Here is a 53,149-nt window from a genome sequence, read left to right as displayed (position 1 = left end):
CAGCTACATACTGCCCTCCAACAAGAGATAAAAGAAGTAAAATAATACCGATAACTGATCCTTCTCCAATACGCCCTGGGCGAATATAACGCATATAAACACCCATTAAAATAGCGATTGGAATTGTCGCTGCGATCGTAAACATTCCCCAAGGGCTACCGACAAGTGCTTTCACAACTACTAAAGCTAATACTGCTAATAAAATGATCATAATACCTAAAATACCAATCATCGCAATTAATCCTGTTACAGGACCAATCTCATCTTTAATCATTTCGCCTAATGATTTTCCATTACGTCTCATGGAAGCAAATAAAATAACAAAATCTTGTACTGCTCCTGCAATTACAACTCCAACGATAATCCAAATTGTTCCTGGTAAATATCCCATTTGTGCTGCTAAAATCGGCCCTACTAATGGACCTGCTCCTGCAATTGCCGCAAAGTGATGTCCAAATAATACCCATTTATTTGTTGGAACATAATCCTTTCCATCATTTAGCGTCTCAGCAGGTGTTTGCCGATTATTATCTAGCTCAAATACTTTTTGTGCAATAAATCTACTATAGAAACGATAAGCAACTGCATATACAGAAACAGCTGCTACTAATAGCCATACAGCATTAATTGTTTCACCTTGTGATAGGGAAATTACACCAAATCCGGTTGCTCCTAATGCTGCGATGATACCCCAAAGTAAAATTGACTTAAACGCCTTCACATACAATCCCCCCTATACTACTTCTTAGTGGAGATTGTACTAAATTTTCTGAATATTTAATTTGAATCCTCCTTATCATGAAGGATTCTTATGTTAACATGTTGAAATTCACTTACAACTTGTCATAGTTCAATTTTATTTCGAAGTCGTTTTACATAGTTTCGACTAACAGGAATCGGTTTCTCATCATACCTATCTAAATAAAGGTTATACGTTCCATTATAATAAGGCTTTAATGCCTGAACATGCATAACATTTATTAAATAACTTTTATGAACACGTAAAAAATCATATGCTGTTAATTTATTTTCCAATTCTTGAAGTGTATATGTTGAAATATACTGATTATTCGCTGTATAAATTGAAACCGTTTTATTCTCCTTATTCTTACTTACATATACAATATCCTCTGGAAAAATATACGTAATCCCTTCATGACTTTCAATCGGAAGTTTTCGCAAATGGCTTTTTATTTTCTTTCCTTTGTCTTGTTCCATTCTATATACGAGAAATTGTAAATCTTCTTCACGAAATGGTCGTAGTAAATAATAAAACGCTTGGAAGCGAAAAGCTGTTATCGCCTCTTCTATATCCTCACCGATAAAAATAAACTTTGTATCGCAATTTAATTGTTGTAATAAACTAGAGAGTTCAAACCCTGTACCATCTTTTAACTCTGTATCTAAAAAAACGAAATCAGGAATATGCTTTTTAGCTACTTGTAAAGATTCCATTCCTGTTCCCGCTTCAAAGCACTCTACATTTCGCATATTTTCTGTAAATATCTCAATGAATCGATTTCGATGTTCTGCATCTTCCATGATAAGTAAAATTTTCATCTGCCCAACCACCTAATTCTTTTGTCCATATGTCTTGTTGTATACATTCGCCTTAGTAAGAAACAATCCCTTTTTCTAGCCCTATTTTCTATACCATCACTTCCCTTAAAAACAACAAAAAAGGAAGCCGCTTGGGCTCCCTTCTTTCGTTATACCAACTCTTGCTGCTTCGTTTCTTGCCCTAGCACAACTACTGCAAGCACTCCAATTAAAATGGAACCGCAAAAAATTGTAAAGATCAATGAAAGAGACGCTTGTGAAGCAACAAGATAACCTACTAGCAATGGACCGAGAATACCACCAATACGGYCAAATGCTGCAGCCATACCTGCTCCAGTACCGCGAATTACTGTCGGATACTGCTCAGGTGTATATGCATATAACGCACCCCATGCTCCTAAATTAAAGAAGGACAGTAACATTCCTGCTATCACCAATGTTGTAAGCGATTCAGCTACTCCAAAGACGTACGCACTGCATGCTGTGCCAATTAAGTAAGTAACTAACACAAATTTACGGCCGAGGCGCTCAATAAACCATGCAGCAGTAAAGTATCCGGGAAGCTGTGCCAATGTCATAATTAATACGTACTGGAAACTTTTTATTAGACTAAATCCTTTTAGTACCATTACACTTGGTAACCAAAGAAACATGCCATAATAAGAAAAGACAACACAGAACCATAAGATCCATAACATAATCGTCGCTTTTCGATATTCTCCAGACCAAACCGCCTTTATATTTGTAATAACAGATTGTTTGTTCTCAACTTTTTCAAATTGCGGCGAATCTGGTAGATTCCATCGTAAATATAGTGCATAAAGAGCTGGAATCGCGCTTAATACCATCGCTACTTGCCAGCCATACTTTGGAATTACAAAATAAGAAATTAGAGCTGCAATTAACCAGCCAACCGCCCAAAAGCTTTCTAGTAATACAACAATTCTCCCGCGTTCATGAGCCTCAACACTTTCAGATACAAGTGTCGAAGCTACTGGTAATTCTCCACCAAGCCCCATACCGATTAAAAAACGCAATATAAGAAACATAGCTAATGTTGTTGTTAATGCCGTTAAACCACTACCGATAGAAAATAATAATAATGTCATAATAAAAACAGACTTGCGCCCCAACTTATCTGCTAATATGCCAAATAAAAGTGCTCCCACCGCCATACCAATAGAATTGATACTTCCGATCCATCCCATCTCCTGACTACTTAATCCCCATTCTTTTTGCAGCGCAACGATGACAAATGAAAGCATGCCAACATCCATTGCATCAAATAACCAACCAAGCCCCGCTATTCCAAGAAGCTTGCGCTTTGAAATTTCTTTTATATCCCCCACTAGAAGTCCTCCTTACACAGGTGTCTTTACACTTCATTTTACATGTGTATATTGTATAAGTAAAATACTTTTATCCCTATTTTCACTTAAAAGCTTCCTTTTAATCTTCCCATAAAATAGAGCTTCCATTAGTGGAGAATACTACATTTTTAGCTTTCACAAATAAAAAAAGTAGCGATATTTCGCTACTTTTTCGAACGCATCACTTCTTTTAGAAATTCAGCTAATACAAGCTGACGACGCCAACGCGTCGGATTGCTACATAGACGGTAAAACCATTCTAGATGAATTGCTTGAATCCATTTTGGTGCACGTTTTACTTCTCCTGCCCAAACGTCCAGACTGCCACCTACACCAACAGCCACTTTTGTTTGTAAGCGATGCTTATTATTTTGAATAAAGTTTTCTTGTCTTGGGAATCCAAGAGCTACAAGTAAAATATCCGGTTTTACTTCTTGAATGCGAGCAATGATGCCCTCTTCCTCTTCTTGTTTAAAATACCCATCCTGCGTACCAACAATAGATACAGCTGAATAAGTTTTTGTTAAATGATCAGCAGCACCCTTCACAACATGTGGTTTCGCTCCCAGTAAAAAAACAGATACAGATTTATTCTCTTTCGATAACGCCCCAAATAAATCACTCATTAAATCAAAACCTGCTACGCGCTCTTTTAATGGTGTCCCTAGCATGCCACTTGCCTTTACAACACCAATACCATCCGGTGTAATCAAATCTGTTTCTAAAAGGGTTTGATGAAAACTTGAGTCTTTTTTGGCACACATTACGATTTCCGGATTCGCTGTTACAACTTGAAATGTATGAGTTTGTTCTGATTCTAGCTGCTTCATGATATATCGAATTGTCTCTTCCATTGTCATCGTAGAAAAAGGGACACCTAAAATATCAACTGTTTGTACTGCCATAATTATAATCCTCTCTATTTCAATAAAAGTTTTTTATATGCTTTATGAGTATCTTCATATAGATTTCGTAATGAGAAATGAGAAGAAGCATGCTCATACAAACGTTCACCCATCACTGCTAATTCACCATTCTCCCACTTCTTATATCCTTCCTCTAATGCACTTGCTAATGCATGTGCATCACCAATTGGCACAATCCATCCGTATGTAGGATCGACAATCAACTGTTCCATATCACCAACATTCGTTGCAATAGACGTTAAACGTTGATTTGCAGCTTCTAATAACACAAGCGGAAAGCTTTCACTATAAGAAGTTAATAAATTAATATCGGCGGATGCATATAATTCTTTTACATCCGAACGATGACCTAAAAATAATACTTTATCTTCTAACCCTTTCTGCCTTACTGCTTCTTTCAACTCTTCTTTAATCGGGCCATCGCCAACTAACAATACTTTCATATTAGGAATTGTTATTTTTTGCAAGGCATCGAATAAAATATTATGCCCCTTTACAGGGTGAAGGCGGGCTACTTGAATCGCTGTAAATACTCCTTCTTGTATACCTAATTCATCTTTTAAGTTATAAGGTTTCGCTGGAATGTCATCATACTCAATCCCGTTATAAATGGTACAAATTTTATCTGCTGGCACACCGAGTGCTACAGTATTTCGCTTAAAACGTTCTGTAATTGCAAAAAACAAATCAACTTTCTTATATGAATATAAATTTAACTTTGTAAAGATCCAACCTTTCAAACCACGCTTCATAAAATCAAGAGTTGGATCACTATGAACCGTTGTTACCCATTTTGCACGTATCTTCCTTTTTAGAAGAGAAAGATAAAAGTTCGCGCGCGCACCATGTGTATGTACAATATCAAAGTGTCCTTCGTTAATAAACGTACGTATTTTAGAAAGAATCGATATGTCATAACGAGATGATTGAGAAAAAACGTGCACTTTCATTCCGAGTTCTCTTGCTTCTCTAGCAATTGCACCTTCTTCAAACACGACTAGTTCAACTTCAGTTTTTGGAAATTGCGACAAAAGTGAAATAATGTGAGTTTTCCCGCCACCTTCTTCTGCTCCAGCATTCATATGCAACACTTTCATCTCTTTCTTCCTCCATCTTTATGTTCTCTTATAGTTTACTATAACAAAAAATAAAAGCTAACGTGACGCTAGCTTTTATTTTTCTATCATTCAATTTCTAAATCAACAATTAAATATGCAAAAATTACAGCAAAATAAATACTTACTCCAGGCGCTGTAAATACATGTCCCGCTATAAATGCAATACCCATACTTAATCCTAGTGCGGTTGCTAATAACCCGTATCTTACTGTAAATACCTCTTTAAACCTAGTTACTAGTACGAGAAGAATTTTCACACCGAAGTATAAAAATGGGATTAAAAGTAGGATGAAACCGACAATCCCAAATGTATAGAACCAATCATGAAAGTCCCTTTCAATTAGCTTCGGTTTCTCTTTGAAATTTCCAGCATATCCCATACCGAATAATTTTTGAGATGCTGGAGCTTCTGCATAGTAATCTTTATACATTTTCTCAAATATCTCACGTCCACTGAAGATTATTGCTTGTGTTTCCTCTTTTTTCTCTATTTCTTTTTCTTTTGCTTTTTCCTCTTGTGTTACAGGTGGTTTATGGTGCGTTTTTTCTTCCTTCTTTTCTTCTGCCTTTTTCACTTCTTTTTTCTCATCAAGAATTTGGACGTGAAATCCCATATTTTTTAAGAATGGCGAAAACGGTGTATATGCTAGTGCTCCAGCAAAAACAACAGTCGCAAGGATGCCATTCAGTAAATATGACTTCTTATTTCTATCTTTACGCTGTAAAAATGCCTGAACAAAGCACATGAAAACAGCAACAACCATTGTGCCAAAAATGGCTCCAACTCCCACCTTCGTACCAACAGCAAATAATGAGAAGATAATTAAAATAGAAGGAATCCAAAAATAACTTTTTGCTATGCTTGTTGTTTTTTCAATTGAATATAGAACGACGATTGGGCATACAACTGCTAAAATGGCCCCTAATTCATTTCCTGCATAGAACCAACCACGTGAACCAAGTTTCACCCAATCGTAGCTATTATAATCAGTTCCTGTCGCAATCGAAATAACCATGATACTATTTATGATTAATGTTGAATATACAATATAGTTACGCATTTTTGAATATGCATTTGCTTTTTCACGTAATGATTTAAACACAAAAATGTAACAGGTAAGCATAATAAATGGATATAATGCTTTTGCTATAAATTTAATTTCTTCTCCCAACATGATAGGGCTTTTGACCAATTTATTATTTACTAAACCTGCAGCAAGAACAATTCCAACTACTATTAAGTATATGATATATTTACGATTTTCTTTTTCTCTTGCCTGAAATAAAATATAGATTCCACCAAGAACCATTACAAATAGACGCGTAATAATTCCAATTGTCGTATCAATCTTTAAAACCATGATGCAAAATGACGTGAGTAAGTCTAAAACCGGCTGTAACATAATGAAAATCAATAAAAAATTCCCAAATTTATTACTTAAATTATTATTTCCTAACATCTCGAACCCCCATAACTATCATTACCTTATCTCACTTTATACAATTTACAATAAGCCTCTAACTCGTCTCAAATATTTATTATAACATAATTTTTTAGTTAACCACTTCCTATTTATGCAGATAAAAGATAATAAATCCCCTTCTCGTATGTCACATATCTCGTATCTTCAAACGCTTTCTTTCCCCATTTTTTCTTTTTTTCTACATGTAACGAAAAGTAATTGTTATTTCTAAAACTTTAGTGTATATTTTGCTCTGGAACATCTTTAAGAGGAAGGGATTAGAGCTATGTTATTAATCGAAATATTTACGTTTCTTGGCATTGTCGCCGCTGCCATTTCTGGTACATTAGTTGGTTTAAAGAAAGATCTAGATTTATTTGGTGTCCTTTGTTTAGCTGTAGCTACTGCACTCGGTGGCGGAATTATTCGTGATATTATGATTGGTAACCTACCTCCCGTTGCATTTGTACAACCGATTTACTTTTTGGTCAGTGTATTAGCAGCTCTCTTTACTTGTATGTTTTTTGAACGCATTAATAAACTTCAAGTTGTAATCATGCTTTCAGATGCTGTCGGTTTAGGCGTTTTTACTGCTATTGGCGCAAACGCTGCAATGTCGCATCACGTTGATGCTTCATTCTTAGTTGTTTCGATGGGTGTTATTACAGGTATTGGTGGAGGGATTATGCGCGATATTTGCGCTCAAGATATTCCCTATGTATTCCGTAAAGAAATCTATGCAATTGCTTCTATTCTAGGTGCAATTAGTTTCCTAATTACGTATGAAATGGGTGCACACGTATTAGCCTTTTATATCTGTTTACTAGTAACATTCATCATACGTGTAGTCACTGTTATATACAATGTGCATTTTCCAGTCTTCTTTAAGGCTCATGCAAAAGCTAATAAAAGTCATTAAGAGAATTCAAATCGAATTCTCTTTATTTATAATAGTTACTCCTTATTGCCTAAATATAAGAAAAAACTCACCGTTTAAAAAACGGTGAGTTTTTTCTTATCACACACTTCAAGATTCCCCTAAAAATATAGGATCAAACCTTCCTGCTACGCAAGACTTCACTTTATTTTTTGAAAAATAGCTTTTGACAATAGAATGACAACATATATACACCTAAACTTTGTAAAATGAAAAGACTTGGTATCGTTAAACCATCGTACACAATATCTGCATTAAAGAGCTTCATTCCAATATATCCTGTTATAAGTAACAGTAACAACATATAGCCTTCGCTCTTTTGTTTCTGAATAAGGAAATGTAAAAGCGCAATTGACATAAATAGAGTTACAGCTATAAAGATGAGTTTTTCACCTTTTAGCAATATCCCATTCATTCCCTCTGATGATACCTGAGCTATACTTGGCTTAACCACAGCTAACCGCTCTGTTTCTAACTCTTTTAACTTTTGACTCAAGCGCTCTTTCATACTTTGTGCTTGAACGGTTTCTTGTTTATTACGCTCTTCTCCGATTAAAACCGATTGCACATACGCATCGTTAGAAATGGCATACTGTTTTATTCCCATCGCTTGAATCCCATAATTCACAGCAAAATGAGTAACATAAAATACGACTAAAACCCCTATCAATTTTAACAATACATTTTGTTTATCTGCATTTTGGAATATTTCCACTAGCAAGACATACACAATTACTAAAATAAGTATAAATATGCCTACTGGATACATCATATTACTAAGAGCAAATAGTATCGCGGCACATGCCCACATGTAAGAATGGCTCAATCCTTTATGTAGTAATATATAACTCGCAAAGTAAAATAAAAATATAGAGAATAATTCCCCTGTTAATAATGAACATGAAAGAATATTTGGCAAATATAGCGAGTAAAACACTGCAGCAATTCGGCCACATTCTTCTTGAAATAAACTTGCAGCAATTCGATAAATGAAAAACGCTGTTCCTGCGCAATACAAAACATTAAAAAATTGCAAAACAAATGTAGCATCGCCAAACACACGAATCAATACTGACTCATATATAATGAAAGGTAATTGACTAACAACAGTTACATTACTGCTTCCTAGCGCAACTTGTTTTGCAGTCTCATACATAGCTCTCATATCACCTATAACTGGAGCATCAAAAAAGAGAACTGCTCCAAGCCTAACAAGCACTGTCATACTCATTAGAAAAATGAGAAACTGTTTATCCGTAAATCGATATTGCAAAATAGAAGCAAGAAGTAAAAGGAGTATCACGAAAATTGATAGCACAATCGTTAAACTTGTGGCGCTTCCTCCCAAAAATTGCTTACTTCCCTCGAAGGCGTTCCAGCAAGAATAAACAAAAAAGGCAAGCATAGTTCCAATAATTATTTTACTAAAAAAAGATGAAAACCCTGTTTGTATGTTATTCATATGTATATTGCACCTCTATTTCCATTCATAACACAACGATTCTATCATGAATGGACACATGACGGTTAGAAAATTTATCCCGCTATTTGCGAGCAAGTAATACTCTCACCACGAAATTCAAACAGAAGGAGCAGAATTAACTAGGAGATGAACTGCCCGTAAAAGTACTGATTGGTTAGTGCTAATAATCAATGAGGGATGAAAAAAACTACTGATTAAAGTTTCACTTTATATAGAAAAATATAACATTCACTTTTTCGCTTGCAATGTAAGCGAAACCTCTTTTACACTACAATCTATACAAATTAAATTTTCTTTCAGTTACACGCATGGAAATACAATATTATTCTATTTTAATGAAGTAAACTTTTTATCGGATCTCAATCGTCTAAATAACAAATAATATTCGATAGAAAATACCCATCTTTTTTATATAGGAAACAGAAATAGGAGTAGATTATATGGACAAAAAATTTATGAGAGAATCAAAAGCAATTAAAACAACGCGTGTTTTCCCAAATGATTTAAACAATCATCAAACATTATTTGGCGGAAAATTATTAGCGGAAATTGACAGCATCGCATCTATTGCAGCAGCAAGACATAGTAGGAAACATTGCGTAACGGCCTCCATTGATTCCGTTGACTTTTTAACTCCAATCCATCAAACGGATTCCGTTTGCTACGAGGCATTCGTTTGCTATACTGGAAAATCTTCTATGGAAGTATTTGTGAAAGTCGTTGCAGAAAATTTATTAGAAGGGGAACGCCGCATTGCTGCTACTTGCTTCATTACATTCGTAGCATTAAAAGATGGCAAGCCTTCTTCTGTACCTCAAGTGTTACCAGAAACAGAAGAAGAACATTGGTTATACAAAACTGGAAAAGAACGTGCACAAAGCAAAAAAGAAAATCGTTCAAAAAGTAAAGAAATGGCTGATGTATTAACACTGAGCAAACCTTGGAGTGTATAAATTAAAACATCCATCAATTAAGGAGACTGCCTCAAAGTAACTGAGTAGATACTTTAGGGCAGCTTTTTTATTTACATAAGAATAATCTTCCTTTTCTAATATAATTAGCATTGCATTCTGTCTAATTTCACTCTTGTTACCACATGAATTTCAAAGAGATCTATTCCGTACCTTTTACTTGCATCCCCTCTCTATGTTCCTTTGTATTCACCGTTACAGAGATTTCATAATACCACTATACTTACTATATAATCGTCCACTAGCCTAAATACAAATAGAACAAATCTCATATTTCACCTGAAGTCTTTATTCTATCTGACCTATCAACCAATAGTTGCTTTACAAAGTTTATGTGAGGTAAACTTATACCCGTAGTTATTAACTACAAGTAATAATAATTGATTCATTAAGGAATCTATTCCAATAACTAATATGATTCACATGAAAGGTACTTTATTTGACTTTCATTTGTGCGGAAAGGTGAAATTATGCAAAAGTCACTTGTATCAAATATTTTCTATAAAATATTGCTCAATACCTTTAATATCATTCTTCCAATTTTAGTAGGCCCTTACGCATACCGAACACTCGGGGCTACTTCAATAGGAACCGTTAGCTCCGCTGAAACCATTTTTAATTATTTTTTCATTTTTGCTGTATTTGGTGTATATCAATATGGATTACGTGAAATCAGCTTAGTAAAAAATGATAAGAAAAAAGTTTCACAATTGTTCACAAGTCTATATGTGATTAACTTTACAACCAGTATCCTGGCTCTAGTGACATTCGTACTCTTTAGCTACCTTGGATATGGTGATCAGAATTTATTTCCTGTACTGCTCATTTTCGGATTCAATTTTATTTCAAATTTGTTTTACGTAGAATGGTTTAACGAGGCACATGAAAATTATGATTTCATTACGAAGAAAACAGTTATTGTCCGACTTACTTATGTCGTGCTTCTTTTCGCTCTAATTCACGGAGTGGATGACTATAAAAAATTCGCTGGCTTATTAGCTTTATCAACGTTTTTAAACCACATTATTAGCTTTGTATATGTGAAGCGTCAAGTCAAATTTGATTTTTCTAATTTAACAATTGTTCCACATTTAAAACCTTTAGTATTAGTCGTTATCTTTTCAAACGCCAATATGTTATATACACAATTAGATCGCCTCTTCTTATTACAAAATAAAGGAGAAGCTACGGTCGCTTTCTATGTGATGGCCTTCCAGATTATGACTATTATTAACACACTTATGTCAAGTGTTGTACAAGTTACAATTCCAAGGCTTTCTTATTTATCAGGAAACACAAATGATGGAGAATATGAATCATTACTAAACAAAATTTCAAAAGTATATTTCATTACGTTGTTCCCAGCCGCTATTGGTTTAATGCTTATCGCTCATGGAGCCGTTATTATTTATGGCGGAAGGCAATTTGCTGGAGCTGGTGACACATTAATGGTTTTCGCATTTTATATGATTTCAGTAGGAATTGAATCTATTTTATCAAACCAAATTATTTATGTAAAAAAGAAAGAAAGTATTTTAGTGCGTTTTTTATTCATTTGCGGTTTTATAAACCTTGTATTAAATTTTGCGCTTGTATTCTTTCATGTACTTACACCAACAACAGCTATTATTACAACAACGATTGCTAACTGTGCATTAATTGTATTGGAATATATTTATATAAAAAAGAAATTAAAAGTAAATTACACATTATTCGATATGCAAAAGCTAAAATACCTGTTTTATTCACTAACATTTTTACCAATAGCATTCTTAGTGAATACGATAATTTCCGGACAAATTCTACAAGTGATCGTCACAATGTTAGCATGTGGATTGGCTTATGCACTTATCCTATTCATAGCGAAAGATGAAATTCTCTTTATGCTGTTAGACAAAATAAAAGCAAGATTTAAAAGAGTTTAATGTAAAATGACGTAAGAAATACAAACTCTTTTCTGTATATGAACAAATGAACCCTCTTGAAGGAGCTGTTACAATTGAAATTTTCTTTAATCATGGCCACTTGCGGCAGACGTGATGACATTCTTGATTTACTAAACTCATTAGAAAAACAAACTTATAAAAACTTTGAGCTCATTGTAGTTGACCAAAACGATACACCAATTTCTGATCTCTTTGAAGATTATAAAGAAAAATTTTCCATCAACTATATTTATACGCCTATTAAAGGATTATCCCGTGCCCGTAATGCAGGATTAAAAGTAGCTGATGGTGATATTATCGCATTTCCGGATGATGACTGTATTTATGAAACAAACGTGTTGGAAAGCATCCTAGAAACATTTAATAAGGATAAGGATATTCAATTTATATCAACAAATACTACAAATGTTGAAGGAACAGGCTCATTAGTACATGCACCAGAAACAGATATTATTTTAAATGATAAATATGGATTCATGGGACCGTCTTTCACACTATTCTTTACGAAACAATTTGTGCAAGATGTTGGTACATTTGATGAAGACTTAGGTGTTGGATCAGGAACAATTTACGGAGCTGGTGAAGAAACTGACTTCGTACTACGCGGTATGAAAAATGGATATACAGGACTATTTAAAAAAGACCTATTCGTATACCATCCAGTAAAAGAGGAAGTCATTAATGAGCAATCATTAAAAAGAGCCATTTCCTATGCCGGTGGTTTCGGAAGAGTGATTCGTTTACATTATGGCTTCCCATACTTTTTACGTGCGGTTGCAGCCGCTACATTCCGTATGACGCAAAATATTTCGAATGATAAACGCAAATTCCATGCAAATCGTTTAAAAGGAATCGTTCGAGGTTATTTTAAATAGAAGAAAAAAGAAGAGCAATCGTTCAATATTAGAACAGTTTGCTCTTCTTTTTTATCTAATTTCTCCCCTCCAAAAACAAAATAGTCTCCTTTAGTCCCTCACGGTAAGATGTCTTTGGCACTTTACCAATACAACTCTCATACTTTTCTCCACTCAATACAACCGGTTCTTCTGTCAAATACAACATTTCTACAAACTCTTTCATTTGTTTATCAAATAAACCAAGCATTCCAATCATACGTTTTTTCACAGTCATTATAGGCTTCTTATATCCGGTTAATTCTCTTATATGCCCGATTATCTCTTCCCCTGTAATTACACCCACTCCTGGTATGTTCCAGTTTTGCCCGTATGCACTATCACGTAATGCTAATTCAACAATCGCCTTAGCTCCATCCGGCGTAAAAATATATTCCCTAGCAAGCTTCTTATCCCCGACAAAGCTAGATGTTTTATTTGCAAGAACACCTTGTAACGTATGATGAACAAGCGTACTTTCTGCATTTGGCCCATAAAAATCTGGGAAATGAGCAGTAAGTACCGGTACACCAGCCTGTTTCGCCATCAATTCAAGCTGCAAACGAATTTTCCCCTTCTTTGTATGTGGATTCTTTACAACCTCTTCCGTTACCTTCCCTCGTCCTTGTCTTCCATACGCATAAATATTATCTACCATCGCTAATTTAGCACCGTGATGTTTCGTCGCTTCTAATATATTTTTTAGTAACTCTGGCTGTTTTATCTCCCAATCCGTATACGGAATATTTACAGCATGAAAGATCACATCTACATCTTTAGCAGCTTCCATTATATCTGCTTTCTTAAATACATTTCCCGCTATTATTTGTATTCTTTCCTCATCGTAAAACAGCTTTTCTAGCTTTTCCTTATTTCTCGCAAAAGCAATTACATCAATCCCTCTCCCGCACAATTCCTTTGTAATTGCATATCCCATTGCTCCAGATGCTCCCAATACTAACGCCTTTTTCATCTTAATCCCCCTTTTAATTAACCGCCGTTCAATTAATTGTAAAAAGAAAATCACTTACATAAGAAGCGATTTCGCAATAAAATTCACATGTGCAGCAGCTAAATCTTGCACATCTTCAAACGTTTGATTACTTCTACAATAATGTGCAACAAATCCATGTAATGATAAGAAAACAGACCATATTGTCATTACATTTATATTCCCTTTACATAAGGAAGATATAACAGAAGCAAACTTTTCATAACTAACATTTGGTCCATCTGCTAAACATTCTTTTAATTCATCATCTTTAATTAAGAACATGATTTCATAATGACTTTGATTTCGTAAACCGAATTCAATAAATCCGAATAAAACTGCTTTTAATTGCTCTTTCTGCCCTAAATTTTGAGCAGTGACTTCATCTAACTTTTGATTTAATAACTGAAAATCCTGCTCTACCATCGCATAAAACAGTTCTGCTTTATTTTTAAAATGATAATAAATTGAACCATGACTATATCCTAATTCTGATGCAATTTTACGCATTGAAGTATGTTGATAACCCTGTTTTATAAATAAATCCCTCGCTGCATTCATAATCATTTCTCTCGTTAATTCTTGTTTAACTGCTCTTCTTGGCGACATTTCTCATACCTCACAATTTAATTAACCACCGTTCAATTACAGTATATTCCTTTTATAAAAATAAGCAACCCTATTTTTGAAAAAATATACATTTTGAAAGGATAGCATTATATCCAAGAATTTAGTATCATGATTCAAGATACTATTTTGAAATGGACGGAGGACATTATGAGCTTATTAACAGTTGAAAATTTAGGTCATACATTTGGTGATCGTACACTATTTAAAGACGTATCAATGCGTTTATTAGCAGGAGAACATGTTGGTTTAGTTGGTGCAAACGGCGTTGGTAAATCAACATTTATGAATATTATTACTGGACAACTTATCCATGATGAAGGACGCGTAGAATGGACACCTGGTACACATTACGGATATTTAGACCAACATACAATATTAACACCGGGCAGAACGATTCGTGACGTATTAACAGATGCGTTCTTACCTTTATTTGAGAAAGAAAAAGAACTCAATATCGTTACTGAGAAAATGGGAACAGCTACGCCGGAAGAATTAGAAGAACTTCTTGATCAAATGGCAGATATTCAAGATGCGCTTGAAGCAGGTGGTTTCTATTTATTAGATATTAAAATCGAAGAAGCTGCACGTGGTCTTGGAATTGATGCAATTGGATTAGACCGTGATGTTTCTGCATTAAGTGGTGGGCAGCGTACAAAAGTATTACTTGCAAAGCTATTACTTGAACAACCAGAGGTACTATTACTTGATGAGCCGACCAACTATTTAGATGTTGAACATATTCAATGGTTAACAAATTACCTAAAAGAATATCCACATGCGTTCCTTTTAATTTCCCATGATACGGAATTTATGAACAAATGTGTTGATGTTATTTTCCATCTAGAATTCTCAAAAATGACGCGTTACACAGCGACATATGAAAAATTCCTAGAGCTAGCTGAAATCAATAAAAATCAACATTTAAACGCTTATCAAAAGCAGCAAGAATTCATTAAAAAACAAGAAGATTTTATCGCAAAAAACAAAGCTCGTTATTCTACGACAGGCCGTGCAAAGAGCCGTCAAAAACAACTAGATCGCATGGAGCGTATTGATCGCCCAGAAACAGCAATTAAACCGGAATTCTCTTTCAAAGAATGTCGCGCAAGCAGTCGCTTTGTCTTTGAAGGTGAAGATGTAGAAATTGGATACACACATGCATTATTACCAAAATTAACGATGACAATTGAGCGTGGAGAAAAAATCGCGATTGTTGGATGTAATGGTGTTGGTAAATCAACATTATTAAAAACAATCCTAGGTAAAATTAAACCATTAAGCGGGAAAACAAGCCTTGGTGACTTCTTAGAACCTGCATACTTCGAACAAGAGGTAAAAGCTGAGAATTTAACACCTATCGATGATGTATGGAATACATTCCCAAGTCTAGATCAGCATCAAGTTCGGGCAATGTTAGCACGATGTGGTTTAAAAAACGAGCATATCTCTCGTCCATTAAGCCAATTAAGCGGTGGAGAGCAAGCGAAAGTCCGTCTATGTAAATTAATGGGTGAAGAAAGCAACTGGATCCTGTTTGATGAACCAACAAATCACCTTGATGTTTCAGCTAAAGAAGAATTAAAAAAAGCTTTAAAAGCATATAAAGGAACAATCCTTCTTGTATGTCACGAACCAGATTTCTATGAGGATTGGATAACGAAAGTTTGGAATGTAGAAGAATGGGCTGGGCAAAACGCTTAATTATCTATAATAAAAATCCTTCCGTTAATGCGAGATAAAAAACAAGCAGCTGTTCTAAACAGCTGCTTGTTTTCTTAGCTTATTCTTCCATACTAAACATATAAGTACTACCAAAAGAACAACTATATAGCTTTTTTATTAATAATACTTCTAAGGATATGATATCTTTCTATCTTATTTTATAATTCATCCTGTTAATAGGATCGATATCATTTTTCTTATTATAAATTTGACTAATACCATAAGCAGCTAAAATAACCATAGGCATTGTAGCAGAATAATGATATCTTGGCGCTACTTCTACCAACATTTGTGCTAATGTTAACCCTATCGTGTAAAGACAAATAATGAAAACTGAAGATTTATTTCTATTTTTAAATGCTTTCAAAACACCTATCAATGAGGTTGCAATTAAAAAATAATAAAAAACATTAGACATTACAGCGTATCGTACATTATGATCTATTACTGATTGTGCATATCCAACAGCTTGACTATCTTCACCTAAAAAAATGATAAACTTATCAAAAAATAGCTTTGGAAAATCTATACTACCACTTTGTATTCTCTTCTTTGCTTCTTCTAACATTTGTTTTTGAACCTCATTCGCAGTCCATCCTGGTCTATCATTGTAATGTAAAAGCAATTCAGAGTCTGCCGCATTCCATGTTCCTGAACTTTCCGTGTTAAATCCTACATAAAAATTGTATCCAGGTGTTGATGCTATCTCTTCTCCCAAACGCAATGTTATATAATGATTTGCTGCTGAAGAAAAAACAAAATATCCCAATATGATAACGCCTATATATGTCACCTTATTTAAAAATATTTTTTTATTACCCATATGCCCTGTATCTATTATAAAAAGCCATATAGCTAAAGCTATGATAGGCACCGCTGCAATTGGACGTACCATATTCATTAACGTAAGTAATGCAGCTAATAAAACTGAATAAAGGAGCAATTTTTTAACACCCATATTGGGGAGCTTCTCATAAACAATAATCATGATCGCCCAAATTAACAGCAGTATTGTACAATACAGCGGTTCAGAAATTGCAAACATATTATAAATAGTTTGTGAAGGCAAAAGAATCCATAAAATACTTGCAGTTATTGCTGTTTTAACACCGCCAATTTTTCTACATATAAAATATATTAATCCCATTGATATCGTCGACAATACTACATTAACAATAGGTGGAATCATATAACTTACTCCAAATATTTTAAAGAAAATACTTAAGAATGATGCATATCCAAAAATATGTGGAAAAAGCGCTACATACCTGCTACTAATAACAAAATTTTTGCTGAGTGATTCTGCAGTATAATAAAAAGTTGCATAATCTACGAGTGGCTCAATTTTATATAAGAAAATCCAAGTTAATTTAACTGCCAAACAAGCAATTAATAATACCAAAAAACATTTTGTTTCGTTTAATTTTTCAAGATACATTGAACCTTTTCTAAGTATAAAAGTCCCAATCAAACACAAGAATAAAAAACTAACTACCAATAATACATAATTGTGTTTTTGCGTATCAGAGAAGTAATTAATAATTAATACTGAAGCAAAAAACCCGTAAATAATGTATACGGTTCGTGCCGAAAAAGTTGATAACCCTTTTAAAAATGCGTTCAACAATTTCACTCCTTTTAAATTATATTTATACAAGAATATTACAAGAGCATCTTTATATTGTTCACAAAAACATTCCTAAATACTGGTCTACATTACTTTATAAAACACGGAATAACCCAAAAATTCCCGAGTATTATTTTCCTCATTAAAACAACTCTCATATATCCCAATCATTGGATTCCACTACAAATTACTATACATTAATAACACTGGGATTGCCATATTCGATTTGGTACCAACGATTAGACTAATCAAAGTTATATGAAAGGAAATTTTTAGTCCCTTATATCAAAATTGTAAACAATAAGAATTATATTTCTAGGAGAAATTCCCCATTCTCCCTTTCATCTCGCCTAACTTTTTTCCTTCAAGAAATTTTGCAATTAAAACATTATCATTTCTAAATATTGGGATTAAAATAAAAAATGCTATTCGTAGTAAAAAAATTAATCTACCCAAAATATGTAACATGTTACTAACAACTATGCTATAATTGTTAGTTGTTAGTTGTTATGTACGAATAACATTCCAGTACAATCTATTTTATTTATATATTTTATAAAGATGAGGATACTATTATGGAGAAATTCTTAAAGTTCGGTTTAGTAGGAATCTTTAATACACTGATTACAATTATTAGCTATATAATCTTAGTTAAATTTGGAATGAATTACCTTATTGCAAATATTATTTCTTATTTAATTGGCGTTGCAAATAGCTATTATTGGAATAAAAATTGGGTGTTTCGATCTAACGGTAAAAATCTATCAATTTTTTTAAAATTTCTGATTGTAAATCTAATCGTATTAGCTTTTAATACATTTAGCTTGTTTATATTGGTAGACAAACTTTTATATAATGAATTTATTGCACAAATTTTTGCGATCGGTATTGGTATGATGATAAACTTTTTCCTTAATAAAATTTGGACGTTTAATCAAAGCGAAAACTCCTACTAATTAGAATCTATTAAAATTTATTGAAACTATGGAGGACAGAAACATGGACAAACTCGTTTCAATTGTAGTTCCTATGTATTTCGAAGAAGAAGTAGCACAGGAATGCTATAATCGTTTAAAATCTGTCATGATTCAAAATAATATCAATTATGAATTTGTATTTGTAAATGATGGAAGTACAGATCGAACAATGGAAATTTTAAAAGAAATTGCTGCAAACGATTATCGTGCTAAAGTCGTTAATTTCGCACGTAATTTCGGTCACCAAACAGCTGTAACAGCAGGTATTGATTGCGCAAGTGGAGATGCTATCGTAATTATAGATGCAGACTTACAAGATCCGCCAGAAGTCATTCCTGAACTTATAGCAAAATGGCAAGAAGGCTATGAAGTTGTTTATGCAAAAAGAAAGCAACGTAAGGGTGAAACTTGGTTTAAACTTTTAACAGCTAAATATTTTTATCGCTTCTTAAACTATATGTCTGATATCGATATTCCAAAGGATACAGGTGATTTTCGAATTATCGATCGGAAAGTAGCCGATGTTTTCAAACAAATGACAGAGCGAAATCGTTTCATTCGCGGGATGATGTCTTGGGTTGGATTTAGCCAAACATATGTTGAATATGAAAGAGATGAACGTTTTGCTGGTGAAACAAAATACCCACTAAAGAAAATGATTAAATTTGCATCAGATGGTATTATTGCATTCTCCACAAAGCCGTTAAGAATCGTCATGACTTTAGGTATAATGTCTGTTTTCATCTCCATTGCAGTTCTACTATACTCTGTTATTGTAAAATTAATCGGAAAAGATATCCAAACAGGTTGGGCATCTATTATGGTTGCCATTACCTTCTTCAGTGGAATTCAATTACTTGGCCTTGGAATCGTTGGTCAATATATTGCTCGTATTTATGATGAAAGTAAAAACCGTCCAATTTATATTGTGAAAGAAACAATAAATGTCGATCAGAAAGATACTTCTGAGCCTAAAAGAGAAACAGTAAGTTCATTATAAATAGAAACAAAAAGGTATCGTTGTAAAATATAACGATACCTTTTTTATCTCGCTATTCGTGGACAGTAATACTTCCACGTCAAAATTCAGTAAAAGCAAAGAAGTTAGGCGGGAGATAAACTGCCCGTAAAAGCCCAATTGGTGAAGGCTAATAATCAGTGGGGATGAAGCCCTCACTGACTAAAGTTTTACTTTATATAAAAAAACGACTTTTTCTCATATCAACTCTTTACGATAACCACAAACTTATAACCCTTTTATATTATAATACCCTTTAAGCCGTAATTTAAAATCCTTCAAATCAGGATAGGCATTTAAATTTGCTAACATTCCCTGAATAACAGGAATTCTTGGATTTAGCAACCTCATTTCAGCTTCAAGAACATCTAAAGTCACTAATAACTCATCATTTTCTAATTGATCTGCTAATGTACGTTTGAACGTAACAATTTCCTGTAAAAAGTGCTCTTTTGCCTGCTCTTTAATAAGCTCTGAACTACAAAAGAATTGTCCCAGCTTTTCTTCATGTAAAACAGGCGTATCCTTAGATTGTATAAGACCTGCTACAAGATCATCCATCCTCTTTAAAATAAATGATGAAACATGAAATAAATCTATTTCAGCTACATTTAAAATAATTAACTCTAAATAACCCCTGCATATCCCTTCTACCATAATAACAAGATCTAAAAGATATGGAGTAACCTGTCCACCATAAATTGATAATAAACTATTTCGATAAAATGCATGTGACTCGAGCTTCATTCTCATCATAAATGCTTCTACTTCTTTATTAAAAGGAATTGCATTTTCTCTCGCGTGCATAATAATGAATTCCTTATGTTTTTGTACATCGTTAAATTGACAATGTAGTTGTTTTTCAAACTTTTCACGTGGCAGCAATGATTCTCCATCAATAGCCAGCATCTTTTTATGGATTTTGTCATAATAATATCGGAGTGTTGCTAATAACAATTCATCTTTCGATTTAAAATATAGATAAAATGCTCCTTTTGATATACCGCATGCTGTTACAATCTCTTGTACCGACGTTGCGTTCACACCTTTAGTTGCAAATAACTTCATTGCCATTTCTATAATTAAACGTTCTTTTTCTTTCATATCTTCTCTCCTAATTCAATCTCGCATCATAACATTTTAACTTACTTTTATTATACCATCCCTTTTCATTGACGAGTGACCACTCAGTCAGTTATATTATGTATTAGACTGACCGCTTGGTCAATACACGTTAAAAAGGGAGCGCAAACATGAACAAAATCATTAACTTCTCGTTAAAAAATAAGTTCGCAGTTTGGCTACTAGCCATTATTGTTACCATTGCAGGAATTTACTCTGGTCTTAATATGAAACTAGAGACAATTCCTGACATTACAACCCCTGTTGTAACGGTAACAACGGTTTATCCTGGTGCTACACCAGCAGAAGTAGCTGATAAGGTATCGAAACCGATGGAAGAACAGCTGCAGAATTTAAATGGCGTGAACGTTGTCAGTTCTTCCTCTTATCAAAATGCTTCGTCTATTCAAGTAGAGTATGACTTTGATAAGAATATGGAAAAAGCTGAAACTGAAATTAAAGAAGCACTTGCAAATGTAAAATTACCAGAAGGCGTGAAAGACCCAAAAGTTTCTCGAGTAAACTTTAATGCCTTCCCTGTTATTTCATTAAACGTAGCAAGTAAAGATGAATCTTTAGCTGCCTTAACTGAAAAAGTTGAAAAAAATATCGTTCCAGGATTAAAAGGGCTTGATGGTGTTGCATCTGTTCAAATTGCTGGACAACAAGTAGATGAAGTACAACTTGTCTTCAAAAAAGATAAGATGAAAGAATTAGGTTTAAGTGAAGATACTGTTAAAAATATGATTAAAGGTTCTGACGTATCCTTACCACTTGGCCTATATACATTTAAAGATACGGAGAAATCAGTTGTTGTAGATGGTAATATTACAACACTCAAAGCTTTAAAAGAAATGAAAATTCCTGCTGTCCCTTCAGCAGCAAGTGGCCAAGGTAACGCTGGAACAGGAGCAGGTTCCCAAGCCCAAGCACCTCAGATGAATCCAGCTTTAGTTGGCGGAATCCCAACTGTTACATTAGATGAAATCGCCGATATTAAAGAAGTAGGAAAAGCCGAATCTATTTCGCGTACAAATGGAAAAGAAGCAATCGGCATTCAAATCATCAAAGCTGCTGATGCAAATACAGTTGATGTCGTAAATGCGGTCAAAGACAAAGTGAAGGACTTTGAGAAAAAATATAAAGACTTAGAAATCATCTCAACATTTGACCAAGGTGCACCGATTGAGAAATCAGTTGATACTATGCTTAGCAAAGCAATATTTGGTGCCATCTTTGCTATTGTTATTATTATGTTGTTCTTACGAAACATTCGAACAACATTGATTTCTGTTGTCTCTATACCACTTTCTTTATTAATTGCTGTTTTAGTATTAAAACAGCTGGATATTACACTTAATATGATGACGCTTGGAGCGATGACCGTTGCCATTGGGCGCGTTGTCGATGATTCGATCGTTGTTATTGAAAATATTTACCGACGCATGTCCCTATCAGACGAAAAATTAAAAGGTAGAGACTTAGTTCGTGAAGCGACAAAAGAGATGTTTGTTCCGATTATGTCTTCAACAATTGTAACAATTGCAGTCTTTTTACCTCTTGGACTTGTAAAAGGTATGATTGGTGAAATGTTCTTACCGTTCGCTTTAACAATTGTCTTTGCCTTGTTAGCTTCATTACTTGTAGCAGTTACAATTGTACCAATGTTAGCACACTCTTTATTTAAAAAGGAAAGTACAAGAGAAAAACAAGTACATCATGAAGAAAAACCAAGTAAATTAGCAAATGGCTATAGACGCCTGCTTGGATGGGCATTAAACCATAAAATCATTACATCTAGCCTTGCTGTTCTTTTATTAGTAGGTAGCCTTGCACTTGTACCAATTATCGGTGTCAGTTTCTTACCATCTGAAGAAGAGAAAATGATTATTGCAACGTATAACCCTGCACCAGGGCAAACTTTAGAAGATGTTGAAAAAATTACAACAAAAGCTGAAAAACACTTCCAAGATAAAAAAGATGTAAAAACAATTCAGTTCTCATTAGGTGGAGAAAACCCAATGAGTCCAGGTAAAACAAATCAAGCTATGTTCTTCGTTCAGTATGATAATGACACAAAGAACTTCGACAAAGAGAAAGAACAAGTTATTAAAGACTTACAAAAGATGACAGGAAAAGGTGAATGGAAAAGCCAAGACTTCGGAGCAAGTGGCGGTAGCAATGAAATCAAGCTGTACGTATACGGAGATAGCTCAGAAGACATCAAACCTGTTGTTAAAGATATTCAGGACATCATGAAAAAGAATAAAGATTTAAAAGATGTTGACTCTAGTATTGCAAAAACATACGCAGAATACACATTAGTCGCTGATCAAGAAAAATTAAGTAAGATGGGGCTAACCGCTGCCCAAATTGGAATGGGACTTTCTAATCAACATGATCGCCCTGTTCTTACTACAATCAAAAAAGACGGTAAAGATGTTAACGTATATGTAGAAGCAGAAAAACATGATTATCAAACAATTAATGATTTAACAAATCGTAAAATTACAACACCACTTGGCAACGAGGTTGCTGTTAAAGATGTTATGACTGTAAAAGAAGGTGAAACTTCCAATACAGTAACACATCGTGATGGTCGCGTTTATGCAGAAGTAAGTGCAAAATTAACATCTGATGATGTTTCTAAAGCATCTGCTGCTGTCCAGAAAGAAGTAGATAAAATGGATCTTCCTTCTGGTGTAGATGTTTCTATAGGTGGTGTTACAAAAGATATTCAAGAATCATTTAAACAACTTGGCCTAGCAATGTTAGCTGCGATTGCCATTGTATACTTCGTTCTTGTCGTTACATTCGGCGGTGCACTTGCACCACTCGCAATCTTATTCTCGCTACCATTTACAATCATCGGTGCCCTTGTTGCCTTATTGATTTCTGGTGAAACGTTAAGCGTATCGGCAATGATTGGTGCCCTTATGTTAATCGGTATCGTTGTAACAAATGCAATTGTTCTCATCGACCGTGTTATTCATAAGGAGCGCGAGGGGCTATCAACACGCGAAGCATTGTTAGAAGCTGGCGCAACACGCTTACGCCCAATTCTAATGACTGCAATCGCAACAATTGGTGCCCTTATCCCGCTTGCACTAGGATTCGAAGGAAGTGGATTAATTTCTAAAGGTCTTGGAGTAACGGTAATTGGTGGGTTAACAAGTTCAACATTACTAACACTTCTTATCGTTCCAATTGTTTATGAGGTACTCAGTAAGTTTAAAAAGAAAAAGAAAACTGTAGAATAAAGAAATAACCTCGCAATATGCGAGGTTATTTTTTATTTCCGAACAAGATTAAAAAATCTCCATAGCCTTCTTTCTCCAATTCCTCTTTCGGAATAAACCGAAGCGCTGCTGAATTAATGCAGTAACGAAGACCATTCGGACCTGGCCCATCTGGGAACACATGCCCAAGGTGAGAATCGCCTTCTTTACTTCTTACTTCCGTACGCGTCATATTGTGACTAACGTCCATTTTCTCTTTTACACTAGCGGACATCACTGGTTTTGTAAAACTCGGCCAACCGCATCCACTATCGAATTTATCTAAAGAAGTAAATAGTGGTTCACCAGAAACAATGTCTACATAAATTCCTTCCTCTTTATGATTCCAATATTCGTTTTGGAACGGGGGCTCTGTACCATTTTCTTGTGTTACATAAAATTGCATATCTGTTAATCGCTCTTTTAAATGCACATTATCTTTCGGCCAATGCTTTTTAATAAACGCATCGCGTCCTGATCCTTGGCGATATAATTCATAGCGAAATGCATTTTTCTTATGATATCCTTGATGATACTCTTCAGCTGGATAAAATGTAGTAGCAGGGAGTATTTTTGTAGCAATTGGTTTCGAAAACCGACTGCTCTCAGCAAGTGCCATTTTTGAAGCTTCTGCTTGTTCAAGTTGTTCTTCACTATGATAAAAAATTACAGTTCCATAAGATTGTCCACGATCATGAAATTGACCTCCAATATCTGTTGGATCAATTTGCCTCCAATAAATGTCTAATAATTTTTCATATGGCATTTTATTTGCATCGAATGTAATTTGTACCGCTTCATAATGCCCTGTTGTTTCAGAACAAACTTCTTTATAAGTCGGGTTCTCTTTATACCCACCCGTATAACCTGAAACAACCTGTATAATACCTTCCATCTCTTCAAATGGTGAAACCATACACCAGAAACACCCTCCTGCAAACGTTGCAATTTCTACCTTTTCATTTATAGTCATTTATTTCACCCCAATTATTTAATTCTTCTTACAGTATGGCATAAGAAGTTAGAAGTTATAAAAGAAAAAGCACCGGCGTCCGATGCTTTTTCTTTTACTCTATTTTTCAGCAGAATCTTTTTCTATCTCATCGCTCGTCACATCTAACACATCTAATAGGAACACAAAAATTGGTATACCAATAATAAGCCCCCACACACCTAAAAAGTGTTCAGAGAAAGTTAATACCATAAATGTATAAAAAATCGGTAAATTCGTTTTTTGTGACATGAATTTTGGATTTAACACATAACTTTCAAGTGCATGAATGAAAGTAACAATAATTATAATATAGACAACATATGTAATGCCACCAATATTATAAGCAATCATGCAGAGTGGAATTAGCGAAATAATTACACCAGCTACTGGAATTAAGCCGAGTAAAAAGATCATTAACGCTAAACCAAGCAATTGTGGAAATCCTAAAATCCATAGCGCAATAACAGATAAAACGCAATTAACAATAGCAATTAAAAACTGCGCTTCAATTACTTTTCCGAAAGAACGTGCGAATTTCTTTCCGAAATATTCAATTTCATTATAAAAAATGGCAAGTCTGCTCTCTTTAAATTTCGCGGTAAAAGCGACAATACGTGCCTTCTCAAGCAAGAAGAATAAACTTAAAATAAGAGAAAGGAAAAATTGCAGCCCAAATTTCCCAACATTGGCGATGGATTTATAAAGAATGTCCACACCTTGACCAATATATTTGGAAAGCTCCATATGGTTAATGGCATTAATTGCTGCCTTTATAATTTCATTATCTGGTGGATTTTTAAAGAATACATTAAACTGGTAGATTAATTGTGAGATTTGCACCGTTAGTACTGGCAGATACTTAACTAACGTAACAGTGATTCCACCAACTAACGTCACATATAATAACGCTATAATAATTTTTCGATTAATCGGCATAAAATGATCGAGTTTTCGAGAAATAAACTTTTGGAATCGATCCATTAAATACGTAAGAATGAACGTAATTAAAATTAAATTAAACATACTTTGTAGCCCATATAATATAAGAGCCAACAAGAGCAGTACGAGTAATCTTTGGAATCCTTTGCTTTGAAACAGGCTTTTCATTTGCATAATCGACGAGTGATCTCTCCTGTCCTATAAAGTGAGACTTTAATAAGTGGGATTTTCTTTATCTCTCCCACAAATCGAGTGCTTATGGACTCTCCTACCTATCTTCTTTGCTTTCGCTAGATTTAAGATCAAGATACATTAGCTACTTTCTATTTTACAATACAATAGTCCTTTTCAGAACGTATTATCCAAAGTATTAATGAAGATTTAAGGAAAATCTCATTTATTTTTATATAAAATAGGTCTTACCACTACTGTAACACAAAAAGCAAGCTATCAGTAGAAATCTGTCCTACGAATAGCTTGCTTTTATATTTTTCACAAAACATATTCTGTTAGCCGATAAATGGCATAAACATTGGAATAACAACTACTGTTACAACCCCAACGACCGTTACTGCAATACTTGCCATCGCTGCTTCTACTTCACCCATTTCAATCCCAACCGCAACGCCAAGTGCATGTCCCGCAGTTCCTAGCGCTAATCCTTTCGCAATTGGATTTTTCACTTTAAATGTTTTTAAGAATAAAGCACCAAGTGCGTATACAATAACTGCGTTAAAGATAACTGCAAAAGATGTAATTGCTGGAATACCACCGATACTTTCAGATATTGGTAGTGCAATTGCTGTTGTTGCTGCCTGTGGTAGCATAGAGTTCATTACAGATGTATCTAAACCAATTGCTTTTGCGACAATGAACACGACAATCACCGAACAAACAGATCCAACAACGATAGCGGATAAAATTTGCCACCAATATTTTTTCAGCTTATCAACTTGTTTGTATAACGGAATTGCAAAGGCAATTGTTGCTGGCTCTAAGAAGAAACTAATCATTTTACCGCCAGTATTATATTCTTCAAATGTAAAATTTCCAACCTTTAAAAAGACAATACCAAGTACCATTGCTACAAACAGTGGTGTAAATAAGAAGAACCCTTTTGAATGTTTAAATAAGAATGTTCCGATCCCGTATGCGATTAATGAAACGACGATTCCGAAGTATGGAGTCATTGTGCTTGCCATGTTCATTACCTCCTAACCATATATGGTCTGATATATTACGCAACTTTTCCGTGTTTGCGTCCTTTATTTACAACATCTAATTGTTTTGTATCAGTTGTTTCTTTTTCATCTTTACCTAGAATAAATTGTGCAAATAACCCTGTTACTGCTAGTAAAATAATTGTTGCGACAACAATTACAGTTATGATCTGTACAAAGTATTGCCCCATTACCCCAAGAGAGTTAATAACGGAAATACCAGATGGTACGAAAAGAAATCCAATAATACCTGTTAACGCCGTTCCAAGTGATTCAACCTGCTCCAACTTAATAACCTTTAAACATAATAGACTAAACAAAATGACTAATCCGATTACTGATGAAGGCATTGGAATTGGTAAGTGCGTTGCAATAATATGAGAAACCAACATGATAGCTGAAAAAACAAATGCTTGTGATAAGAAACTGTATACTTTTTTTGTACTCATTTTGGCCACCTCTTTCGATTTGGTACCTTCATTGTATATGATGTAAATGCTTAAGTAAGCGTTTACATAWCRGAACGTCAAATATACRGAATYAGTTACAAAAATAACGGGATGAAATRCAAAAGCTRCTTCTTAAATACGAAGCAGCTTTTTAAGTTCCTTTGCATATGTACGACTTACAGGTACCTTAGATCCCTCTTTCATAATTAAATTATAAGTAGAGTTAAACCAGGGCTGTATTTCCGAAATATGGTTGATATTCGCAATAAAACTACGGTGAACGCGCATAAAGCCCGTTTGCGGCAGCTTCTTTTCTAAAATAACAAGCGTATCATGGGTTACGTATGTTTCCCGAATCGTCTTTACAGTTACTTTCCCGTCCACAAGTCCCACATAAACAATATCTTCAATATTCACGAGCACAATGGATTCTTCTATTGGCAATGCAAGCTTATACATCTCCGTAGCTCCTTGCTTGTTCTAATGATAAATATGCATGTACATGATTCAGCTCTTGCTCTAATGGAATAAGTAACTGGCGTGCTCCCTGTAAATTACAACGAAAATACACGCTAAGTTGCAATAAGAGCTTTCTTGCCTTTTCTACATCTGTACGGCATAAAGCTGATACTGTATTAATCGCATTGAATAAAAAGTGCGGATTAATTTGTGCTTGTAATGCTTTTATCTCTGCATCTTGAAGTAGTTTACTTTGTAATTCTGCCTCTCCTAACTCAAGCTGTGTTGAGAAAATCTTCGCTAACCCTTCTGCTAATTCTTCTTCCACACGGCTTAATTGGTTCGGATTTTTAAAATAAAGCTTTAATGTTCCGATTGTATTGCCATGCGAAGTTAACGGAATAACGATTGCTGCCTGCAAAGGACATTCTTCATGTTGACAATTAATAATCTCTCGTGATTTCGCTTTCATTATTTTCCCTGTTTTTAATACTTCTTTTGATAATCCTGTAATTAAACTATGAGAAGGGATATGGTGATCAGATGCTAATCCAACATGCGCCAATATTTTTTCTGTATCTGTTAAAGATACCGCATCTGTCCCTGTAAAACGATGGATAATTTGTGCCACATGTTTACAAGATTCCTCCGTTAATCCCTGGCGAAAATAAGGTAATGTCTTATCAGCAATCCGAAGTACTTTATGAGTTTGCAAAGCCTTTGCATTTTCTTCTTGGCGCAAAATAGCTTGTACCATAGAAAGTAAAATAAAACTACCGAAGCTATTCACAAGAATCATCGGTATTGCGATTTTTTTTACAACGTAAAATCCATCTTTTACAATAAATAAGATCATAACCATTTCCAAAGATACAATAAAAACACTTAAAACAGCTGAGAATTTAGGTGTAATCACACGGTTATGCTTTTGAAAAATACGGCCAATATAACCGGTAATAATTCCTGCTAAAATAGATGAAATCGCACAACTAAGGGCTGTTGTTCCCCCAAGCATATAACGATGAATACCAGCAATAAATCCAACGCCAATCCCGACAATCGGTCCACCTAGTAAACCACTAATTCCAACTCCCATAATACGTGTATTGGCAATCGTACTCGATGAGGAGACCCCTTGCAGCCAATTTTCGTTCATAATTGTATTCCCTGCAATTTCAATTCCTGTGTAATTGCTTATAATTGTAAATAACGAAAAAATACAAATAAGCATGAGCTTATCTGTATATCCATCTTGTTTATGAAGAAGGCGCCTAAATGTTTTAATATGCGAAAGTAAAAAACCTAATATGACAATTAACCCAACTCGTTCAATCATCATAAGCACTAAATCTAGCATCTGTGATTCATCCTTTATTTGTTTAGTTAGTTTTATTATCGGAAAATAGTGAAGGTATCGTCAAGAAGAATGATATGTATCTCGCAGGAGTTGGCCCTGTTATTATCGGTTTACTTGCTACAGGTGGTAATTTATTCGGAGCTCTATCACTTATTTTCATTATCTATCCAATTGGATTAATTACAATGCTAGTGTGTGTACCGGAAACGAAACGAAAGGAAAAGTGCTAGATTAAAGTTAATCAAAAAGCATTGAAATTCTACATTTCAATGCTTTTGTTTTTATTTATGAAAGAAATTTGGAGTCAGAATATTATTCGGATAAGGTTTATGATAGATGTGGGTAGTAGCTGGCGATAATGGTGGAATGAGCCATACCCAATTTCCCGTCACGACACGGCCACAAGCCGCCTCTTGCTTTTCAAATTGTCCAAACTGCTGTGCTGCTGTGTGATGATCTACAATACTTACTCCTTGCTTTTTGAAAGAATGCAAAACAGCTACATTTAATTCAACTAACGCCTTATCTTTCCATAATGTACTGTTTCTCAAAGTATCCAAATTCATTATTTCTGCAACAGCTGGAAGTAAATTATAACGATCATGATCTGCCAAATTACGAGCCCCAATTTCTGTTTCCATATACCAACCATTAAAAGGAGCAGCTGTATAAGAAATGCCACCAATCTCTAGACGCATATCTGAAATCATTGGTACCCCATACCATTTTGCACCTAAGGATACAAATGGATATTCTGGGTGCTCAATCTCAACCTCTTTTACCTCTTCTTTCGGAATTTCCCTATATACAGGTTCTCGTCCATCAACAGAAAATACGAGTGGCAATACATCAAAATTCGTACCTTCTCCATTCCAGCCAAGTTTCTGACAAAACGCTGTAAATGGAATCGAATGAGAATCACCTATCACTCCCATTTCTGTTTCAAATCCCGCATAACGAATCAACTGATGGTTATAAATTCGAATGTTATTTTGTTCACCGTTATACTGCTTAAAAATTGTAATTGTCGGTTTAATTTTCCCGTTATTCGTTGCATATCGAATATGATGAATAAGTGCATTATATACCCCTTCCTCATCATTCACTTCACGAGCATCTAATATATGCATTTTATTCCAAAATAATCTTCCAATACATCGGTTACTATTTCTCCAGGCCATACGTGCACCATGAACAAGTTCCTCAAAGGTGTGTTCATATGTTCCTGTCCGCTCTATTTCCGACACAATTTGGCTGAGACGCTCTTCTATTTGCTGCTCTCTAGCAAGCTCTTGATAACAAGTTGTAATAAACTTCCTTGCTTCATCTATTAATTCTTTCATTTTATCCATAAACAATCTCCTTCTACTTCAACAAGACACTATTACTTTACAGTATAAGCAAAAAAGAGTGTAGTAACAAATCAAATAAAATGGCTATATAAATGCAAATTGAAAAACCAACATAAATCCCTTCTTTTTAGACGGAATAGAGCATCCAGCCAGATTCTCTTTCCCTCATCTTACTACTATTAACGTACTCGATATTTAAAAATGCAATAACAGAAATATAAAATAGAAACTACCGATACATAAATCCATGCCTGATAAACTACTGGTGTTCCCCATATCCCCATAAAATAAAGAAGCGATGGCAACGTGAGCGTTACCCATGATTGTACAAACGCTACCCTACCAAGGTATTGGTTTATATTCTTTTTTTGTACATTTAACACAAAGAATAAATACCAAAGAAGCGCCCACATAAACCAAGTCAGTGCATTAACGATATCTTGAAATTGAACGAACGATACAWCCATATAAAATAGTGCAACAAGAGCCACCCAGAGGCAAAACCACCCTAGCCCATTTCCACTCATTCCCGTAATAAAGGTGATACCTACATACAAATACGTTAAACCAAATAAAAAAGTAGCTGCATATGAATATACAGTCCAATTACTTTGATCAGAAATCATAATGAGGTAAAACGGAATGACAATTTGCAGCATCCCTACAAATAAATTAAAAACACCTGCACTTTTTTCCTCTGCTTTTCCTAATATGACAAGACTATTTAAAAACAAAGCTGCGCCTGAAAGCAATAACCCAACGTAACCCATATATGTTCGTGTGAAAATCATATTTTTTCACACCTTAACCTCCTCGTAACATAAAATCATACTAGTGATATTGTCCTACCCATTTCAAATTGCATACACAAGAAACAACTATCATTTCATGCGTACTAGCACTTTTTATTCAAAATAAGTCAGACTTCCTACCTCAAAACAAAAAGAAATCCAAAGAATGCAATCACTGTACTATATCATTAAAGCGCTTTCAAAATAGTATATTTCTTTCCAACAGTAGATAAAGTCAATCTCATATAACACAATCTGAAAACGATAACATTATCATAACAGCATTATATCTAAAAATAAACGCCGAAAATTCTGGAATAAAATTCGAAATCTATATTGTTCCCTGCCCATTTCTTTTAGAAACAAGTAGAATCAAGCATTTGCCATATACCAAACTAGCACTTCTATCATAAAATATCGCAAATTAAAATTTATGTTTTATGAAAGGTGAGATTATATGCCTAAACAAGTCGTTCGAGTTCATCAAGGATATATTCCTAATCAAATCCTTTAATGAATATGCACGTAATTGAGCAAAATTAGAATCGCCCAATCTTAGGTTGATTCTAATTTTGCCGTCCCCCTCACTCTTCCTATCTATAATATAGTGAGATTAAATTTTCACTTTAAATTATTCCCATTAAAAAGGCCACATACCTCGTGATATGTAACCCTTACATAAAACTTATTAAATCACATAACAATATACACATAAAAAATGGGCAAGGCTTCCCAATAACACAAAAATATGAAAAATTTCATGATGCCCTATATATTTAAATTCCAGCCATTTCGGTTTTGCTCCGTAAATAAATCCACCAATCGTATAAAAAACACCACCAAGTACTAAAAACAAAATACCCTCTATGCTTAGATTTTCTGATAGCGGTGCAAAAAATAAAACAATTAACCATCCCATCATAAGGTAGATTGCTGTTGATAACCATCTCGGACAGTTAAACCAAAACATTTTAAAAACAATACCACATATAGCTGTAGCATAAACTAGCACAAACAATAGTAAACCATTTGCAGCCTGTAATGTAATTAAGCAAAAAGGTGCATATGTACCTGCAATTAAGAGGAAAATCATCGAATGATCAAGCTTCCTAAAGAAATAAATAACCCGTTCACTTGCTACAACGCTGTGATACACCGACGAAGCTGCATAAAGAATCATCATCCCTACTCCAAATAGAATCACCGCTGAAATTGTAGAAACGGATGGCATTTTTACAGAAACCTTCACAAGCATAGCTAAAAGTGCAACGAATGATAACACGGCGCCTCCTAGATGGGTAAACGCATTAACTGGTTCTCTCACATAAGCATTCACATTAACAACCCCTTATATAATTACATGTAGTTTCAATAACTACATGTAATTATATACACAATTCGTCTAAGGGTCAACATTTACAATTTATTTGTTTCGTAATACCATATTTAAAGATATAGTGTACATTATTCCTACAAAGGTGAGGGTTTATATGGAAAACATAAAGAACTTACTCGAAACATTACATTTAGAAAAAAATATTAAACTTGAAGATATCCCTACTGTAGATTTATACGTAGATCAAGTTGTTCAACTATTTGAAAATAACTACGGTGATACAACAAGAACAGAAGATGAAAAAGTACTTACAAAAACAATGATTAATAACTACGCAAAAGGAAAATTATTCATCCCCATAAAAAATAAAAAATACTCAAAAGAGCATATGATTTTAATTAGTTTAATTTATCAATTAAAGGGTGCCCTCTCGATTAATGATATTAAAAGTTCTTTAGCAACTCTCAATGAAAGACTCATAAACGAGGATACTTTCGAACTGGACACCTTCTACAAAGATTATCTTGAACTTACAGAAACAAATGTTGAGAACTTTAAAAGGGATGTAGATAATCGGGTGACTGAGATAAAAGCTGCTGCTTCATTTGAGGATAAAGAATTAGAAAAACTCTTATTGCTAACTTCATTTGTAACAATGAGCAATATGTATAGACGTTTAGCAGAAAAATTAGTTGACGATTTGAAAGAATCTTAACCATGAATAAAGCCACCTCTTCTAGGTGGCTTTTACTTATTTTTGTTTTTTCATCGCTTTCTAACCCCCTCATTAATTTCACCAAATGAATTTGTATCGGTTTACGAGGAGCTATTCTACGGATCATATCTCCCTTAGTTAAGTCACTTAATGTGTTTACTATGCTTATTCTTTCTATTATCATCCTATTGTTTTCAAATAATATATGAATAATTAACTCCCCTTACTTGAATAAATTCCCTTCCATAACTATCATATAAAATATACAGAGTATTTAGATATAAGGGTGAGAATATTGTTCTTTATAACAACTCTATCCATCATACTGGCAGTAATTTTTCTCACACGTTTACTTTTTATAAAAAAAGAAGTACGAAGCATGACAAATGCACTCAAAAATTACAATAGCCAAAAAACAAATCAGAAATTAGATATCATACTTTTAGACAAGAATATCGAAGAACTGGCTTTTGAAATCAATCATTTAATTGAACACATTGTACAAGCGAATGTCGATAAAAAACGAACTGAAAATGGGTGGTTCACTTCAAGCAAAATTAAAAGACGGGCAGCTTCATATGATATGCGAATGGAAAATTCAAAAATAAATACCAAATAACTTTTTCATATCCCTATTGATCAAAAAAGTACATCTTACACCAAAAGAATGTACTTTTTCCTTTTTAATGACCTCTTTTCGAATGAATCTCTCTATCAAGGTACTTAGCTATGATATCTCTATCTGAACTATTAATAATCATGTTAATTCTCCCTTGCAAATACCCATATAACATCCAGTTTGAGCATTCTCTTAGCTGCCCATACTTATCTTTCTTGGCTTTAAAACATAATATCGTATCGTTCTTTTTTATTTTGTAATAATATTTAAAAATATCATCATAATCTATAATGTATGCTCTTTGAATTTGATAAAGTTCCTTTACTTCATAAATCATAACTTTATGTCTTGTTCCAAAAACAACAAATCGATTTCCTACATCCATAAGCGCTAATGGCATTACGGCATAGTCTGCTGAACACATAATTGCACCCAAATAGTAGCCACCTGTAGCCCTTGCTTGAAATTGTAATTCAATAAATTCATTTTCTGTTAACTCATTATTTGCCTTTACTTCTATCTCTTGAAAATTTTCTTCAGCAATTCGTTTTCTGATATCTTTTTTCTTCTTCTCCAAGCTCCCAACAAGGCGCTCCCCTATTGCTTCAAATCGGGATATTTCTTGTTCATCCCACTGCTCGAAAACAATTTGATCTATATTATAGCTTTCACAATTCATAATATCCCTCCATTATCCTTTTTAATTTCTCCTTTCCCCTTGATAATCTGGTATAAACTGAACCTGTACTCATATGTAGTCTCCTTGAAATATCCTCTATGCTTTCATCCACAATATACCTTCGATAAAAGATACTATGATCTACACCATCTAACTGATGAATTGCTTTCAAAACGAACTCTTTTTCCTCTTCTTTGAGCAATCCTTTTTCTACATCTTCATCATCTTGTAAAATAAGTTGTTCTATTGTTTGTTCAATTCTTTTTCTCTTCAGCCTTCTTTTATAATCTAGTGCCTTAAACTTCGCAATAGAAATAATCCAGTTTTTAAGTTGTCCCTTTTCTATTTGAAAACTGTCTATTTTATACCAAAGTATGAGAAGAACATCGTTATAGCACTCTTCAATTTCTGCTCTTTCATGGTTCTCTCCAAGTACACTTCCGATCACTCCATAAATCAATTTACTATATTGAAGAATCAATTGATCCAATGCTTCCGTATTTTGTTTTTTTATTTCATCTACTAATTCCCTATCATTCATATCTTCTCCCCCTTCACTTATATATACGAATACAACAAGTTTATCCTTACATAATTTCCTTATTTTTCATAAAAAAAATACCCACCTGTTAGAGTGGGTAGTTCCTTTTACTTAATAGCCTCATGAACCTTTAACTGCTTACCTTTTATCGTTGTGTTTTTCATTACTTTTAAAACAAGCGGGCCTTTTCCGTTTAATATATCAACATAAGAAACATTATCTTGTATCGTAATAATTCCTATATCATCCGCTGTGACACCTGGGATTTTAGCAATTGTACCAACGAAATCTACCGCTCGAATCTTCTTTTTCTTCCCACCGTTAAAGTACAGCTTCATAATATCTTTATTTAATCCTGCACTTTTCTCTTTTTTCATAATTGGTTTCGCATTTATTTTATCTTCAAAGGCTGCCTTTCCCTTTGCAAGCTCCTCTTTTGACGGAGCTTCTATTTTTTGAATTTCAAAACCGATATACTCTTCAATTTCTACCAAGAATCTCTCTTCATACGGCGTTACGAATGTAATTGCTTTTCCGCTATTACCAGCGCGCCCTGTTCTTCCCGTCCGGTGTACATAACTTTCTTTTTCTAATGGAATGTCATAGTTAATGACATGGGTAATATTTTCAATATCAATTCCTCTAGCCGCTACATCCGTCGCGACTAAATAACGAAATTCCCCTCTTCTAAAGTCATTCATTACTGCGAAACGGTCTTCTTGTACCATACCGCCATGGATTTTATCACACGGATAGCCAGAACGTTTTAACTGTCTAAATACATCATCCACATTTTCTTGCGTACGACAGAAAATAATACAGCTATCTGGATTTTCAACAGTTGTTATATCTTTAAGAAGTGAAAACTTCTCTTCTTCTCTCACTTCTAAAAGGGCGTGTTCAATTTTATCTGTCGTAATCCCAGTAGCTTTAATCTCAATGTTAATTGGCGACTTCATATATGTACGAGATAAATTTTCAACGTCTTCTGGTAACGTCGCAGAAAATAGCATTGTCATTCGATCTGTAGGTAATTCATCAATAATTGCTTCTACTTGATCGATAAAGCCCATATTTAACATTTCATCTGCCTCATCAATCACTAAATACTTCAACCGCTCTAAGGACAGAGTACCTTTTTCAATATGATCTAACACACGCCCAGGGGTTCCAACCACAATATGTGTTTTTTGCTTTAACTCTAATTTTTGACGTGCAAATGGGGATTTACCGTAAACCGCAGTCGCTTTAATACGTTTAAATCTTCCTATATTCGTAATATCCTCTTTTACCTGCACAGCAAGTTCCCTTGTCGGTGTAAGGATTAACGCCTGTGGCTTATTTTCTTCCCACTCAACCATTTCACAAAGCGGAATCCCAAAAGAAGCTGTCTTACCGCTTCCTGTTTGTGATTTCACGACAAGGTCTTTCTTTTCCAGTGCAACTGGAATTACTTTTTCTTGTACTTCTGTTGGCTGCTCATATTTTAAACTAGTAAGTGCTCTTACAATTTCCTTACTTAATGCATACTCTTTAAAGCTTTTTTTGCTCATATACTAACCTCATTTTGTTATGTATTTTAATTTTTTTATTATTTAACCATAACCTAAATATTATATTTGTCATTGCCTATACTTCATTATACTAAAATTATTTCCCTAATCGAAATCTATGTTCATCATTAAATTAAAAATCGGCTTCATTTACTTTGTATCACCTTTGGCAGTATGGACTTTGATTTGTTTGGAAATCCCATTCAGTGGAAATTCATGTTCCTCGGACCGGAGATTTACCACCGCGTCACCATGGATACCCTTGTCTTAAGCTAACTGCTACTACTTACTGCCTTCGCGATTCGAGACTTGAACTCTAGAGAATAGACGCATACTGGGCGCATCAAAAAAAGAGAATCCCTTCAGATTCTCTGCTCCCCTTCTTACACCCATTACCGTACTCGATATTTAAAAATACAGTAGCAAAAATATAAAATTACTCTTTGTTGTATTTGCTCACTAAGGATTCTATGTCATCACTATAATCTTTTAATAATGCTTTACCCATAGAATAAAATACAAAACAGTTTAATGTTGCTATGAACATTGCCATATTATTCTCACGTGAATAAAGAACAAACATTAAATTTAAAGAGATTGCAAAGGTTAATCCAAGGGTTATGCCTGTCCATTTTATATCATATAATAATACAAATATCACAAAAATTAGCGTTGGGAAACTATATCTCTCATGCATTTGAGTAGGTAACATATAAAATGCAAAACATATGAATGTTGAAGCTTTCAATAGCACCACTGTACTGCATTTACGGTTAAAGAAAACATACAGCCATGCCAACAATACTGCTGCGGCTAGAATCAATACTCCAACCCTCTTTAAACTTAAATGTGGCAAGATAATAATTGAGTCACTTACATCAGGTGTAGTTCCAATTATATAATACCAAATATTCATTGCATTTAAAGTTACAGTTGGAAAAGTTCCTACTGCACTTAAATATCCGTGCTGTAACATAGCATACAATGTACCATGAACTGCAAAATAGGCCCCGATTATTACGAGCGGTATACAAAATCCAAGTATATATTTAAACAGTTGTTTAAATTCCCTTTTTTCCCACATTACCTTTAGGAAATAAATAGCAAAAACAGGAGCAATTACAATAGATTGAAATTTTGCTAGTAATGCTATAGCAAAAATAGCACCAGATAATAGCGGATTAGAAACAAGTAATAATATTGAGCAAACCATTAGTATAGCATGTAACATGTCTATTTGACCCCAAATAGGTCCATCTAGTAATACTGCAGGGTTTAATGCCAAAAATGTTACCAATATCGCTCTTATAAAAGGATTTGCTATTTTTTTAGAAGCTATAGCCAAGATAATTATAGCCACTATATCAAATAAAATAGGTGGTAAACGAACTAAAACATCACCAGCTACTGCTTGTAAATTAAAAGCAGCTAGCACTTTTCCATATATACCTAAAAGTGCTAAAAAGAATGGTGGATAATTTACACCGTCACCGTATGCATAAACATCGGCTAACCCATACTTTCCAACAGTTTCCATCCAGTTAACAAAAAAGTTTTGATCACCAAGAAACCCTGGTAAGTTTGAAGCTAAATATATACGTATTAAAAACGAAAACACAATTAATATAAGGAAATAGAAATGAAGCCAGCTTAAATTTTTTAAGCGAAAGCCACTTTTTCTACTGCTTAATGAATCCATATTTCCCCTCCTCATTTTTTATATTTCATCTCAATATTATTAATTAAAATCACAATTTCAAATGATATCATACGATGCAAATAACGTCAATTTTTGCCAATCGAAATAAATAATGGAATTATCAATATCCTGTTATTTATATTTAATAATTCTTATAGATTGAAATACTAACCAATAGGGGTTTCATTTCCCGCTAATTATTAGTTGAACCAATCAGATTTTTATAGATATTCCTCCTTCCCCCTACCTTCCTCGTGTTTCCTCTGAATCTTGAGGCAAGGGTCTTACTATCCAAAAATAGAAAAATAAATAAAAAAGGGCTTTTCTCCCCCCTAGAGTAGATAGACCCTTTTTATTTATCGATTTATGTCCCTTTAAATTCCCATACATTATATCCAGATAAGAAACTTTATCTTGCATTAGAATAATTCCGATATTTATACAGCTTCCCCTGCCTTTGTCTCTTTTAACACCTTCATACCGGAAACTGCTTCTGCATGCTTCATTTCATCAAACTCATTTTCGCTCTTTGCAACAACGATTGTAGCAATTCCATTTCCAATTAAGTTTACAATTGCTCTTCCCTCACTCATAAAACGATCGACACCAAGAAGTAATGCTAATCCTTCTAAAGGAATAACCTTTAGTGCCGCTAACGTAGAAGCTAACACGATAAATCCGCTTCCTGTTACACCAGCAGCTCCTTTAGACGTTAACATAAGTACTAAAATAATAGTAATTTGCTGTCCGATTGTTAAATCAACACCAAATACTTGTGCTAAAAAGACAACTGCCATGGATAAATAAATGGATGTACCATCAAGGTTAAAAGAATAGCCCGTCGGAATAACAAGGCCAACAACAGATTTTGAACAGCCATATCGCTCCATCTTATTCATCATTCTCGGAAGTACGGATTCCGAAGAACTTGTTCCTAATACGATTAGTATTTCATCTCGAATAAACTTCAAATAATTCCATAAGCTAAACCCATATATCTTACAAACAATATTTAAGACAACAAATACGAATAGGAACATCGTTATATACACTGACATCATCAATTTTCCAAGTGGTACAAGTGAAGCAAGCCCAAAATGACCGATTGTATATGCCATAGCACCAAATGCCCCAAGCGGCGCTGCCTTCATTACATAACCAATAATTTTAAAGAATACGTGTGAAAGTTTGTCTAAGAAATCAATCACCGAATTTCCTTTTTCTCCAAGAGCAGCTAGCCCAATCCCAAATAAAATAGAAAAGAATAATACTTGTAAAATATCACCCTTTGCAAACGCATCAACCATATTAGAAGGAACAATATGAGTAACAAAATCAATCCAATTAATACCCTGTCCCCCACCTTGTGTATATTTAGATACATCTCCTTTTGCAAGTTCATTAAAATTAAGGCCTGAACCTGGCTTCATAACATTTACAACGATTAACCCAACAATAAGTGCAAATGTTGTCACAACCTCAAAATAAATAAAAGCTTTTCCACCGACCTTACCAACCTTCTTCATATCTCCCATTTTGGCAATACCAAGTACAATTGTTAAGAAAATAATTGGTGCGATGACCATTTTTACAGCATTAATAAACGTATCGCCTATCGGCTTCATTTCTTTCCCAACACTTGGCCACATAAGCCCAACTAATACGCCGAGTGCAATGGCCGTTAATACTTGAAAAGTTAAATTTTTGAACAGTCGTTTCACCTTCACTTCTCCTCCCACTGTTTCATTTTTGAAAACTTTACCATCCCTATGTTTTATATAATGATAGCGTTTTCAATCAAAGGTGAGAAGTTTATGGTCATAACGAATATTTTGGTCATTTTGGTCTTACTTTTTTACTTCACAGTACACATAGCGATTAATTGGTCTTCCAACCCCTCCATATTGAACTGCTAAATGAATCAACCCCTTTTTTTCTAAATAATCTAAGTATCGCCGCGCGGTAACTCTGGCTATCCCAATTGCACTGGCTACCTCTTCTGCAGAACGAGGTTCATCTTGTTTTTTTACATACTCTTCAATTTCATTCAATGTAAATTCATTTAATCCCTTTGGCAAATTGTTTGCTGCTTTTTTAGAACGCCCAGAATATAATAATAAATCCAGCTGTTCCTGTGAAATCGCCCCAGATTCCTTCAGACTCATTCTATATTGTCGATATTTTTCTAAAGCTTGCTGAATTCGGTATAACTTAAATGGCTTAATAATATAATCCATCGCTCCGTTTTGAAGCATGAGTTTAATTGTTTCCCTATCTTTTGCAGCAGAAACAACGATTACATCTGCTTCTAACTCTTGTTTTCTAAATTCCTGTAATACCTTAATACCGTCCTTTTTCGGCATAAAAATATCTAAAATAACGAGATCTGGATTCATTTTTTGGACAAGGTTAATCCCCTCCTCGCCATTGTTAGCGACGGCTACTACTTGAAATCCCTTTACACTTCTAATGAATTCTTTATTTACTTCTTGAACCATCGGATCGTCTTCAACCAATAGTACTTTGATTTCCTCTTTATATTTCATACAATTCCGCCTCCATCTCCATTGGAAAAGTAATGATAAAAGAAGTTCCTTCACCTTGAAAAGATGAAACACTAATTTCCCCTCTCCCCTTTTCAACAATTTGCTTTACTAGAAAAAGTCCATAACCTGTCCCACTCATTTTATTCACAGTAAATCCTTTCTCATACACTCTTGGTAAATGCTCCTCTTTTATGCCGCATCCATTATCCTCAATCAATATTGCACATACATCTTCTGACTGCTCAATACTAATATCAATTCTTTTATTCTCTATCTCAGTTTGCTCAAATGATCCAAACGCATTTTCGATTAAGTTACCTAGTAATACAACGAAATCATGTTGATCCAGTTGATAAGGAAATACTTCTAAATAACTATTTTGGTCAATTATAACTTGTATCCCTAATTCCTTACCCCGGCTTACTTTGCTCAGGAGGAGACCGGCAATCGCATCATTTTTAATCGTTTCATTTAAAAAGTTTGTTACACTCCCCTGTTCTTCTGAAGTGTGGAAAGCAAGTTGTAATGCTTTATCAGCTTTACCTAGCTGAATTAAACCTGCTATTGTATGAAGTTTGTTCATATGCTCGTGGCTTTGTACACGAAGTGCCTCTACAAATGTTTTCACTCCTGTTAATTCCTCTGCGAGCTTTGTAACCTCTGTACGATCTTGAAAGAYTGCCACAGCTCCAATTAATTCATTATCTTTCTTGATTGGTATACGATTACTTAAAATTACCTTTCCACTTACTTTTATCTCTTCATTGTATACTGGCTGATTCCTCTCCACGATTTCTGGAAGTCTCGTATCCTTTAAAACTGCACGAATGGGACTCCCTACAACATTTCCATCTACATGAAAAACCTGCTTTGCTTTTTCATTAAAAATGGTAATAATCTCTTGATTATCAATTGCAATCACACCCTCATTAATCGAATGAAAGGTTGCTGTTCGTTCTTCTAACATTCGTTTAATTTCATAAGGTTCTAACTGAAACATCTGTTTTTTAATATGATTGGCAAGCATCAATGAACCAATCAATCCAAAAATTAAAGTTAATATGACAATAAAAATAATCTCTTCTGCTAATCCCAGCATAATCTCCCAAAAATTCGGGACTTTATTTCCAACAACAACAACACCAATTTGATTTAAGTTTTGATCTTTAATAGGCATAAAGGCACGAATTACAGTACCTATCTCTCCTTTGGCTTTTGAAAAATAAATATGTTCTGCAAATGCCGGTTCTTCATCCGTCCCTTTTGATGGCCTCCCAATCATTTCTTTTACGGGATGAGAATATCGAATTCGCTCCATATTCATTACTACTATATAGTCTGTTTCATTAATAACCCGGATATTTTCAATAGCTGGATTCAATGTAAACCACCCTGTTGTTTCCTGAAGGGATCTCTTTACATCTGATAATTCTGCCACTGTCCGCGCCGTATTCATAGATCTAATTCTTAATTCTTTTTCTTCTTTTTGTTGAATATTTGCGATGATAACAATTCCACCTATCAGTAATGAAAAAATAACTACTGCATAGGATAAAATCGTAATTTTCCAGCGGATGGGCAATTGTTTCACTGTTTGTTCCCCTTTCCTCTAAAAGCATCTTTACGAATAAAAATCTTCTCGGTATGCTTACATTAACAACCCAAGAGGAGGTTTAAGATGAAAAAAATAGTTACTTTTATACTCCTTTTCATCTTTTTAATTACTAATGCTTTATTTATAGGTTTTCAAAGTCTTTTTTCTCAAGGTGAACTTGCTTATGACGATGACCAAGAAGGGTTGAAAAAACAAATTGTTTTCAAATTTAGTCATGTTGTAGCAGAAAATACACCTAAAGGGCTTGCTGCTAGCAAATTTGCCGAGCTTGTTAATGAGAAATCAAACGGAACTATAAAAATAGAAATTTTCCCAAACGGGAGCCTGTATTCTGATATAGAAGAAATCCGCGCTTTAAAAGCTGGGCAAGTTCATTTTATTGCTCCCTCTACCTCAAAGCTTGGAATGCTATCTCACGAATGGGGTGTATTAGACCTTCCATTTGCCTTTCCAAATTATGAAGCCATTCAAGAAGGCTTAAACGGAAAAATTGGCGAACAATTACTTCAGTCCTTACAAAAAGACAACATTAAAGGGCTTGCCCATTGGTCAAATGGCTTTAAGCAAATTACTTCGAATAAGGGGCCTATCTATACACCTGAAGATATAAAAGGACAATCCTTTCGCATTATGCAAAGTGATGTTATCCAATCTCAATTTGATTTATTAAAAGTTGGTGCACATCAAGATTCATTTAATTCTACATATAAATTAATTGAAACAGGTAAAGTTGATGGCGAAGAAAATACTATTTCAAATATCTACTCTAAGAAATTTTATAACGTTCAAAACTATTTGACAATTAGTAATCATGGGTACTTAGGCTATGTTGTCATGATGGATCAAAAAACTTGGAATCAACAAACCGAAAAAACGAAGAAAATATTACTTGAAGCAATGAAAGAAACGACTGACTGGAATAATCGTCAGTCCATCCAAATGAACGAAAAACAACTTGAGCTTATTAAACAAAATTCATCCATCCAAATTCATGAGCTAACTGATGCACAAAGGAAAGAATGGGAACGGGTACTCTCTCCTATATACGAAGATCTTGCCCCCACAATCGGAGAGAATTTGGTAAATGATTTAAAAAAATTGAAAAAGAAATATCAATTTCTTGAAGATAATAAATAACAAAAAAGCAGGGTATTTTTAGCACCCTGCTTTTTTGTTATTTCACTATGATATTCCGAAATATTATTTCATTACTATCGATTAAATTTTTATAATATACTTGTCCAAAAAACGAACAATATAGATATATATAAACTATTTAATTCGGCATTACTTGTTATTCCTTTGAATTTCGTCCCTACATTTGCTAAATATCAACTAAAATCTTTGACTTAATGAAAAAAATAATGTACATTATCTTTTGGGCGAACATTTTTTAAACTGGTATATAAAATATTCGTATTTAGAGGTGTAAACGATGGAAAACGTATTCGACTATGAAGATATTCAATTAATTCCGGCAAAATGTATAGTAAATAGCCGTTCTGAGTGTGATACAAGTGTAACTTTAGGAAAACATACATTTAAATTACCTGTCGTACCTGCAAATATGCAAACAATTATAGATGAAAAAATTGCTGTATATTTAGCGGAAAATAAATATTTCTATATAATGCATCGTTTTGAGCCAGAAAAGCGTATCTCTTTCATTAAAGATATGCACTCTCGTGGATTAATCGCATCTATTAGTGTTGGTGTGAAAGAAGAAGAGTATGAATTTGTACAACAATTAGCTGCTGAACAGCTTTCTCCTGAATATATTACGATAGATATCGCACATGGGCATTCCAATGCGGTAATAAAAATGATTCAACATATTAAAAAACATTTACCTGAAAGCTTTGTTATTGCAGGAAATGTTGGAACTCCAGAAGCAGTAAGAGAGCTAGAAAATGCTGGTGCTGACGCAACAAAAGTAGGAATCGGACCTGGTAAAGTATGTATTACAAAAATTAAAACAGGATTTGGAACTGGTGGCTGGCAATTAGCTGCACTTCGTTGGTGTGCAAAAGCAGCAAGCAAACCGATTATTGCTGACGGAGGCATCCGTACCCATGGTGATGTAGCTAAATCAATTAGATTTGGGGCAACTATGGTTATGATTGGTTCATTATTTGCTGGCCATGAAGAATCTCCAGGAGAAACAATTGAAAGAGATGGGAAGCTCTATAAAGAATACTTTGGGTCAGCTTCCGAATTCCAAAAAGGCGAAAAGAAAAACGTGGAAGGCAAAAAAATGTTTGTCGAACATAAAGGGTCTTTAGAAGATACATTGATCGAAATGGAACAAGATCTTCAGTCCTCTATTTCTTATGCTGGTGGAACGAAATTAGATGCAATTCGTACTGTAGATTATGTTATCGTGAAAAACTCAATCTTTAATGGTGATAAAGTATATTAAGCCTTATTTACCCTTTAAATGTAATAAGTATTGATTATTATATAAAAAATGAGCAAGGTACTTTATTTCGTACTTGCTCATTTTTTTATTATCTCTCTATTTTCCAAACCTCTTACGATATCCGCACTTTCTACATAGTTCCTCTACAGCCACTCTACGTGAAAATCCATCTACAAGATTTTGGGCTCTATCCCTTTCGATAATCTCGGAGAATGATGCCTCATTAATATTTCCAAGGTTAATGATTCCCTCACCATCTAAACAACAAGGAATAACAGTCCCGTTTGCTAAAATACCTGCTTGATTTCGAAGACCATGACAGAAGCCTTTCCCGTCGTCTTCTTCTTCATGCAATGCCGGCCACTGAAATTCGTAATCTTGGTTAATAAAGATGCGATCCGCAATCTTCACACCACTTCCTGGTGTAATCTTCTCTTCAATTTTATATGGTAAATCAAATTCTTTCTCAATAATTTCTAATAAATTTCTGTTTCGCTGTATTTCAAGATTTGTCTTATTGTCTTGCGTAAGATTCCATAGTCTCAGCGAAACAATTAATTCCGATTGATTCGTTGCTTCTTTAATAAAGGAAAGTATGCTTCTTACATACCCTTCTTTATCTTCAGATCCTGGATGACCATCGAAACTATGAAGTGAAAAATTCATCTGTCTTAGTGCAGGTTTATTTAATAATTTATGCCTCTTTTTATTAATTAACGTTCCGTTGGTTGTAATATTAACCTTAAACCCTTTTTCATGACTTAAGTCTAACAATTGATCTATTTTAGGATGGAGCAACGGCTCACCTTTTACATGTAAATAAATGTAGTCCGTGTGAGGTTTAATTTGGTCTAATCTCTTAGAAAAATCCTCCACAGAAAGAAATTGCTTCTGTCGTTCTGTTGGCGGACAAAAGCTACATGCAAGATTACATACACTAGTAATCTCTAAATAAAACTTCTTAAACTTTTTCAACCTCAATTCCCCACTTCTTTGACTACTTAGAACAGGATGAAATATCGTTCTATCACTATTACAGCATAATTTCTCATAAATGAAAACATACTTATTCAAGGAAACAATTGTTACCATTTTTATTTAGAAAATATGTAGAAGACCACCAGAACCTTATCTCTGATGGCCTTCTACTATTCGCATACTAGATACTATACGATTATTACAACATAAAATTTCAAAATCCACATTTTTTAATTCATATATATCTTATTCACTTATGGTAAGGTTCACCACGATTAATCCGAAAAGCCCGATATACTTGCTCTAAAAGTACTAATCTCATCAGCTGATGCGGTAATGTCATTTTCGAGAATGAAAGTGATTCGTTAGAGCGCTTCATCACTTCCGAGCTAAGCCCGAGTGATCCCCCAATGATAAATGCCACTTTACTTTTTCCATATGTAGCAAGATGATCAAGACTCGCTGCAAATTCTTCTGATGACTTTTGTTTTCCTTCGATTGCTAATGCAATAACATGTGTATCATCTGAAATTTTATCTAGTATTCGTATTCCTTCTTTCTCTTYTACAATTAGCATTTCTGCTTCACTTAAATTTTCCGGTGCTTTTTCATCCGGCAATTCAATAACTTCTACTTTTGCATACGCAGATAATCGTTTTAAGTATTCTGCAATACCTTGTTTTAAATATTTTTCTTTTAATTTTCCGATTGAAATAATCGAGATATTCACACGTATTCCCCACCTTACAAACACGTTATCCACAAAACTTATCCACATATCCACAATCATCATCCACATATTGTGTGAGAATCTGTGTTCGATACAACATATGTCGCCTTGTTTTGACAAAATTCACATGTTTTTTGTTCTTTTTCTGAGTTATCCACACTGTTGATAGCCGGTGCTACTTCACACTCATCCACAATGATATCCAACGCTAATTCTACATGTTCTAAACAACAAGGTAACTTCATATTTTTCACCTCACTTTTTCACAATAGAAAACAGGAGGGCTGTCCTCCTGTTTTCTTAATAATTTTGACTGCTTAATTTCACCGTTGTTGTTGCTCGTTTTGTACCACGATAAAATGTCAAAGTCATTTTATCGTCAATCTTTTTATTATATAATACCGTTCGGAATCCAATAATATCATGTATTGGTTTTCCATCAACAGCTATAATTACATCATGTTCCCTAAGTCCTGCATCTGCACCAGGCGATGGGCTTTTCACATCTAAAATGCAGACWCCWTCTGTTACRTTWCCTGGTAAATGCAGCGTTTTAGACCAGTAATAATTCGGAATTTCATTTAGAGATCTCAGTTCAATTCCAACATAAGGACGTTTTACTTTCCCATACTTTTCAAGTTCATTCATAACAGGAACTGCTCTCGTAACAGGGATGGCAAGCCCAATTCCTTCTACTTCTTTCGCCGCAATTTTCATCGAATTAATTCCAACAAGTTGTCCTGCTACATTTACAAGTGCACCGCCACTATTCCCTGGGTTAATAGCTGCATCTGTTTGCAGTACTTCTACTTGCCAATCATAATGCCCATCTTGATCTAAGTCTACAGGAACAATTCTCTCATTTGCAGAAATAATTCCTTGTGTAACAGTTCCTGAGAATTGTAATCCAAGTGGGTTTCCAATTGCAATGACTGCTTCACCTCGACGAACTGTATTAGAATCACCAATTTCAATTACTTTCTTAACTGGTTTTGCATCTATTTCTAGAACAGCTAAATCTGTAACTACATCGCTACCTAATATTTTACCAGGAACCTTTTTTCCATCACTTAAGCTCACCTCAATACGATTCGCTCCTGAAACAACATGATGGTTTGTTACAATGTAAGCATGACCATTTATTTTCTTATAAATGACGCCTGATCCTGTTCCAGCTTCTGAATCTGCTTCTGAAAAATTATCACGTTGGATGTTTATTACACCAACAACGGCTTCCGATGCACGATCAACAGCATCTACAAAACCAGAATGATTCGCTGTTTGTGATTGCTTTACTACCATATTCTCTCCACTTGCCTCAGCTTGCTGCAGGGGGCCAGTTTCAGATTCAGAAAATAAAGGAGCTCCAAATGCAAACAATGAAGCCCCTACGATTGTTCCTGCTATGCTAGAAATAACGATACCTTTGTGCTTCTTTTTACCTGTTCGTTTCATACGAAATTTCTCTTCATCAATAAAGGACATACTTGTTCACCAATCCTCCCGAAAACAACTATATTCCCCTTTATTGTTTACTAAAATCGAGAATTATACGTATTGAATTTTCGTTGGTGCCTTTGGATCCGTATCATGTACCTCAAACGCTTCTCCAACTGCAAAACCTTTTTCCTCTAGCACCTGTGCAACAGACATATGTGCTAGTTCTTTCATATTATTATCTAAGCTCAAATGCGCTAAATAAATGTGTTTCGTCTCATCTGTAATAACATCAGCCATTGCAAGTGCTGCATCTTCATTAGAAACATGACCCACATCGCTTAAAATGCGTCGTTTTATACTCCATGGATAACGTCCCATACGAAGCATTTCAACATCGTGATTACTTTCAAACACAAATGCGTTTGCTCCTTTAATGATACCTTTCATACGATCACTTACATAACCTGTATCTGTAATAAGGGCCAATTTTCTACCATTATGATGAAATGCATAAAACATTGGCTCTGCCGCATCATGAGAAACGCCAAATGATTCCACTTCAATATCTCCAAATGTTTTCACATCACCAATTGAGAAAACAAATTTTTGATCAGTTGGAATGTTACCAATTAAATGTTCCATAGCGCTCCACGTTTTTTCATTTGCATACACAGGTAACTGATATTTACGTGCTAAAACGCCGAGACCTTTAATATGATCACTATGCTCATGTGTGACAAGAATACCTGATATATCTTGGATATCCAATTCAGCTTGCTGAAATAGGGCTTCTGTCGCTTTTCCACTCAAGCCTGCATCAATGAGCAATTTTTGTTTCTCGGTCCCTACATATAGCGCATTTCCTGTACTGCCGCTTGCAAGTACACTAAAATGCAAACTCATTTCTGCTCACTCCATTATTTTTTCTTTTTCATTTTCCTTTTCTTTCCCTAACTTAATAACTTGTCCCTCAATGGCATTCACAAAATAATCTACTTTTCGATCTGTTTTTAAATTCCATGTCGGAGCAAGCACCTGTATATTAGAAGCAGAAGATGCTACAAGAGTTGCATATCCAATCTGTGCTTCTTTAAAATGTGTATTTTGTTTTATTCCAGTCTTAAAGTATAAATTTTCTAAAGCTGTTTGAGCGGTAATAATCTCTTGCTCTTTTGCTTTTTCATTCTCACTCATCTCTTTTAAATCAGTTAACATTGTTTGTGTATACGAAATAAATTCACCTTTCTCATTTACATCCACAACAATCATCCCATGATCATTATAAAAGATAGGTTTATCTTTATACTTTTGAAAGAAATAGATTTTCGTTCCTTCCGCTTTACCAAACTCATATTTCTGACCATCTAGCACATAGTTTTTCAAGAACTCACTATATTTATCTTTAGAAAGTGTTTTTGCATTTAACAATGGTTCCTTTAATTTACTTCCAATTGTGTTTAAATCTCGTAAAGTAACTGTTTGGTTTTTTAAAGAGCGGATATCTTCTTCTTTAAATTCCTTATTTTTCGCTGTAATAAAGGAATCTTTCTTTGGTTCTTTTGGGAAATCACCAATGGTAATTTTATCATCTTTTAACTGCTGATCAACCTTTGTTTCTGCCATGAGCTCTAATTGGTTACTATCTTGTTTGTGAATGAATTGAAAAACGAGAAAGAGGTCTAAAATAAAAAAGGTAACAATAAATATTGTTTTAATCCGATTCCAGTCCAATCAGCTCTCCCTCCTTCTCTTCATTCCACTCAAATACTTGATGATCTTCACCATAAATTACATACCAAATTGGCTTTAAGTTTCTTAAGTCTCTATTTGTAACTTGTCCGTTTGTTCCATTCAGCTCAATCTCTGGTACTATTTTATAGCCTATTCCAATGTTCTGGATTAATTTTTTATTTATATTTGAATTTTTTTCTAGAGATTGTATAACCGTCCAACCCGCTGGAAGAGTTGTTTTTATATCTTCACCTGGAAAAATTCTCAACTCAAATAACGGGCGTCTATAACTAATTAATTCTTCTGATCCCCATACTTGCTTTAATTCGGTCATTCCTTCTCGGTTAAATACTGGCAAATCTTCTTCATACAAACGGAATTTGGTTGTCCCTTTAGAATTTATATAGTCAAATCGATAAGCATCAGTTAATCCAGTATGACTATTAACAAATTCAAAACTCCGCTGCATAAGAAGGGTACCATTCATAGGTGCACCCCCATTCATAGGTGCACCACCAGATACAGATGAATTAGTATACTCTAGCATCCGATCCTGTTTGTTTATTTGCATAAGACGAATGCCATCTGTATATGTATCCTCCCTTTCATTAGAAATGGGCTGTACATAACGCGGATCACTAAATAGTGCATTTTTAAATGATTCTACAGGCAGGTCTTGTGTCATATATAATAAATCTTGCACTTCTGTTGAACCATCTGGTAAAAATATTTTTTTCGTATCATTTTTCGTATCATTTATTTCATAAGCAAAATACGGTCTTGCTACAGCTAAAAATTGATTTTGTGCATTTATAATGTCCCTTAGATTCACACCTGTTAATGTCATTTTGTACACTTTACGAGGAGTGCTATAAGAAACGAAATTCACATCAATATTTTGATCACGACTTTTAGAAGGATCGACAACAATACGATCAAAATTAAACATGTCCAATTTCTTATCTTTAATTGTTAATACGCCCCTAATCGCATCAAATGGAATCTCTGTTGGAAAGACAATTTCAATCTTGCCTTCCCCATGCACATAAGTGAGGAAATCACTTTTAGAGATAGAGTTCGTGATATCCTTAAAATCGTGCAATTCCCCTTTTTGAATAAAAGTATATAATAAATTAATATTATTTTTCTTTTCACTTACAAAATGCTTGTTATCCTTATGAACAATCATAGAAGATGGGACAATTACATTTGAAATATCTTTTTTCAGTGCTGCTGCGTTACCTTGAACAAATTTTGTACTCTGCAATGAATTCGAATCAGGTACATAAGTCCATAAATTAAAAGTAAGAAACAGACTAATGACAACTAAGTTAATGAGAACAATGGTTTTAAAGTTTTCCATATTCATTCCCAATCGTCCTCTTCTTCCTTCGCCATTGGAAGGGTGAAATAAATGGTTGTCCCTTTCCCTTCTTCACTTTTCGCCCAAATAGATCCACCATGCGCCTCAATCATTTCCTTAGCGATAGCTAAACCTAGACCTGTTCCACCCATCTGTCTAGAACGCGCCTTATCCACACGATAAAAACGTTCGAAAATCTTCTCTACATTTTCTTTTGGAATACCCATTCCTTGGTCACTCACACTAATTTCTAACATATCCTCTCGATCGCGCAGGCGATATGTTACTGTTCCACCTTCAGGGGAATATTTTAAAGCATTCGAAATAATGTTATATAAAACCTGTGTAATTTTATCAGCATCCATATCAATGAATCGAGATTTCTTAGAGAATGAACGCTTGAAAATTACATTTTGGTCCTTCGACATTTCAAAGCGATCGATAACATTGTTAAAGAAATCTGTAAAATCTACCCATTCTTTCATTAAACGATGTTCTGTACTATCTAATTTAGATAATTGTAACAAGGCATTCACAAGTCGAATCATTCTTTCCGTTTCTTCTTGTGTAACTGTTAAAAATTGCGGTGCGATATTCGGATCTTGCCATGCACCATCACTAAGTGCCTCTAAATAACTACGCATCGTTGTTAACGGCGTCCGTAGTTCATGTGATACATTTGCTACAAACTCACGGCGCTCACGGTCAATTCGCTCTTGTTCTGTTACATCATACAACACAGCGATTAAACCATTTGCTTTACCTGTTTCCTTTTGAATAACAGAAAAACTAGCTCTCAAGATATACGGTTCATTTCGCGTACTGAAATCTAATAAAACAGAATCTGGTTCTTCATATAGATGATCGAGTGTAAATTCCTCTTGAATGCCTAGCACTTCTAAAACAGACTGATCTAATGCCGTTTCACGTGAAACGTTTAACATCTTTTCTGCCGGATCATTTAATAAAATAATGTCCCCTTTTCGATCAGTAGCAATTACACCATCTGTCATATGAGATAAAACAGACGAAAGCTTACGTCTTTCACTTTCAGTCGAAGAACGTGCTTGTTGTAATTTTTTTGATAAATTATTAAACGCTAGTGCTAATTGACCAATTTCATCATGACTGTGTACTTTTACCTTACGGGAGTAATTTCCCTTCGCCATTTCAATTGCTTGTCTTCGCATATCTGAAATTGGTCTTGTAATTGTTTGAGCTAATAAAATTCCTAGAACTGCTGTTACTAATAAAGCAATCACTGTCCCCGTTGCAAAAATTTGATTGATATCCTTCATCTGCTTATAAACATCTTCCATAGAAGCAACGATGTGAATGACACCAATTATTTTCCCCTTCTCTCCTTCAATTGGGGTAGCCATAACTTGGACACGACGACCAGTATTTCCATCTTTCTCAATCTTTCCTTCAGCCTTTTTTTGTACAATAGCCCTTTGCACTGTTATGTCTGTTATTGTTTTCCCTACCATACCTTGCTTAGATGAATTAGATATTGCTAATAAACGCCTGTTTGGGTCAATCACACGTACTTCTTGAATATCCTTTTTCCGGTCTGATGCAAAGTCAGTAAT

General features: G+C 34.4%; 45 protein-coding genes and 4 pseudogenes. 13 read left to right on the top strand and 36 right to left on the bottom strand.

Annotation, left to right across the window (positions count from 1 at the left end; genetic code table 11):
- The 6 genes from AC1DIT_RS09370 to AC1DIT_RS09345 all read right to left on the bottom strand — a co-directional run.
- The coding region (locus AC1DIT_RS09370; RefSeq protein ID WP_476998157.1) for a carbon starvation CstA family protein at nucleotides 1-721 on the bottom strand (721 nt) is incomplete at its 3' end.
- Nucleotides 722-843: 122 nt separating this feature from the next.
- Nucleotides 844-1,560: a LytR/AlgR family response regulator transcription factor gene (locus tag AC1DIT_RS09365; RefSeq protein ID WP_016112771.1), complete on the bottom strand. Its 717-nt coding sequence runs from the start codon at nucleotides 1,558-1,560 to the stop codon at nucleotides 844-846.
- Nucleotides 1,561-1,709: 149 nt separating this feature from the next.
- Nucleotides 1,710-2,909: an MFS transporter gene (locus AC1DIT_RS09360; protein ID WP_476998156.1), complete on the bottom strand. Its 1,200-nt coding sequence runs from the start codon at nucleotides 2,907-2,909 to the stop codon at nucleotides 1,710-1,712.
- A 185-nt stretch (nucleotides 2,910-3,094) separates the two neighbouring features.
- Complete coding sequence (locus tag AC1DIT_RS09355) at nucleotides 3,095-3,835, bottom strand: WecB/TagA/CpsF family glycosyltransferase (protein WP_016112773.1); 741 nt, start codon at nucleotides 3,833-3,835, stop codon at nucleotides 3,095-3,097.
- Between the two features lie 14 nt (nucleotides 3,836-3,849).
- A complete protein-coding gene (locus AC1DIT_RS09350) occupies nucleotides 3,850-4,953 on the bottom strand; it encodes a glycosyltransferase (RefSeq protein ID WP_016112774.1) in 1,104 nt (367 codons plus the stop codon).
- An 86-nt stretch (nucleotides 4,954-5,039) separates the two neighbouring features.
- Nucleotides 5,040-6,434, bottom strand: coding sequence for an O-antigen ligase family protein (locus tag AC1DIT_RS09345; RefSeq protein ID WP_016112775.1), 1,395 nt, complete (start codon nucleotides 6,432-6,434; stop codon nucleotides 5,040-5,042).
- A gap of 289 nt (nucleotides 6,435-6,723) precedes the next feature.
- Between AC1DIT_RS09345 and AC1DIT_RS09340 the strand changes: the two genes are divergently transcribed.
- Nucleotides 6,724-7,356, top strand: a complete 633-nt coding sequence (locus AC1DIT_RS09340) for a trimeric intracellular cation channel family protein (protein WP_003202516.1) — start codon at nucleotides 6,724-6,726, stop codon at nucleotides 7,354-7,356.
- A 163-nt stretch (nucleotides 7,357-7,519) separates the two neighbouring features.
- Here the strand turns inward: AC1DIT_RS09340 and AC1DIT_RS09335 are convergent, their stop codons facing one another.
- Nucleotides 7,520-8,836 carry a glycosyltransferase family 39 protein gene (locus tag AC1DIT_RS09335; protein WP_016112776.1) on the bottom strand — a complete coding sequence of 439 codons (1,317 nt, stop codon included), beginning with the start codon at nucleotides 8,834-8,836 and terminating at the stop codon, nucleotides 7,520-7,522.
- A gap of 461 nt (nucleotides 8,837-9,297) precedes the next feature.
- Here AC1DIT_RS09335 and AC1DIT_RS09330 point away from each other — a divergent pair, with 461 nt between their 5' ends.
- From AC1DIT_RS09330 to AC1DIT_RS09320, 3 genes are all read left to right on the top strand, one after another.
- Nucleotides 9,298-9,810, top strand: a complete 513-nt coding sequence (locus tag AC1DIT_RS09330) for an acyl-CoA thioesterase (RefSeq protein ID WP_003209287.1) — start codon at nucleotides 9,298-9,300, stop codon at nucleotides 9,808-9,810.
- A gap of 488 nt (nucleotides 9,811-10,298) precedes the next feature.
- A complete protein-coding gene (locus AC1DIT_RS09325) occupies nucleotides 10,299-11,753 on the top strand; it encodes an oligosaccharide flippase family protein (RefSeq protein ID WP_016112777.1) in 1,455 nt (484 codons plus the stop codon).
- Between the two features lie 74 nt (nucleotides 11,754-11,827).
- Nucleotides 11,828-12,649 (top strand): glycosyltransferase family 2 protein, encoded by an 822-nt coding sequence (locus AC1DIT_RS09320; RefSeq protein WP_016112778.1) that lies wholly within the window; start codon nucleotides 11,828-11,830, stop codon nucleotides 12,647-12,649.
- 55 nt (nucleotides 12,650-12,704) lie between these two features.
- Here the strand turns inward: AC1DIT_RS09320 and AC1DIT_RS09315 are convergent, their stop codons facing one another.
- Together AC1DIT_RS09315 and AC1DIT_RS09310 are read right to left on the bottom strand one after the other, a co-directional pair.
- On the bottom strand, nucleotides 12,705-13,640 hold the full coding sequence (locus AC1DIT_RS09315; protein WP_016112779.1) for an SDR family NAD(P)-dependent oxidoreductase: 936 nt from the start codon (nucleotides 13,638-13,640) through the stop codon (nucleotides 12,705-12,707).
- A 54-nt stretch (nucleotides 13,641-13,694) separates the two neighbouring features.
- On the bottom strand, nucleotides 13,695-14,267 hold the full coding sequence (locus AC1DIT_RS09310) for a TetR/AcrR family transcriptional regulator (RefSeq protein WP_016112780.1): 573 nt from the start codon (nucleotides 14,265-14,267) through the stop codon (nucleotides 13,695-13,697).
- 129 nt (nucleotides 14,268-14,396) lie between these two features.
- Here AC1DIT_RS09310 and AC1DIT_RS09305 point away from each other — a divergent pair, with 129 nt between their 5' ends.
- Nucleotides 14,397-15,989: an ABC-F family ATP-binding cassette domain-containing protein gene (locus AC1DIT_RS09305; RefSeq protein WP_154214585.1), complete on the top strand. Its 1,593-nt coding sequence runs from the start codon at nucleotides 14,397-14,399 to the stop codon at nucleotides 15,987-15,989.
- A 169-nt stretch (nucleotides 15,990-16,158) separates the two neighbouring features.
- Here the strand turns inward: AC1DIT_RS09305 and AC1DIT_RS09300 are convergent, their stop codons facing one another.
- Nucleotides 16,159-17,634, bottom strand: coding sequence for a glycosyltransferase family protein (locus tag AC1DIT_RS09300; RefSeq protein WP_016112782.1), 1,476 nt, complete (start codon nucleotides 17,632-17,634; stop codon nucleotides 16,159-16,161).
- A 578-nt stretch (nucleotides 17,635-18,212) separates the two neighbouring features.
- Here AC1DIT_RS09300 and AC1DIT_RS09295 point away from each other — a divergent pair.
- Together AC1DIT_RS09295 and AC1DIT_RS09290 are read left to right on the top strand one after the other, a co-directional pair.
- Nucleotides 18,213-18,593, top strand: coding sequence for a GtrA family protein (locus AC1DIT_RS09295; RefSeq protein ID WP_016112783.1), 381 nt, complete (start codon nucleotides 18,213-18,215; stop codon nucleotides 18,591-18,593).
- A 43-nt stretch (nucleotides 18,594-18,636) separates the two neighbouring features.
- Nucleotides 18,637-19,614: a glycosyltransferase family 2 protein gene (locus tag AC1DIT_RS09290; protein ID WP_016112784.1), complete on the top strand. Its 978-nt coding sequence runs from the start codon at nucleotides 18,637-18,639 to the stop codon at nucleotides 19,612-19,614.
- 246 nt (nucleotides 19,615-19,860) lie between these two features.
- Here AC1DIT_RS09290 and AC1DIT_RS09285 read toward each other — a convergent pair whose 3' ends face one another.
- The gene (locus tag AC1DIT_RS09285; protein WP_476998155.1) at nucleotides 19,861-20,736 is read right to left on the bottom strand and encodes a TetR/AcrR family transcriptional regulator; all 876 of its coding nucleotides are present in this window, start codon (nucleotides 20,734-20,736) and stop codon (nucleotides 19,861-19,863) included.
- A 149-nt stretch (nucleotides 20,737-20,885) separates the two neighbouring features.
- On the opposite strand from AC1DIT_RS09285, the gene AC1DIT_RS09280 reads away from it, so the two are divergent.
- Nucleotides 20,886-24,014: an efflux RND transporter permease subunit gene (locus AC1DIT_RS09280; RefSeq protein WP_016112786.1), complete on the top strand. Its 3,129-nt coding sequence runs from the start codon at nucleotides 20,886-20,888 to the stop codon at nucleotides 24,012-24,014.
- A 25-nt stretch (nucleotides 24,015-24,039) separates the two neighbouring features.
- Here the strand turns inward: AC1DIT_RS09280 and msrB are convergent, their stop codons facing one another.
- The 7 genes and pseudogenes from msrB to AC1DIT_RS09245 all read right to left on the bottom strand — a co-directional run.
- Complete coding sequence (gene msrB, locus AC1DIT_RS09275) at nucleotides 24,040-24,465, bottom strand: peptide-methionine (R)-S-oxide reductase MsrB (RefSeq protein WP_375337735.1); 426 nt, start codon at nucleotides 24,463-24,465, stop codon at nucleotides 24,040-24,042.
- Nucleotides 24,466-24,537: 72 nt separating this feature from the next.
- Nucleotides 24,538-25,005 (bottom strand): annotated as a pseudogene (gene msrA, locus AC1DIT_RS09270) (peptide-methionine (S)-S-oxide reductase MsrA); the annotation flags it as partial.
- A 99-nt stretch (nucleotides 25,006-25,104) separates the two neighbouring features.
- A complete protein-coding gene (locus AC1DIT_RS09265; RefSeq protein WP_016112788.1) occupies nucleotides 25,105-26,139 on the bottom strand; it encodes an AI-2E family transporter in 1,035 nt (344 codons plus the stop codon).
- A 335-nt stretch (nucleotides 26,140-26,474) separates the two neighbouring features.
- Nucleotides 26,475-27,167: an antiholin-like protein LrgB gene (gene lrgB / locus AC1DIT_RS09260; RefSeq protein ID WP_003202485.1), complete on the bottom strand. Its 693-nt coding sequence runs from the start codon at nucleotides 27,165-27,167 to the stop codon at nucleotides 26,475-26,477.
- A 35-nt stretch (nucleotides 27,168-27,202) separates the two neighbouring features.
- Nucleotides 27,203-27,634 (bottom strand): antiholin-like murein hydrolase modulator LrgA, encoded by a 432-nt coding sequence (gene lrgA, locus AC1DIT_RS09255; RefSeq protein ID WP_016112789.1) that lies wholly within the window; start codon nucleotides 27,632-27,634, stop codon nucleotides 27,203-27,205.
- A 132-nt stretch (nucleotides 27,635-27,766) separates the two neighbouring features.
- Nucleotides 27,767-28,096: pseudogene (locus AC1DIT_RS09250) on the bottom strand (LytTR family DNA-binding domain-containing protein); the annotation flags it as partial.
- Between the two features lie 7 nt (nucleotides 28,097-28,103).
- Nucleotides 28,104-29,450, bottom strand: a pseudogene (locus tag AC1DIT_RS09245) (LytS/YhcK type 5TM receptor domain-containing protein); the annotation flags it as partial.
- A gap of 80 nt (nucleotides 29,451-29,530) precedes the next feature.
- On the opposite strand from AC1DIT_RS09245, the pseudogene AC1DIT_RS09240 reads away from it, so the two are divergent.
- Nucleotides 29,531-29,680 (top strand): annotated as a pseudogene (locus tag AC1DIT_RS09240) (MFS transporter); the annotation flags it as partial.
- A 51-nt stretch (nucleotides 29,681-29,731) separates the two neighbouring features.
- On the opposite strand, the gene AC1DIT_RS09235 reads toward AC1DIT_RS09240, so the two are convergent.
- The 3 genes from AC1DIT_RS09235 to trhA all read right to left on the bottom strand — a co-directional run bounded on the left by AC1DIT_RS09235 (nucleotide 29,732) and on the right by trhA (nucleotide 32,929).
- Complete coding sequence (locus AC1DIT_RS09235; RefSeq protein ID WP_016112793.1) at nucleotides 29,732-30,802, bottom strand: nitric oxide synthase oxygenase; 1,071 nt, start codon at nucleotides 30,800-30,802, stop codon at nucleotides 29,732-29,734.
- A gap of 179 nt (nucleotides 30,803-30,981) precedes the next feature.
- Nucleotides 30,982-31,572 (bottom strand): AmiS/UreI family transporter, encoded by a 591-nt coding sequence (locus AC1DIT_RS09230; RefSeq protein WP_476998158.1) that lies wholly within the window; start codon nucleotides 31,570-31,572, stop codon nucleotides 30,982-30,984.
- A gap of 709 nt (nucleotides 31,573-32,281) precedes the next feature.
- On the bottom strand, nucleotides 32,282-32,929 hold the full coding sequence (gene trhA / locus AC1DIT_RS09225; protein ID WP_016112795.1) for a PAQR family membrane homeostasis protein TrhA: 648 nt from the start codon (nucleotides 32,927-32,929) through the stop codon (nucleotides 32,282-32,284).
- A gap of 154 nt (nucleotides 32,930-33,083) precedes the next feature.
- On the opposite strand from trhA, the gene AC1DIT_RS09220 reads away from it, so the two are divergent.
- Both AC1DIT_RS09220 and AC1DIT_RS09215 read left to right on the top strand, forming a co-directional pair.
- Nucleotides 33,084-33,644: a DUF1836 domain-containing protein gene (locus AC1DIT_RS09220; RefSeq protein ID WP_016112796.1), complete on the top strand. Its 561-nt coding sequence runs from the start codon at nucleotides 33,084-33,086 to the stop codon at nucleotides 33,642-33,644.
- Nucleotides 33,645-34,023: 379 nt separating this feature from the next.
- Nucleotides 34,024-34,263 carry a hypothetical protein gene (locus AC1DIT_RS09215; RefSeq protein ID WP_229161407.1) on the top strand — a complete coding sequence of 80 codons (240 nt, stop codon included), beginning with the start codon at nucleotides 34,024-34,026 and terminating at the stop codon, nucleotides 34,261-34,263.
- 64 nt (nucleotides 34,264-34,327) lie between these two features.
- Here AC1DIT_RS09215 and AC1DIT_RS09210 read toward each other — a convergent pair whose 3' ends face one another.
- The 7 genes from AC1DIT_RS09210 to AC1DIT_RS09180 all read right to left on the bottom strand — a co-directional run bounded on the left by AC1DIT_RS09210 (nucleotide 34,328) and on the right by AC1DIT_RS09180 (nucleotide 42,872).
- Complete coding sequence (locus AC1DIT_RS09210; RefSeq protein ID WP_016132484.1) at nucleotides 34,328-34,942, bottom strand: hypothetical protein; 615 nt, start codon at nucleotides 34,940-34,942, stop codon at nucleotides 34,328-34,330.
- Entirely contained in the window at nucleotides 34,932-35,483 is a 552-nt protein-coding gene (locus tag AC1DIT_RS09205; protein WP_003202459.1) for a sigma-70 family RNA polymerase sigma factor, read from the bottom strand. Before AC1DIT_RS09205 ends, AC1DIT_RS09210 begins: the two co-directional genes overlap by 11 nt.
- A gap of 107 nt (nucleotides 35,484-35,590) precedes the next feature.
- Entirely contained in the window at nucleotides 35,591-37,036 is a 1,446-nt protein-coding gene (locus tag AC1DIT_RS09200) for a DEAD/DEAH box helicase (RefSeq protein WP_016112799.1), read from the bottom strand.
- A gap of 436 nt (nucleotides 37,037-37,472) precedes the next feature.
- Entirely contained in the window at nucleotides 37,473-38,735 is a 1,263-nt protein-coding gene (locus AC1DIT_RS09195) for a hypothetical protein (RefSeq protein ID WP_016112800.1), read from the bottom strand.
- Between the two features lie 437 nt (nucleotides 38,736-39,172).
- The gene (gene dctP / locus AC1DIT_RS09190; RefSeq protein ID WP_016112802.1) at nucleotides 39,173-40,456 is read right to left on the bottom strand and encodes a C4-dicarboxylate transporter DctP; all 1,284 of its coding nucleotides are present in this window, start codon (nucleotides 40,454-40,456) and stop codon (nucleotides 39,173-39,175) included.
- Nucleotides 40,457-40,582: 126 nt separating this feature from the next.
- On the bottom strand, nucleotides 40,583-41,281 hold the full coding sequence (locus AC1DIT_RS09185) for a response regulator (RefSeq protein WP_016132485.1): 699 nt from the start codon (nucleotides 41,279-41,281) through the stop codon (nucleotides 40,583-40,585).
- A complete protein-coding gene (locus AC1DIT_RS09180; protein WP_476998154.1) occupies nucleotides 41,271-42,872 on the bottom strand; it encodes an ATP-binding protein in 1,602 nt (533 codons plus the stop codon). Before AC1DIT_RS09180 ends, AC1DIT_RS09185 begins: the two co-directional genes overlap by 11 nt.
- Nucleotides 42,873-42,959: 87 nt before the next feature.
- Between AC1DIT_RS09180 and AC1DIT_RS09175 the strand changes: the two genes are divergently transcribed.
- On the top strand, nucleotides 42,960-44,033 hold the full coding sequence (locus AC1DIT_RS09175; protein WP_016112805.1) for a DctP family TRAP transporter solute-binding subunit: 1,074 nt from the start codon (nucleotides 42,960-42,962) through the stop codon (nucleotides 44,031-44,033).
- A gap of 298 nt (nucleotides 44,034-44,331) precedes the next feature.
- Nucleotides 44,332-45,315, top strand: coding sequence for a GMP reductase (gene guaC / locus AC1DIT_RS09170; RefSeq protein ID WP_016112806.1), 984 nt, complete (start codon nucleotides 44,332-44,334; stop codon nucleotides 45,313-45,315).
- Nucleotides 45,316-45,411: 96 nt separating this feature from the next.
- On the opposite strand, the gene AC1DIT_RS09165 is transcribed toward guaC, so the two are convergent.
- The 8 genes from AC1DIT_RS09165 to walK form a co-directional block, all read right to left on the bottom strand.
- Nucleotides 45,412-46,290: a radical SAM/SPASM domain-containing protein gene (locus AC1DIT_RS09165; protein ID WP_016112807.1), complete on the bottom strand. Its 879-nt coding sequence runs from the start codon at nucleotides 46,288-46,290 to the stop codon at nucleotides 45,412-45,414.
- Between the two features lie 253 nt (nucleotides 46,291-46,543).
- On the bottom strand, nucleotides 46,544-47,023 hold the full coding sequence (gene rlmH / locus AC1DIT_RS09160) for a 23S rRNA (pseudouridine(1915)-N(3))-methyltransferase RlmH (protein WP_476998153.1): 480 nt from the start codon (nucleotides 47,021-47,023) through the stop codon (nucleotides 46,544-46,546).
- A gap of 59 nt (nucleotides 47,024-47,082) precedes the next feature.
- Nucleotides 47,083-47,268: a CxxH/CxxC protein gene (locus tag AC1DIT_RS09155; protein ID WP_016112809.1), complete on the bottom strand. Its 186-nt coding sequence runs from the start codon at nucleotides 47,266-47,268 to the stop codon at nucleotides 47,083-47,085.
- Between the two features lie 55 nt (nucleotides 47,269-47,323).
- Nucleotides 47,324-48,508, bottom strand: a complete 1,185-nt coding sequence (locus AC1DIT_RS09150; RefSeq protein ID WP_476998152.1) for a S1C family serine protease — start codon at nucleotides 48,506-48,508, stop codon at nucleotides 47,324-47,326.
- A 63-nt stretch (nucleotides 48,509-48,571) separates the two neighbouring features.
- Entirely contained in the window at nucleotides 48,572-49,366 is a 795-nt protein-coding gene (locus tag AC1DIT_RS09145; RefSeq protein WP_003202558.1) for an MBL fold metallo-hydrolase, read from the bottom strand.
- 6 nt (nucleotides 49,367-49,372) lie between these two features.
- Nucleotides 49,373-50,194 (bottom strand): two-component system regulatory protein YycI, encoded by an 822-nt coding sequence (locus tag AC1DIT_RS09140; RefSeq protein ID WP_016112811.1) that lies wholly within the window; start codon nucleotides 50,192-50,194, stop codon nucleotides 49,373-49,375.
- On the bottom strand, nucleotides 50,175-51,563 hold the full coding sequence (locus tag AC1DIT_RS09135) for a YycH family regulatory protein (RefSeq protein ID WP_016112812.1): 1,389 nt from the start codon (nucleotides 51,561-51,563) through the stop codon (nucleotides 50,175-50,177). Before AC1DIT_RS09135 ends, AC1DIT_RS09140 begins: the two co-directional genes overlap by 20 nt.
- Nucleotides 51,560-53,149: cell wall metabolism sensor histidine kinase WalK (gene walK, locus AC1DIT_RS09130; RefSeq protein WP_476998151.1), on the bottom strand; the 1,590-nt coding region annotated here is incomplete at its 5' end. The genes walK and AC1DIT_RS09135, both read right to left, overlap by 4 nt.

The organism is Bacillus sp. 05T22 (genome assembly GCF_056396765.1).
This window is presented reverse-complemented; position numbering and strand designations above follow the sequence as displayed.

Coding starts and splice junctions, on each gene's coding strand:
- AC1DIT_RS09365 (WP_016112771.1), bottom strand. CDS start 1,560: ATGAAAATTTTACTTATCATGGAAGATGCAGAACATCGAAATCGATTC.
- AC1DIT_RS09355 (WP_016112773.1), bottom strand. CDS start 3,835: ATGGCAGTACAAACAGTTGATATTTTAGGTGTCCCTTTTTCTACGATG.
- AC1DIT_RS09350 (WP_016112774.1), bottom strand. CDS start 4,953: ATGAAAGTGTTGCATATGAATGCTGGAGCAGAAGAAGGTGGCGGGAAA.
- AC1DIT_RS09345 (WP_016112775.1), bottom strand. CDS start 6,434: ATGTTAGGAAATAATAATTTAAGTAATAAATTTGGGAATTTTTTATTG.
- AC1DIT_RS09340 (WP_003202516.1), top strand. CDS start 6,724: ATGTTATTAATCGAAATATTTACGTTTCTTGGCATTGTCGCCGCTGCC.
- AC1DIT_RS09335 (WP_016112776.1), bottom strand. CDS start 8,836: ATGAATAACATACAAACAGGGTTTTCATCTTTTTTTAGTAAAATAATT.
- AC1DIT_RS09330 (WP_003209287.1), top strand. CDS start 9,298: ATGGACAAAAAATTTATGAGAGAATCAAAAGCAATTAAAACAACGCGT.
- AC1DIT_RS09325 (WP_016112777.1), top strand. CDS start 10,299: ATGCAAAAGTCACTTGTATCAAATATTTTCTATAAAATATTGCTCAAT.
- AC1DIT_RS09315 (WP_016112779.1), bottom strand. CDS start 13,640: ATGAAAAAGGCGTTAGTATTGGGAGCATCTGGAGCAATGGGATATGCA.
- AC1DIT_RS09310 (WP_016112780.1), bottom strand. CDS start 14,267: ATGTCGCCAAGAAGAGCAGTTAAACAAGAATTAACGAGAGAAATGATT.
- AC1DIT_RS09305 (WP_154214585.1), top strand. CDS start 14,397: ATGATTCAAGATACTATTTTGAAATGGACGGAGGACATTATGAGCTTA.
- AC1DIT_RS09295 (WP_016112783.1), top strand. CDS start 18,213: ATGGAGAAATTCTTAAAGTTCGGTTTAGTAGGAATCTTTAATACACTG.
- AC1DIT_RS09290 (WP_016112784.1), top strand. CDS start 18,637: ATGGACAAACTCGTTTCAATTGTAGTTCCTATGTATTTCGAAGAAGAA.
- AC1DIT_RS09285 (WP_476998155.1), bottom strand. CDS start 20,736: ATGAAAGAAAAAGAACGTTTAATTATAGAAATGGCAATGAAGTTATTT.
- AC1DIT_RS09280 (WP_016112786.1), top strand. CDS start 20,886: ATGAACAAAATCATTAACTTCTCGTTAAAAAATAAGTTCGCAGTTTGG.
- AC1DIT_RS09265 (WP_016112788.1), bottom strand. CDS start 26,139: ATGCAAATGAAAAGCCTGTTTCAAAGCAAAGGATTCCAAAGATTACTC.
- lrgB (WP_003202485.1), bottom strand. CDS start 27,167: ATGGCAAGCACAATGACTCCATACTTCGGAATCGTCGTTTCATTAATC.
- lrgA (WP_016112789.1), bottom strand. CDS start 27,634: ATGAGTACAAAAAAAGTATACAGTTTCTTATCACAAGCATTTGTTTTT.
- AC1DIT_RS09235 (WP_016112793.1), bottom strand. CDS start 30,802: ATGGATAAAATGAAAGAATTAATAGATGAAGCAAGGAAGTTTATTACA.
- AC1DIT_RS09220 (WP_016112796.1), top strand. CDS start 33,084: ATGGAAAACATAAAGAACTTACTCGAAACATTACATTTAGAAAAAAAT.
- AC1DIT_RS09215 (WP_229161407.1), top strand. CDS start 34,024: ATGACAAATGCACTCAAAAATTACAATAGCCAAAAAACAAATCAGAAA.
- AC1DIT_RS09210 (WP_016132484.1), bottom strand. CDS start 34,942: ATGAATTGTGAAAGCTATAATATAGATCAAATTGTTTTCGAGCAGTGG.
- AC1DIT_RS09205 (WP_003202459.1), bottom strand. CDS start 35,483: ATGAATGATAGGGAATTAGTAGATGAAATAAAAAAACAAAATACGGAA.
- AC1DIT_RS09200 (WP_016112799.1), bottom strand. CDS start 37,036: ATGAGCAAAAAAAGCTTTAAAGAGTATGCATTAAGTAAGGAAATTGTA.
- AC1DIT_RS09195 (WP_016112800.1), bottom strand. CDS start 38,735: ATGGATTCATTAAGCAGTAGAAAAAGTGGCTTTCGCTTAAAAAATTTA.
- AC1DIT_RS09185 (WP_016132485.1), bottom strand. CDS start 41,281: ATGAAATATAAAGAGGAAATCAAAGTACTATTGGTTGAAGACGATCCG.
- AC1DIT_RS09175 (WP_016112805.1), top strand. CDS start 42,960: ATGAAAAAAATAGTTACTTTTATACTCCTTTTCATCTTTTTAATTACT.
- guaC (WP_016112806.1), top strand. CDS start 44,332: ATGGAAAACGTATTCGACTATGAAGATATTCAATTAATTCCGGCAAAA.
- AC1DIT_RS09155 (WP_016112809.1), bottom strand. CDS start 47,268: ATGAAGTTACCTTGTTGTTTAGAACATGTAGAATTAGCGTTGGATATC.
- AC1DIT_RS09145 (WP_003202558.1), bottom strand. CDS start 49,366: ATGAGTTTGCATTTTAGTGTACTTGCAAGCGGCAGTACAGGAAATGCG.
- AC1DIT_RS09135 (WP_016112812.1), bottom strand. CDS start 51,563: ATGAATATGGAAAACTTTAAAACCATTGTTCTCATTAACTTAGTTGTC.